Below are 57081 nucleotides of genomic sequence, written 5' to 3'. Positions count from 1 at the left end.
CTCCGAGCGGCAATCGGCAGGCGCCGGCCCTTCCTTGGGCGCCGATGGCCTGCCGCGCATTTCCATTGAGGATGGCTACTTCCAGCGGCTGCGCCTGAAACTCGGCGACACGCTTACCTTCAACGTGCAGGGCCTGCCGCTCGGGGCCGTAGTAGCCGGTACCCGCACTGTGGACTGGACGCGGGTTCAAACTAACTTTCTGGTGGTGTTTCCCAGCGGCGTGCTGGAAGCTGCACCGCAGTTTTACGTGCTCATGACGCGCGTGCCCAATAACGAGGTGCTGGGCGCGGTGCAGCGCGAGTTGGTCAGCGGCTTTCCCAACGTATCGGCCATTGACCTCGGGCTGATCCTGAAAACGCTGGACGACATTCTAGGGCAAATTTCCTTTGTCATTCGCTTTATGGCGGGCTTCAGCATTGCCACCGGCTTGCTGGTGCTGACCAGCACGGTGGTCATCAGCCGCTATCAGCGAGTAAAGGAAAGCGTGCTGCTGCGCACGCTTGGGGCTTCGCGCCGACAGATTTTGCGCATCACCATGGTCGAATACGCGCTGCTGGGTTTGCTGGCGGCCTTGACCGGCCTGGTATTGGCCACGTTTGCCGCGTGGGCGCTGGCTATTTGGGTATTTGAAATACCCTTCGTGCCCGACCCAGTGCCGCTGCTCATCCTCGCCGCCGCTACCACGGCCCTAACAATATTCATCGGCCTATTTAACTCCCGCGACGTGCTCACGCGCCCTCCTCTGGAAGTGCTGCGCGGCGAAGCTGGTTAAATGAAGCTGCTCGGCGTGCAAGGTTAGCCGAGCCCCATCAGCCTCAAAGCTAGGCCTAAGCTGGTTTCATTTTTTCACCTGGGAAAAGCATCTTTTTCCGACCTGCTTTCGTACCCGGGCCTATGGCCCGCGATACTTCTCCCCGCCTCAATAATCTCTGGACCGCTCTGGCATTGGCCCTGCTGATGACCTTGGTATACCTCGCCCGCGTGGCGTGGAATGTCCTGGCAAATCAAGTACATTGGCCTTAACGAGCAGCATTACTTGTTAGAAAACTCGGATTAGGCAGCCGAAAATTTCGCAATGGAATGCCCTACTGAACTGATCAGTACAAAAGCAAAAGCCCCGCGCCAATCCGGCGCGGGGCTTTTGCTTGGTTGATGTTATGCAAGCCTTACAGTGACTTTACGGCCGGCGTGGCGGGCTTGGCTTCCGAGGTCTGAGCAGCCGATGTGGCAGCGCCTTTCTTCATGCAGCACGAGGGCGTGGCGGCCGTAGCGCCTTTTTCTGCGCAGCTGGCTTTCATCTCGGTAGAGCAGGCTTCCTTCTTGCCTTTCTTACCTTTCGCACCCTTCTCGCCTTCGTGGGCGGCAGCGGTTCCAACGAAAGCAAACAAGGCCAGGGCGAGCAGGGCGTTTTTCATAAGGGCAGGAAATGAGAAGTAGGGAGGAAACAAAAGTGAGAAACGGGTGGTTGGCTGAGCGCCGGCTCCAAAATACACAACCTGCTCCATATCCTGCCGGTTCATTTTTAGCTCTTCTGCGTGCTTTCTCCCCGTTCGCTTAGTTTTCTTACCCTGCTGGGCCTGTTGCTGCTGGCCGTCGTGGCCGCCACCGGCCTGCTGCGCCTGCGCTTCAACTACAATTTCAACGACTTCTACCCCACCGGCGACCCGGACCTCGCCTATTATCAGCGCTATACCGAGAAGTTCGGCAACGACAACGACTATGTGCTCATCGGGCTCGAAACCAAGCCCGGCGGCAGCGTATTCGGAGCCGATTTTGCGCAGCGCATTGATACGTTTACCCGCTTTGCCCAGCAGCAGCGCCACGTGCTGCACGTGCTGTCGCCCACCACGGCGGCCAACCCGGTAGTGGAAGGCTTGGGCATGTTTAACATTCCTTACCTGCACCTCGACCGCCTCTCCGACCCGGCTTCCCGCGCCGCCGACTCCAGCCTGGTGTACCGCACGCCCGGCCTCGTCGGCAACCTGTTTGCCCGCGACGCCCAAGCCGTAACGGTGGTGCTGCAAACCACGCCCGACCTCGAAAAGCCGCCCGGCGACACGCTCATGACGGCCCTGCGCACTGAGCTGACGCGCCTGGGCTTCGCCGACGAACAGGTGCACCTGGGCGGCAAGCTGGTGGCGCAATCGGTATTTGTAGACCGCCTGAAGGTGGAAATGGCCGTGTTCGTGTCGCTGTCGGTGCTGCTGGTAATGGGGCTCTTATGGCTGACGTTCCGCTCGTGGTGGGGCGTGGTGCTGCCGCTGACCATCGTGGCCGGGGCCACCATCGGCGGCCTGGCGCTGGTGGGCTGGTTTGGCGACGGCATCGATTTGATGACGGCCCTGCTACCGGTGATGATGTGCGTGGTGGGCATCGCCGATTCGGTGCACCTGCTCACGCGCTACGTCACGGAGCGCGGAGATGGGGGCGACACCATTCCGGCCCTGCGCATCAGCATGAAGGAAAGCATGTTCGGCTCAGGCTTGTCGGCCATGACGACTTCCTTGGGTTTTTTCACGCTGACGGTCAGCCACATCAAGCCCATTCACAACTTCGGCCTGTACACCGGATTCGCGGTGCTGATTGCCTACGGCCTCACCTTCACCTTGCTGCCGGCCCTGCTGGTGCTGCTGCCCAAGCCGCAGCAGCGCTACGGAGCCGGCCGCTCCTGGGACGAGCCGCTCACGCGCCTGCTGCGCCTGGTGCTGGTGCGCCGCCGCTGGGTGCTGACGGGCGCGGCCGTGGTGCTGGTGGGCAGCCTGGCCGCCGCCAGCCAGGTGCGCATCGAGTCGCGTCTGTTGGATGATTTGTCCGATGACGACCCGGTGCAGCTGGACTTCCGCTTTTTCGAAGACCGCTTTGCCGGCGTGCGCCCCTTCGAAATGCACCTGTTGCCGCAGGGTGGCCGCTCGGTGTACGACCTGGCAGTGCTGCGCGAAACCGAGGAAATCGAGAATTACCTGCAGCGCGAGTACGGCCTGCACTTCGTAGCCTCGCCCGTGACGGTGGTGAAATCGGTGCGCAAGGCCCTGAACGGCGGCGCCTTGGAAGAGTACCGCCTGCCCGACTCAGAGGCCGAGTTGCAGCGCCTGCAACGGCAGCTGCGCCGCGTGAGCAAGCGGCCCGAGTTTCAGGCCCTGGCCACCCGGGAAGGCACGGAAGGCCGCCTTAGCGGCCGCATGCCCGACCCCGGCAGCGTGACGGTGGCCAGCCTCAACCGCGGCCTGCGCCGCTTTCAGGCCCAACACACCGACGCCCAGGTGCTCCAGACGCGCCAAACCGGCTCGGCCCTGCTCATCGACAAAAACAACCAGAACCTAACCCGCGACATGCTGCTCGGCATCGGCATGGATGTGGTGATGGTGACGGTAATCGTGCTGGCCCTGTTTCGCTCCATTCGGATGGTGCCGGTGGTGCTTATTCCCAACCTCTTGCCCATTGTGGTGGTGGGCGGCGTGATGGGCTTGTGCGGCGTGCCCATGAAGGTCAGCACCAGCATCATCTTCACCATCGCCTTCGGCATTGCCGTCGACGATACGATTCACTTCATTAGCAAGCTACGGCTGATGCTGGGCAAAGAGCCCACGGTGAAGCGCGCCGTGAGCCGCACGTACCGGCTGGCCGGCAAGGCCGTGATTGTGACGTCGCTGATTCTGGTCGGCGGCTTCAGCACGCTGTTATTCAGCTCCTTCGACGGCACGTTCTACGTGGGCCTGCTCATCGGGCTGACGCTGCTGTTCGGCGTAATTGCCGAGCTGACCTTGCTACCGATTCTGGTGTTGATGTTCTACCGCAAGCCGCGTGTGGGTAAGGCCCGGCGTGCACAGGCGGCGTAGCCAACCTTAGTCAGCGGGCCGAAACTTTGCTTGATTGGTAGCTGAATATGAAACCAGAACGTCATGTCGAGCGCAGTCGAGACATCTTGTGTGCTGACGGCCGAGAGTAATGTTCTTGAAAAGAATCTTCTATCTAGCATCAGCACGCGAGATGTCTCGACTGCGCTCGACATGACAAACGATTTTCAACCCTAATTACCAATTATAGTCAGACCCTGGGGTGCTTTTAGCGGGGCATCGTCGTAGCAATTGAGATAAACAACCAGCGGCTTTTCATTGCCAAGCCAAGTCAGTTCGTAGGCGTCGAGCATACCCATGTTGTTGATGGTACCGTTGGGCGTTTTGAAGCCGCAGCAGCTACCCAGGCGCCGGTAGCTTACTTCCTCACCCTTGGGCCCGCGCAGGGCGTTGAGGTAGCGCTGTTCGTTTTTGGCGCACAGTTGATCTTTCATTCCGCCCACGCACACCGGGTTTTTCTGTGTGTAAGCGTAGCTGGCATCGGTGCTGACTTCGAGCACCACGAAGGCGGGCACCGTGCGGCGGGCGGCGTCGTAGTAGCTTTGCGGCACATTGTTGGAGCCCGTTATGGCGGGCCTGGCATCGGTACCCGATGTTTTTTTGGCAGTGGCGCAAGCCGACAGCAGCGCGGCTGCCAGCAAAATGGGTAAGTATAGATTTCGGTTCATAGCTCCAAATATTCAGCTTTTGGAGCCATAACGTGCCTGCTTTTACCGTATTGCGACTTATGCGCTTTTCCCTCTCCGCACCCCGTCACATGACTTTGGTGTTGCTGCTGGCCTCCGCTATCGGCGGGCTTCCACTCAGTGCTCAAACCCCAGCACCTGCGCCCGCTCCCACCAACGACCCCATCCCGCGCCTGATTCAGGAGCGCGACCAGCTGATGCGCCAGTACGAAGAAGCCAACGCCCAGCGCAATGCTTTTCTGGCCAACAAGCCCAGCAAAAAGGACCTGCAGGAAGTCATTGACGCGCTGAAAGGCATCATTCGCAAGGATACCGAAATCGTGCGGGCGCTGAAGGAAAGCGAGATTCGGCGCACGGCTGGCATTGTGGCCGAAAAGCGGCAGGTGGAGCAGCAAGTGACCGTGGCCCAAACCGACCAAACCTCCACCCGGCAGCGCTTTTACGACCTCGAAAACCAGATCCAAAACCTGCAGCTGCGCGACAAGCAGCGCCAGCAGAAGCTGCAGGCCGCGGAAGAAGCCCTGAAAGAAGCCGAAAGTGCCCGCACCACGCGTGACTTGCTGGCTGCGGGGCTGGCCGTCCTTTGCGTGGGTTTGCTGGGCTACGTGCTACGCCTGCGCAGCCGGCTGGGCACTGCGCCTGCTCGGCGCGCGGCCAAATCGCGCCGCTAAGGCAAGCCAACTAGTTAGGTCCAATCCCTGGGCCGATCAGCCAAGGGATTGGACCTAACTTGACGATTCAGGTAGGGGCGCCCCTGGTTGCTGTTCAAACTCCGCAACTACCATGGCAGCCAGCACAGATAGTGGGGCTCTCGTAGCATGCCCGCATTTGGCTAGTTAAAGCTAGTGCCAAGCACTGATGGGCTCTACCTTTACGCTATGCTAGTCCCGGCGGCCGAATACCTTACTTACACTGAAGCTGTTGGCCTTTACCAACGCCTGCACGACGAGGCCGGCATCGTGAGCCTGGTTAAAAACTACGGCCCGGCCACTTTGCCCTTCGGCGACGGGCTGTATTTCCGGCTGCTCATTGAGGAAGAAGACGTGGAAGGTGCCCGCGAAATCGTGGTCGAGTTTGAGCGGGTGCGCACCGAGCGGGCCGCCGTGCGTTGCCCGCGTTGCGGCTCCTACCACGTGTGGCCCGAGCCCGAGGCCCAACAGCCGTGGTACAAGCGCATCTTCTACGCCGGCACCACCTTGCACCGCTGCCAGAACTGCGGGGAGGAATTTTCGGCGTAGCAAGTTCTGAACACCAAGCCACATGGCTATCTACGGACCTTAGCTGCAACCCGTACCATTCCCTAAGCTTTCCTTACTCTTTTATACCTTCATCGCCGCATTCATGTGGACCGAAGACCAGGCCCGCGCCCTCATCACCGACGCCGGCACGCTCAAGCGCGGCCTTGACCTGGCTGCCCCCGCTAAGTGGAGCCACCTCGGGCGCACCAGTCAGGCAGCTTGGGGCGAGTGCGCCGGAAGCGGCAGCAAGCCCTACCAGGTCGGCATCGACCTCACCGAGCCAGCCTTCAAATGCACTTGCCCCAGCCGGGTGTTTCCTTGCAAGCACGGTGCAGGCTTGCTCTTGTTGCTGGCCCGTCAGCAGCAGTTGTTCAGCCCCGCCGAAACGCCCACCTGGCTTACCGAATGGCTGGATAAGCGTCAACAAAACCAGGAAAAGAAGGCCGCCCAAACGGTTCCAACGGCGCCTCCGGTGGCTGAGCCGGAGCCCATTGGTGCCCCAGATGTTGCGGAACGAGGGCCAGGCAGCGAGGTTGCTCCCGCCCGCCTCGAACGCATGCAACGCGGAGCCACCGAACTGCTGACCTGGCTGCAGGACCTGATAAGTACTGGCTTGGCCCAAACAGAGAAAGCAGCGCCGGCTTTCTGGGAAAACCAAGCTGCTCGCCTCGTTGATGATCAGCTGCCCGGATTGGCCGCCGTGCTCCGCGAACTGGCCCCGCTGCGCCACACCGGCGCTGACTGGCCCGAGCGCCTACTGGCCCGGCTTGGGGAGTTGTACCTGCTCACCCGCGCATTTTTGCGCTTGGAGCAGTTACCCACCGATTTGCGCACGGATGTATTACAGCTGGTGGGCGTCAACCTCAAAAAGGACGATATTCTAAACCAGCAGCCCGCCGTAGCCGACACATGGCTGGTGGTGGGGCAAATAACCACCGAAGAAGAACGCCTGACGGCCCGCCGCACCTGGCTTTGGGGGCTGCGCACCAGCCGCTATGCGCTGGTGCTGGAGTATTCATTTGGCGGTCAGGCTTTCGCCACGCCGCTCGTGCCGGGCGGCCGCTACGCGGGCAGTCTGGCCTTCTACCCTGGCGCGGCCGCGCTGCGGGCCCTCACCACCGCCGAGTGGCAGTTTGTCGGCGTCGATGCGCAGGCCAATGCCCCGGCTGTACTGCCAGCGGAGCTGTTCGGCACTTACGCCGATGCGCTGAGCCGGCAACCTTGGCTGCGCGACTGGCCCGTGACGCTGCAAGGCGTGGTGCCGGTGCTGCTGCCCTCCGGCGAAGTAGTGCTGCAGCACCGGCACCACGCCTTGCAGCTCCCTCTGCGCGGCGACGCCGACTACGGCTGGCAGTTGCTGGCCGCCAGCGGCGGGCACCCGCTCACGCTATTTGGCGAATGGAACGGCCGGGCCTTGCTTCCACTCACCCACTGGCCCGCGCCCGACGCGGCCTTTACGGCTTCCCGCTCATGAATCCGCAGCACGACTGGCAGCAACTGCTGCGCGTAGCCTTGCTAGGCACCCGCCAAAGCGGTGAGACGGTGCCGGCATTGCCAGAATTTTCTGTTTCGGCACCCCGTGAGGAACAGGTATTGCAAGTCGCCGGGGCGCTGGCGCTGATACGTAAAGCCGGCTACCAGGCGGCGCCTCCCACCACAGAGGCTTCCGCCCCGGCTCCGGAGGAGGTACTACCCGCCATTGGTGCTACCGGTCTTGGCCTACTGCAGCAAATGCTGGGCGGCTACCAAACGGCTCTGCTCCCGGAGTACCTGCGGCAGATTAGCTACCACGGCCGCCGGGTGCCGCACCGCCTGCTGGTGCCGCTGTTTGACTATGCCTGCACCCGCTCCGAGATGCACGCCGCCGCGGCCGAAGTGGCTGGCGAGCGGGGCGCGTGGCTGGCCCGCCTGAACGAGCGGTGGAAGCCCTTAACGACGGCGCCCACCGCGCTCGACGAAGCCGACTGGGAAACCGGCCTGCCCAAACAGCGCCTCCGTTACCTCGAAGCACGGCGGCAACAAGACCCAACAGCGGCGCGGGCGCTGCTGGCCGCCACGCTTCCGCACGAAGCGGCCAAGCAGCAGGCTCTTTTGCTGCTCGCTCTGGCTACCAATCTGAGTGCGGCCGATGCAGACCTGATCGAGCCGTACCTTAATTCCAAGAGCAAGGAAGTTCGCCAAACGGCGGCCGCTCTGCTGGTGCGTATTCCCGGCAGTAGCTTAGCCGAGCGGCTATGGCAGCGCGCCGCGGCGCATCTGAGCCTGACCAGCAGCCTGCTGCGGGGTAAAAAGCTGGAGGTCCGGCTTCCTGACGCCTGGCAGCCGGAGTGGCTGTCCGATGGCATTGAGCAGAAAGACAGCCGCTTCGGCGGGGAGAAAGCGGCGTGGCTGGGTCAGCTGCTGGCCCTGTTGCCGCCCAGCCGTTGGGCAGCGCATTGGCAGCTTTCCCCGCTACGCTTGCTGGAATTGGCTGCCGACAGCGAATGGTCCGCGTTGCTCCTGCCCGCCTGGACGCAGGCCACCGAGTTGCACGCCGATGGGGATTGGGCGCACGCTTTGCTGGAGCTGAACCTCACGCGCCAAAAAGCGGTGGCCTTTCCCTGGGACCTGCTACGTATCGTTCCGCCGACCGCTGTGGCTACGCTGCTGCTGGAGCACCTGCCCGCCAACGGCCGCCTGACGAACCCAACGTCCCGCGCCTTCGATACCCTGCTGCAGTTGTCCGGCCCCTGGCCTCCGGCCCTGACCAGCCGCGCCATTGCACTGGTGCAAAATACATTACCAACGACTCCGCAGCCCACCAATTACCAAGTCTTGGCCAGTCTAGAACGCCTGCTCAGTCAGTTGACTTCAGCCGCCGACGTAGCCCACTACAGCACCCTTGCCGCGCAGTTTCAGCAGCTCATCGACCTCTACCCCGATTACCAACGCTTCTTCCGCCGCACCCTCGACACACTCTATTTCCGCCGCCAACTGGTCCAGTCTCTCACGGAAGCACCAGCGGCTGATGTGTAAGTGGAATCAAGCCTAAAATCAGCTCACATCCTCGGCTGGGTTCCGAACCCTCAGTAGCTTTAGCCTTCTTGCCTCGTTATGTCCGCCATTCCTGCTCTTGATAATATCCTGCGTCCGCACGCCGAGGTGCAGTACGCCGAAGAACTCGCCGCCCTCGTAGCTCAAGACGACCGCCCCAAGCCGCCGGGCTGGAAACTGTCGCCCTGGGCCGTGGTCACCTACCTGCTCGGCGGCCAGCTCGACAACGGCTTTGAAATCGAACCCAAGTACATCGGGCAGCGGCGGCTGATGGAAATAGCCGTGGCTACCCTGGCCACCGACCGCGCCCTGCTGCTGCTCGGCGTGCCCGGCACAGCCAAAAGCTGGGTTTCGGAGCACCTGACGGCGGCCATCAGCGGGCACAGCAATCTGCTCATTCAGGGCACGGCCGGCACCTCCGAAGACGCCATCCGCTACTCATGGAACTACGCCCGCCTGATTGCGGAAGGTCCCTCAGCGGCCGCGCTGGTGCCTTCGCCTATGCTCAAAGGCATGCAGGAAGGCGCCCTGGTGCGGGTGGAAGAACTCACGCGCATTCCTTCCGATGTGCAGGATACGCTCATCACCGTTCTCTCCGAAAAGGTGCTGCCCGTGCCCGAGCTGGCCACCGAAATCCAGGCCACCCGCGGCTTCAACGTAATAGCCACCGCCAACGACCGCGACAAGGGCGTAAACGAGCTGAGCAGCGCCCTGCGCCGCCGCTTCAACACCGTGGTGCTGCCCTTGCCTACTTCCGTAGCCGAGGAAGTGCAGATCGTGCATTCGCGGGTGGAGAAAACCGGCCGAGCCCTGCAGCTACCGCCCACCACAGTGGCCCTGGAGCAGATCAGCCGCCTAGTTACCATCTTCCGCGAATTGCGCTCCGGCGTGACTGAGAATGGCAAAACCAAGCTAAAAAGCCCCAGCGGCACCCTCAGCACCGGTGAGGCCATTTCGGTCCTAAACAGCGGCCTAGCCTTGGCCGCCTACTTCGGCGACGGCACCCTGCAAGCCGCCGACCTGGCCGCTGGCCTTACCGGCGCCGTGGTGAAAGACCCGGTGCAGGACCGAGTGGTGTGGCTGGAGTACTTGGAAACAGTGGTAAAGGAGCGCGACGGGTGGAAGGATTTGTATAGGGCGTGTCGTGAGGTGGTAGAGTAAACCAAATGCATAAGGTCAAATCCAACAGATTCCATGAACTATCCCATACCCCTGTACCTAAATCAAAAATATGTATTTGACATTTTAGCCATCATTGAAGATGGCTTTAGTCAGATGCAAACATTAAAAACAACAGAATCATCACAAGCCGATTCCACGAATAAAGTAAGAGGAGAAGTTGGCCTCAATAATGTTTTTGCCTTCTTAGGGGTGAAAATGGAGGGTGAAGCTAATAAGTATCACAAGAATGCTAGTGAGCTATCTTCTGAAAGCCAAAAGATCCACACTCCCAACTCGCTGTTTGCAAAAATGCAAGCTTCGCTCGACGCAAAAGGCCTGCTTGTAAAGAATAATATAATTGAGTCTAAAACTGGAGACTTTATCTTATTCAAGGCAAGATTACGTAATAACCCAATTATAGGAGATTTAGAGAGCTTAGTTTCAGTTTTTCGTTTGGCACTACGTTTCTCGGATGAGCCTGCCACCTCCAAACAGCAAAAGACTGAGAGCCAAGTTAACTCTAAGAGATTAGAACAATTCGAGCTTCTAGTAAGGCAATTAAAGAATGAAGGCAGCATAGACCTTGTTGGAGAAGGAGTAAATGAAGAGTTCAATTCTGTCATTACTATTGACAGGGAATACTTGAACGACCCTTCAATATCTGATATTGAGGATGGCGAGTTTTTTGTATTAGGAAAAGCTATTCAAATTATCAAAAAAGATCAAACTCAATCTATCAATCTTCTAAGAAAGACAAGCCTCAGCCGTTTTACTAATCCTGCTCTAAAGGAAATGTTTTCGGGGTTCCAAACTATGAGCCATCATGGCTTGAAGGACTCCGAATTAATTACTGAGATAAAGGCGCCTGTGATTCAGGTAATCCCTATAGCCATATACGCCTGATTTCAATGCCATCCACCACCTATCCATTGCCAGTTATCATCGTTGGCGCAGGCTTATCTGGCCTCTGTACCGCGCAAGCCTTGCACGCTGCCGGCATGCCGGCGCTGGTGCTGGAGGCGCGCGACCGGGTGGGCGGCCGCACGCTCGCCGTGTCGCCGTTACCGACTAGTTCGGAAGCAGACTTTGTCGACTTGGGCGCGACCTGGGGCTGGACGCACCACCCGCACCTGATGCAGTTGCTGGCTGATTTAAACATTCGTCCTTTCGAGCAGCCCAGTACCGGGGCCACCGCATACCACACGCCGCAGGGCGTGTACCGCTTGCCCCATCCTTCGGGTTCGGCAGGCTATCTGCGCTTTGTGGGCGGGGCGGCCGTGCTGTGCCGCACACTGGCTCAGCAGTTGCCCACCGAATGCCTACAACTTAACACTCGCGTGGTACAGATACAGCAGCTGCCTGATCAACAGGGAGTAGCAGTAGTGACTCAACAAGGCGAAAGTACCCTTACCCACACGGCCTCGGCAGTGGTGCTTGCGCTACCACCCCGGCTAGTGGCCCACAGCATAGCCTTCGAGCCAGCTTTGTCCGCCGAACTACTGCACACTCTCCGCTCAGTACCCACCTGGATGAGTCACGCGATGAAAAGCGTGGTTGTGTATGAGCAGCCCTTTTGGCGGACGCCGGGGTGGTCGGGGTTTGCGGTAAGCCAGACTGGTCCGCTGCTGGAAATGCACGACGCTTCTCCGCAGAACGGCCGGCCGGGCGTGTTGTTCGGGTTCTGGGCAGCACCGCACCCGCTCCGCTCCGCCACTGAGGCTGAACGCAAGGCGGCGGCTCTTGCTCAACTAAGCTCATTATTCGGGCCGGCGGCGGCTACTCCGCTGGCTTACCACGAGCTGGATTGGTCGCGCGAGCCGCTGACCAGTGTGCCCGGCGATGAGCAGCCCCCCTTGGCAGTTCCCTTGCAGGGGCCAGCGCTGCTGCGGCAGCCACTATGGGACGGCCAATTGCTCTGGGCCGGAGCCGAAACTTCCGTTAGTGAGTGGGGCCGGCTCGACGGAGCGGTGGAATCTGGGCGTTGGGCCGCGCGGCAACTCCTGCAGGTCCTTTCTTAATCAGAGAAAACAGAGAAGTATAACTGTTCCGCCAGGTCCGCCAGCTGCACCATCATCAACTTATGCCTGACCTCCGCCTCTTCGGCATCCGCCACCACGGCCCCGGCAGCACGGCCAGCCTGCTCAAGGCGCTGGACGAGTTCCAGCCCGATGTGCTGCTGCTCGAATGCCCTGCCGACGGCGAAAAGGCTTTAGCCGAGGTAACCAACGAAGCCTTGCGCCCGCCCGTGGCGCTGCTGATCTACAATCCCAAGCAGCACGCCCAAGCCACTTTCCTGCCCTTCGCGCACTTCTCACCCGAATGGCAGGCGGCGCTATGGTGCCAGCGGCACGGCGCGCACTTGCGCTGCTTTGACTTGCCGATGACGCTGCGCTTCGCCCTGCCCGACTCAGTAGCGCACGTACCCGATGCCGCAGCCCAGCCCGACCCATCAGCCTCCCCTGAACAAGCGGCCACAGCCGAAACTCCGCTCCGCCTCGACCCCATCGCCCAGCTTGCTCTACTCGATGGCTATACCGACGGCGAACGGTGGTGGGAAGCCCGCATCGAGCATTCTACTGGCCACACAGACGCCTTCGAGGTAGTGCTGCAGATGATGACAGCGCTGCGGGAGGAACTGGATCAGCCGGAATCAGCGGAAACGTTGCTGCGCGAGGCCTACATGCGCGAAATGCTGCGCACCACGCTCAAGCAGGGCTACCAGCGGGTAGCCGTGGTGTGCGGGGCCTGGCACGCCCCGGTGCTACGGGCCGAGGAGCTGCCGCGCTTCGCTAAGGACGATAAGGCCCGCCTGAAAGGGCTCGGCAAGGTCAAAACCGAAGCCACTTGGGTGCCCTGGACCTATGATCGGCTGGCTCGACAGTCAGGCTACGGTGCGGGCGTATTGTCGCCGGCCTGGTACGAGCTGCTATTTGAAGTGCCGCACGAGCAGGTGGTGACGCACTGGATGGTGCGAGCGGCGCACCTGCTGCGGGCTCAACAGATTGATGCATCGTCGGCGCACGCCATCGAAGGCGTGCGGCTGGCGGAGGCCTTGGCGGCCGTGCGCGGGTTGGCCTTGCCGGGCATTGAGGAGCTGGAGGAAGCGGCGGTGAGCATCTTTGGGGGTGGTTATGCCGAGGCGTTGCAGCTGGTGCACGAGCAGCTGGTCATCGGTGAAAAGCTGGGCGAGGTGCCGGAGGAGTTGCCGGCTTCACCCTTGCAACAAGACCTGGCCCAGCAGCAGAAAACGCTGCGACTGAAGCCCGAAGCCGCCCGCAAAACCCTGGCCCTGGACCTGCGCAAGGATACCGACCTGAGCCGCAGCCACCTGCTGCACCGCCTCGGGCTGCTGGGCATCCGCTGGGGGCGGCCGCAGCGCGTGGAGGGCAAAAGCGGTACTTTCCACGAGGTATGGGAGCTGCAGTGGCGGCCCGATATGGTGCTGCAGGTGCTGGAAGCGGGCCGATGGGGCAATACGGTGCTCGATGCCGCCAGCGGTGCCGCCAGCCACCGCGCCGCCGAAGCTACCGACCTCAGCCAGATCAGTCCGCTGCTGGAAGAGGCTCTTAGAGCTGACCTCGCTCCTGCTCTGCCCGCGCTGGTAGCCCGGCTGGAAACGCTGAGCGCCGACACCCGCGACGTGGCGCACCTGCTGGCCGCCCTACCACCGTTGGTAAATGTGCTGCGCTACGGCAACGTGCGCCGCACCGAAGCTAGCCAGGTAGCTCAAGTAGTGCACCACTTGGTGCCACGCCTGTGCATCTCGCTGCCGCTGGCTACCACCGGCCTCGACCACGACGCGGCCCGTCAGCTGCTAGAGCGGCTGGAAGCGGCTCACCAAGCCATTCGCCTGTTGCCCGATGAGGCTCAGCAAGCCGATTGGTACGCCGCGCTGCACCAAATTACGCGGCAGCCCGCTAGCAGCGGCCTGCTCGCCGGTGCCGCCACCCGTCTGCTTTTCGACGCACAGCAGCTGGCCGCCGACAATACGGCCACCTTGCTCGGCCTGGCCCTCGCCCCCGCCCAACCCACGGAGTACGCCACAGCCTGGATTGAGGGCTTTCTGCGCGGCAGCGGCCTGCTGCTCATCCACAACCGCGTCCTGTTCGACCTGCTCGATGCTTGGTTGTCGGGCCTCACGGAAGAGGTATTTCAGGAAATCGTGCCTTTGCTACGCCGCTCTTTTGCCGATTTCAGCCAACCTGAGCGGCAGCAAGTACTTGGTCTGGCAGTAGGTGGCCCCGCGGCCCGGGTGGTTCAAGTAGCGGATATCGACCTGGAGCGTGGAATGCGGGTGCTGCCGGTGCTGCGGGAGTTGCTGGGTGCGTAGAAAAACTAGAGATAAGACCGAGGCCCACCTTCTACTTCAGCAAAATACCACACACAAAAATGCTTTAATATGCAGCGTGTTACAGAAATAAGCTACTTAGAAAAGCTAGACTCAAACACTGTTATATCGTTTGTCAAAACAGGTACTGAGCATTGGTCCGTTTGGAATAGGTTCATCTACATTGATGGCAAACCGGCTTATGAAATAGGTAACATATGTAGCACTTGCCGCTTCTACTTCGAACGCTTGGGGGGAGCTAGTCAGTCAATCGATTCTAAGTATACTATTCAACGGCTGAACGAAGGAATTGAGCACTTAGACCCAAGCATGCTTGAAACAATCTCAGCAATTATTCCCGCCGGCAGATATAGAATAGCTCTACTCAAGGTCTTTCCAAAGCTTGTAGAGCTTGGTGGTACACTGGACTATTTCAGCCATGAACAAGTAGAGGTATGGGGAATCGATGGTTTCTCAGGATTACCACACTTCCCCAAGATTCGATACTACAGAGGAACTGACAACCCGCTGAAGGAAGATCAAAAGGCATACGAATTCATCATACCTATTTTTCCTCAAAACTGGCTTGATCCCGAAAGGGTCGAATATTATAAACAGGAACTAGAGGCAGAGAAGATGCCCACGGCCATCAGCTTATCAGTTCTTGATATAAAAGCCCCGGCCTGGGTAGACCCAGATGCTCCCAGCGCTGTGGCTACCCAACATTGGTGCTTGGCGCATTACGTTGTCGATGGACATCATAAGATGTACGCAGCCAGCTTACTCAGCAAACCGATTCACTTGCTTGCCTTCATTGCGTTAGATGAGTGTATTTTGGAATCAGATGAGGATATAGACACGCTGCTACAAATCATATGATGCTAGAAACGGATTGGCTGAGACCGTCACTGGACCATTAACAGGGCTGATTCATCCTTATCAACATAAACTCAGGCATCATTCTCCAAGCTGATACTCACACCTAGACAACCCGAGCCTTCTGCTTATACGCTCACGTTTGCTGCATCTTTATAGCAATACTTGCTTACCCTGCGCGTCTGGCTCACCATGAAGCATCTACCCCTCCTCTTTTCCGTCGCGCTACTAGCCGGTTGCGCCGGTCGTCAGCCCCAGCAGCCGTACGACATAGCCATCACCCATGCCAACATCGTGGACGTAGAAACGGCACGGGTGCTAAACGACCAAACTGTTGTCATCAGCCAAGGGAGAATTGAGCGCATCAGCAAAACCAACAAGCAACCCGTTGCCAGCGGCCAGACCATCGACGCGCAGGGCCGCTACCTTATTCCAGGCCTGTGGGATATGCACGTGCACTTCCGCGGCGGCGATACCCTGACCACAGCCAACCGCAACCTGCTCCCACTCTACCTGGCTCACGGCGTGACTACCGTGCGCGACGCCGGCGGCGACCTGACACCGGCCATTTTTCAGTGGCGCGAGGCAATGCAGGCGGGGCGGCTGGCCGGGCCGCGTATCTACACATCGGGCCCCAAGCTGGATGGCCCCAAGCCTATCTGGGCCGGTTCATTGGTGGTCGAAACGCCGGCCCAGATTGAAAAGGCGCTGGACTCGCTGCAGCGACTGAAGGTTGATTACGTGAAGCTCTACGAAAGCACCATCTCGCGTGAGGCCTTCCTGGGCACCATTGCGGCGGCCGAAAAGCGCGGGCTGACCACTACTGGCCACATGCCCTACACCGCCAGCCTGCGCGAAGCATCGCAGCTGGGCCTCGATGCCACCGAGCATCTGTACTATGTATTCAAGGCCTGTTCTGCGAAGGAAGACAGCATCACCACGGCCGTGCAGAATAGCCTGCGCACCAGCAAGCCGCTGGGACTGTTTGCGGTGCTGCCGGCCATTTACCGCACCTACGACCCCTCCGTGGCCCGCGAAACGTTCCGCCTGCTGGCTGCCCGCCGCACGGCCGTGGTGCCCACGCTCTACATTCAGCAAGTGCTGCGCGAGCTACCGGAAACCGACCACGCCCGCGACACCATGCTGGCTTACATTGCCCCGAGCATTGAGGCTACGTACGCCCGGCGCATTGCCAGTGCCCGTGCCCAAAGCCCTGCCACCCGAGCCTTCAATAAGCAGCTCGGCGCGAAGTTTATGGAGCTGATACCCGCCATGCAGGCCGCCGGCGTCACGCTGCTGGCTGGCTCCGACAGCGGCCCGTTCAATTCTTATGTGTACCCCGGCGTCTCCCTACTGTCGGAGCTGGAGCTGCTGGTGCAGGCCGGCCTCACTCCCGCGCAGGCTCTGCAAGCGGCCACCATCAACGGCGCCCGGTTTCTGAAAGCCGACCAACGCTCCGGTACCATTCGGGCTGGCAAGGATGCCGATTTGGTTTTGCTCGAGCAGAACCCGCTGACGGATATCCGCCATCTGCGCCGCATTCACACCGTAGTCAGTCGGGGCCAGGTGTACTCGGCGGCTGAGCTGCGACGCATGGTGCAAGCCGTCAAACAGCGTTAACTTCCACCATGCCTATTCGTGACATTTTGCAGCTCGGCCACCCGGTGCTGCGCGACATCGCCCAGCCCGTGCCCGACCCTACGGCCCCGCACGTGGCCACCTTGGTGCAAGACCTAATCGATACCGTAGCGCACTGGCGCGCAACCACTGGCTACGGCCGCGCCATTGCGGCCCCGCAGATCGGGGCGCTGCAGCGGGTAATTCTGTTGCGCCTGCCGGGCCGCGAAGTGTGGCCGCTGATCAATCCCAGCATTGTGGACCGCAGCCCCGAAACCATGGTGGTATGGGATGCCTGCCTCTCGTTTCTCTCCATTTTTATGCAAGTGGAGCGCCACGAGTGGATCAAAGTATGCTACCAAGACCTGACGGGTGCTTGGCACGAAACCCACGCCGGTCGCGAAGACGACCTGGCCGAGCTGCTTCAGCACGAAATCGACCACCTCGATGGCATCCTTTCCATCGACCGCATGGTGGACGTGAAGTCCCTTTGCTCGCGGGAAGAGTTTGAGCGGCGCTTTAGGACTGATAGCCCGTACGGTAGGTAACCTCCATTTTGCTTCCTGATTTTAAGTGGGTGATTAGCGTAGGTTTACTGCCGCTTACAAATCCGGCAGTGCCGCAGTTGCGTTGGGAGGATACACACCGTTTTCCAGGAAAAAGCAATAACGGCGCAGATCCCCTTCGGCTGCGCCCCGCAGGTAATTCAGGTAGAGTTGGTCTTGGCCATTATTCATCCTGGCCAGCTCTGGGGCAAGCAGCGCTTGTATGATGTCGTTGCGGTTGCGCCACCAATCTTTACAGGCCCCGTAAGTCCAGTATTCATTACCGTTGGCTGAATAGCTGTCGAACACTTCGACGGCAGCCGCATTCAGCACGCAGACCAACTCCTGATACGAGGTGGGCTGCCGAAATACGTATTCGCAGCAGTTAACGTCGTTGCCTACATTCTCTGGCGCCTCGCAGACACCAGTGCCACAGGTGTCAGATTCTCCCACGTAAAACGGCCCTGGGAAATTAAAGGGATGCTTCTCCCGCCAATGATTCATGTCTAGAAAGCCCAAGTGCGGATTTGTTGGCTGTTGAAAAGGCAAAACCTGTTTCCGTAAGAATATGTCGAAGTCGGGCCGATACAGGAATGCATCAAGCGGACCGTATTGAGTCGATAATCTAAGGGTATCGTCGGCGATTTGCGCCATGGTTTCTGCGCGCAGGGCCGCATCATGGGCTTCCGCATTGGAGTATGCCGAGTAAGAAGTTGCTGCAGCCACTTCGATAGGCGCCGTAACGTTGTGCCGGCTCAATAGATACTTGATGATTTGGATAAAGCCCATGAAGAAAAATCAACTATCTGATTGTACGAGCCAAGCACCAGCGGACTTACAAGTTCGGAGCATCTCCTCCGAGGAACGCCGAAACGACTATATCTGCTACTTATGGTGCTCAACCAGCCTCTCAGCCCGAAACAAGTCATCCGCCGCCTGCAGCAGCTTCGCCCGCAGTTTGGGATTATGGCGCGGATTAGCCTCCAGAAACGTACGCACGGTGCGCGCCGCCGCAGGCGACTGGTAGGAGCTCAGGGTTGCCTGCAGCCAGTTGTAGGGGAAGAAGATGTCGCCGGTCTGCTGAATTTCTTCTAGCAATTCCAGGCTCTTGGGCAGGTATTTTTCGGAAGTGCTCAGGCGCAGCGGATGGTGCAGGTAAGCCAGCGCCGATACCACCCAGGCTTCTTTCTCGCGGTTCTGCTCGTCGCTGAGCGAGGCAAAGAACTGGTCGCGGGTGGCGGCGTCCGGCGAAAGGGCCGGCATTAGGAACTGCAAGCGCTTTTGCCGGTCGGGGTTCTTGATGCGAGCCAACTGGGTAGGCAGCAAGGGCTTGGGCGCTGGGTAGTCGCGCACGGCCAAGGCCAGCGCCAGGGCCGTGTAGTCGTCCTCGGTAAGCTTGATACCGGCCGGGGCTTGCTGCTGCTCCCAGAGCTGGTACAGCCGGGCTTGGGCTTCCTTGCTCAGCGCCACCGACTGATAGGCCTTGAATAACAGCTTCTTGGAGTTCGGGGCCGGATTTTGCTGCATGGCCTGCCAGATTTCCTTCTCTAGCTGGGGTGCCAGGGCGGTGCGCTCCTCGGGCTTCAAAAACTTCCAGTACATGTCGCTCAGCTGCCCGGTCAACAGCTTCAGGTTCAGCTCCTCCGACTCCTGCCCGAGCCGCTGCCGGTACACATCCAGCAGCGGGCGGGGCCGCAGGTAGCGACCGTTGAGCATGTTCTCGTAGAGGTTGACGTAGGCCGCGGCCCGGGCTACGGCGTTGGGCAGCAAGGCGAAGTTGCGGCCCAGCGCCTGCGCCAAAGCGTCGTACCGATAGGAGAGCCGCACATTCAGCTGGTCATCCAGGGGGAACACACCGTAGCCCAGGCCAGTGGAGTTAAATAGCATGAATGCTGGCACCGGCTCCCCTTGGGCCTGCTCAAGCAGGACGCGAGGCTGGTTCATGTTTACGGTCAGCTCTTTGGTGCGGCCGTCGGGGAATACCAGCAGCACCTCGAACAGTTGCGGCCAGAGGCGGTCGGAGCCGTCCTCGGCACGCTGCGTCAATTGCAGACTGGTAATCTTGCCGTTGCTGGTTTGCACCTCGTAATCAAACACCGGCCGGCCCGGCTGATTTACCCACACCTGGTTCCAGGCCTGCAGGTCGGTGGGCGTACGGGCGTCGAGGATCTGAATGAGGTCGGGCCAGGTGGCGTTGCCGTGGGCGTACTTGCGCAAATACTCCTGCAGCCCCTGGCGAAACGGCTCCTCACCCATCAGCCGCTCCAGCTGCCGCATCATGATGGGCGCTTTGTGGTAGATGATGTTGCCGTAGAGTGAGCCGGCATCCTTGAGGTTGCTGAGCTCTTGCCGGATGGGGTTGGCGCCGGTGGTGCGGTCCACGCTGTAAGCCGCCGGGTAGTGGTCAATGACGAACTTCAGGTCGTAATTGGAATTGGCAACGGCCACCTGCGTGATTTTGTCGGCCATGAAGTTGGCAAACACCTCCTTCATCCACACGTCGTTGAACCATTGCATGGTCACCAGGTCGCCAAACCACATATGGGCCGTTTCGTGGCTGATGAGGCTGGAACGGGCAATTTTCTGGTCCTGCGTCGCGCCTTCGTCCAGAAAGAGCGTGCTGGCTTTGTAGTCGATGGCCCCTACGTGCTCCATCCCGCCGTACTGGAAGTCGGGAATGGCCACAAAATCGAACTTGCGGAATGGGTACTTGATGCCCGTGTAGTCTTCCATAAAGCGCAGTGCGTCGGCGTGAATCTGGAAGATGGGGTCCAGGCTCAGGCGCAGCTTGCTCTGGTCGGTTTCGCGGTGCAGCAGGGTCATTTCGCGGCCGGACAGGGTACGCGTGAGGGGCGTAAACTTGCCGGCGGCAAATGAAAACAAGTAGGTACTGATGGTATCGGAGGGCGCGAAGCGGTAGGTTTTGGCCGTGGCCGTTACCGTGGAATCCTGCACCGGGCCGTTGGCCAAGGCCTGCCAATCGGGCGGCAGCGTCAGGGCCAGTTTGAAGGAAGCTTTCAGGTTGGGCTGATCGAAAACCGGGAATACCGTGCGGGCTCGGTCGGGCACCAGCAAAGTGTAGAGGTAATCCTCGTTGCGGTTCAGCGACTGGTTGCCGGCCATAAACTCGATGCGAACCTCGTTCAGGCCCTTGCGCAGGCTAGCGGCCGGCAGCACCAAGTGCTCGTCGCGGTGGTCGATGCCAATGGGCTTGCCGTTTACCGTCAGCGCCTTCAGCTTGTCGGTTTGCTCCTTGAAATCGAGCTGCAAAGGCTGGTCGGCCGCCGAAAGCCAGAAAGCCACCGTCTCGGTAGCGGCGATGGGCAGGCTCTTGACGTTCGGCACGTAAAACTGCAAATCGTACGAAAGCCGCGAAATGCGCCGGGCACGGTCCTCGGCCAGTTCCTGACTCACGCCCGGCACCACGGGCACGGCAGCTGATTGGCTCACGTTCAATTTATTGGTGCAGGCGGACAAGCCCAGAGCAAGCAAAAAGCCGCTACCAAGTGCCGCGACGCTATGTTTTGTGTTCATTCGGTGGTAATCTCACTGCCAGAACCCGAAGGTAAACCAAACCCACCGATGACTTTGTACCCCGCTCCAGATGCTGCTGTTGCTCCGATGCGGCTTTTTCCGCTGGGCGACGCGGCCATGGTGCTGCAGTTTGGCGAAGTCATCAGCCCCGATATCCACCGCACTATTCAGGCTGCTGCCTCTTACGTGCGGGCCCATCCTTTCCTAGGGCTGGTGGAGTTGGTGCCGGCTTTCACTACCCTTACGGTGTACTACAATCCGTGGCTGATCAGCCAGACGGGCCACGCCGATGCGGCCGACTACGTTACCGCGCAGCTGCAAGAGTTGCTGCGCCGCATGCCCACTGCCACGGCGCAGGCCACGCCTCCACTGGTGGAAGTACCCGTGTGCTATGGCGGCCTGCATGGGCCTGATTTAGAGCTGGTAGCACACCATACCCACCTTTCCGTGGCCGACGTCGTTGCGCTCCACTCCCAGCCTGAATACCTGGTGTACATGATTGGCTTCGCCCCGGGCTTTCCCTACCTCGGGGGAATGGATGGCCGACTGGCCACGCCGCGCAAAGAGCAGCCGCGGCAGCGGGTACCGGCGGGCTCGGTGGGCATTGCCGGACCCCAAACGGGTGTCTACTCGCTGCCCACACCCGGCGGGTGGCAGCTCATCGGCCGTACGCCGCTACGGCTGTTTACGCCCGAGGCCGCGTCGCCGAGCCTGCTGGAAGCCGGCCAGCGCCTGCGCTTCGTGCCGATTTCCGAACAAGAGTACCAACAGTTGCAGCAGCATGACTCTTAGCATCCTCGGCCCTGGTTTGCTGACCACCGTGCAGGACGCCGGCCGCTTCGGTTACCGGCACGCGGGTGTCATTGTGAGCGGCGCGATGGATAGCAATGCCCTGCGCGTGGGCAATCTGCTGGTGGGCAACCCCACCGGCGCGGCGGCCCTTGAATTTGCATTTCCCTCCCCGCACATCCGTTTCGAAACCGACTGCCTTATAGCGGTGACCGGTGCCGACTTTGTGCCTACCCTCAACGGCGAACAGGTAAAAACGAACCGGCCAGTTGCCGTCACGGCGGGCTGCGAGTTGGCGTTTCAAGCTCCGCGAGCAGGCCGCTGGGGCTACCTCAGCATTGGCGGCGGCATAGCGGTGCTGCTTGTGCTTGGTAGCCGCGCCACTTACCTGCGCGCTGGCATTGGCGGCTTCCGCGGCCGGACTCTGCAGGCCGGCGACGTACTGCCTATTGGCGAGCTGACAGCCACCAGCCGGAGCCTGCTGAATGGCCTGCAAACAGCGGATATATTATCTAATAAAACACAATCAAGTAGTCATTTAAGCCTAGATATATCGAGTAAAACTGCAAGCACGAATTCGTGCTGGACACAGGCAACCTGGTCGGTTGCATATGAGCAGTTTGGAGCCGCCGAGCCCACCCTCATCCGTGCCCTGCCTGCCCCGGAATACGCTCGCTTCACCGAGCGCAGCCAACAGGAATTCTGGGAGCAGGAATTCACCCTCAGCCCCAGCTCCGACCGCATGGGCTACCGCCTGAACGGCCCCACACTAGGGCTGCGCGAAGCCGGCGAACTACTTTCCGCTGCTGTTACCTTCGGTACGGTGCAGGTGCCGGCGGCGGGCAGCCCCATCGTGCTCATGGCCGATCATCAGACCACCGGTGGCTATCCGCGCGTCGGGCAGGTAATTTCGGCTGATCTTGCCCGCTTAGCACAAGTGCCACCCAGCGGCCAGATTCGCTTTCAGCAAGTGACGTTGGCCGAAGCCCACCAGGCTTTATTTCAGCAGGAACTTCGCCTTCAACAACTCCACCGGAGCCTCGCGCTTCGTACGCTTCACGCATGACCCACACCTACACCGTCGACCTTAACTGCGACATGGGCGAGAGTTTCGGGGCTTATACCCTGGGCCACGACGCCGCCATTCTTCCTTACGTAACGTCTGCCAACATTGCCTGTGGCTTTCACGCCGGCGACCCCGCCGTGATGAAGCGCACCGTGCGCCACGCCTTGCAGCACGGTGTGGCCATCGGTGCCCATCCCGGCCTGCCCGATCTGGTGGGGTTCGGCCGCCGCGAAATGGCCGTATCGGCTGAAGAAGCTTTTGACATGGTGGTGTACCAATTGGGTGCCCTGCAAGCTTTTGTGCGGGCTGAAGGCGGCACTTTGCACCACGTGAAGCCCCACGGCGCGCTTTACAACATGGCCGCTACCAGCGCTGCCCTGGCCGAAGCCATTGCCGAAGCCGTGTACCGCGTGCACCCCGAGGCCTGCCTCTACGGCCTGGCCGGCAGTGCCTTCATTTCGGCCGCTGAGAAGCTGGGCCTCAACGCCGCCCACGAAGTCTTCGCCGACCGCACCTACCAGCCCGACGGCACGCTTACGCCGCGCCGCCAGCCCAATGCCTTAATTACCGATTCGGCCGCTGCCATTGCTCAAGTGGTGCGCATGGTGAAGGAAGAGCGCGTCCGGGCATTGTCGGGTGAAGACGTCGTCATCCGGGCCGATACCGTTTGCATTCACGGCGACGGCGCACACGCACTGGAATTTGCCCGGCAGATTCGCGAGACGCTGCAGGCCGAAGGCATTCAGCTACGCGCCGGGCACCACCGCGCCACCACCGCATGAGGCCGCGCAACTGGGGCGTGCTGCTGGGCGCGGCATTTCTGATGGCTACCTCCGCCGTTGGCCCCGGCTTCCTCACCCAAACCACCGTCTTCACCCAGTCGCTGGGCGCCAGCTTCGGTTTCGTTATCCTGGCTTCGGTGCTCATCGATATCGGCGTGCAGCTGAATATCTGGCGGGTTATTGCCGTGTCGGAGCTGCGGGCCTCGGACATTGCCAACCGTGTGCTGCCTGGGCTGGGCGGGTTTATTTCAGCGCTGATCGTGCTCGGCGGCTTAGCCTTCAACATCGGCAACGTAGGCGGGGCTGGCTTGGGCCTGGAAGCCCTCTTCGGCCTGCCCGTGCCTGTGGGTGCCGTGCTGGCCGCTGCGCTGGCAGTGGCCGTATTTCTGGTGCGCGAAGCCGGCCCGGTGATGGACCGCTTCGCCCAGCTTATGGGCTTGGTTCTGATTCTGACTATTGTGTACGTGGCTTTTACCTCGGGCCCGCCCGTGGCCGAGGCCGCGCTGCGTACGGTAGCTCCTGCCACCATTGACTTCACGGCCATTGTGACGCTGGTGGGCGGCACCGTGGGCGGCTACATCACTTTCTCGGGCGGCCACCGCCTGCTCGATGCGGGCGTGAAAGGCCAAGTTGCCCTACCCCAGGTCACCCAGAGCGCCGTGATGGGGATTTCGGCGGCTTCCTTGATTCGGGTGTTTCTATTTCTGGCCACGCTCGGTGTAGTCAGTAAGGGGCTAGCGGTGGATGCCAGCAACCCGCCGGCCTCGGTGTTTCGGCTGGCGGCCGGAGAGTTAGGGTACCGCCTGTTTGGAGTGGTGATGTTTGCGGCGGCCGTCACGTCCATCATCGGCTCGGCTTATACATCCATATCCTTTCTGAAGTCGCTGCTGCCCCAAGCGGCGGCGCACGAAAACCGCTTTATCATCGGTTTCATCGTGTTGTCGACCTTGGTGTTTGTGACCATTGGCAAGCCAGTGAGCCTGCTGGTATGGGCTGGCGCGGTCAACGGGTTTATCCTGCCGATTACGCTCGGCACCTTGCTTGTGGCGGCGTACCGGCAGGATGTGGTCGGCAATTACCGACACCCGCTGTGGCTGGCCGTATTTGGCGGGCTGGTGGTGCTGGTGATGAGCTATATGAGTGCCTCCGTGCTGCTGAATCAGTTGTCCGGCTAGCTCTGGCCAGCGTGAGTGGTCAGCACCTAAAGCCCTCTGCTACTTTAAGGGTTTCCCTCTTCCTCCTCGCAATACTTCGGTTCAGCGGGACTCAGCCTGACGGCCGTTGGCTCACCAGAATGGCTGTGGATTCCTGCCTTATTGTAACGTGATTATAAATTTTGGAATTTTTTCCAACTATTATCATTAACAGGTAGCGAAAAACCCCTTTTAGTCCCGTATCATTGATTGATTTTGCTCCGTGCTAACTACCTGATTTACCCTTAGTATAGCACACATCACGCCGCTCTTACCACACCTGTGCGCTCTGCCGCCTATTGCTGCTTTTTACTGCTGGTAGTCACCTTGCTTAGCCCCCGGCTCCAAGCCCGGAGCTATTGGAACGTCGACTATGATTCCCTGCGCCGCACCTTACCCAGCCAGCAGGCCGATACGGCCCGGCTGCGTACCCTCGTGCACTTGCTTGATGTGGTGGAACTCACCGAAGCGCCTCGGCGCGAAGAAGCACTGCCGCTGCTCGATGAGTTATTGGTGCTCAATACCAAACTACACACGCTGGATGAACGCCCGTACCGCTACTTGCGCCGCGGCGTTCAGCTGTGGGTCAGCGGGCATGATGATGCCCAAGCCATGCGCCAGCTGCACCGAGCTATTGAGCTTTTCGATGAAAAGCGGCGACCTATTCCCCGGCTGCTCATCGATTTGGCTCCGCTCTACAACCGGCTTCGTCAGTCGGATACCCGCTTCGCGTATTTTCAGCGCAAGCTGCTTTATTACCAAGTACATGGCCCTTACCAAAACGAGGCCGCCAGCCACTTGGTGCTGGCCGGCACGTACCGGCAGCGCGCTAACTATAACCAGGCTATCAACCACTTCCTGCGCGCGGCCGACCTGTTCAAGCGCTTCGACCGCCTCTACTATCTCACCGAAGTGCTGGTAACCGGGGTTGCGTACATGGATTGGGGCAACCTCCCCCGGGCCCGCATGTACCTCCAGCGGGCCCTGGCGCTCGATAACCGGTACCACCTTAGCAACATGCGCCGCTTCACCACGCTGCAGGGGCTGTCGCGGCTGGAGCTTCTGGAACAAAATTACCCGGCTGCCCTAGAGTACGCCCACCAGGCTCAGGAGGTAGCTGGAAAGGTTCGGTTTTATGAACAGGAAGCCACTGCTCACGCGCTGGTGCTGAAGGCCGCGGCCTTGTTGAAGCAGCGCGACCTGGGTGCCGCCCGAAAGCAGTTGCTGCTAGCCCAGCACCTCTCCGATTCGCTGCGCTTTCCCGTTTCGGGTCGGATGGGCGAATTTACCTTGGACGCTACCTGGGCCCAGTACCACGAACTGCGGGGTGAATACCCGCAAGCAGAGGCCCGATGGTTATTGGCTTACCGCAAAGCCACCGCTGGTCGGCTCGACCAGATTCGCCACAAGCTGCTCCAACAGATCATTCGTTTTTACGATGCCCACCAGCAGCCTGCCGGAATCCAACACTTCACCGGCAAGTATTTGGCATTGAGCGATTCAATGAACGCGGCCTACGCCCACTTACATGTCGCGCAATACGAAGTCGAACGGCAGGAAAAAGTACAGCGCGCCCAGATTGTCGCCTTGCGCCAGCAGCAAGTAGCTCAGGGCCTGCGCCTGCGGCAGCGCAGCATTATGTTGGGCTCGGCACTGCTGGTAGCAGCCGCCGGAGCAGGATTAGGAGCTGTTTTTTATCGGCAATTACGGCTCAACAAACGCACTGTAGCCCAGCTGCGCCGAACTCAGAACGAGCTGGTAGCGGCCGAAAAGTGGGCCTTTGTGGGCGAGGTGTCGGCGGGTATTGCGCACGAGCTGCAAAACCCGCTCAACTTCATGAAGCGCTTTGCCGAAGTCAGCACCCGTATGCTCAACGATATGCAGCGCCCAATGCCCGATGCCGGCGGTTCTAAAGCCGAGCTGGAGCACGAAATAGTGGCTGGGCTCAAGCAAAACCTGCAAGAAATCAGCCAGCACGGCCTGCGCGCTTCCTCCATCATCAAAGGCATGCTGGAGCACGCCCGCACCGGCAATAGCCAGCCTGAGAGCACCGATGTCAACGCCCTCGTAACTGAAAATGTGCGGCTGGCCCACGAAGCATTTCGGTATCAGGCGCCTGCCTTTCCCCTCTCCCTTACCCTTGATCTGGACCCGCAACTTCCCTTCGTTAGCCTGGTGCCGCAGGACATAGGCCGGGTGATAGTGAACCTACTCACCAACGCCTGCTACGCCGTGCACCAACGCGAGCAAGGCGCGGGCCCCGGCTACGTGCCCCGTGTAAGCGTGAGCACCCGGCCCGCCGAGCAGGCCGTCGAAATTCGGGTGCGCGACAACGGGACCGGCATGCCGCCTGCCATCCTCGAACAGATATTTCAGCCCTTTTTCACTACCAAACCCGTGGGCGAGGGCACCGGCTTAGGCCTCTCGATGAGCCACGAAATTGTAACTAAGGGCCACGGCGGCACGCTGCGGGTCGAAACGGAGGAAGGCGACTTCACCGAATTCATCCTCACCTTGCCGGTTTGATTCCGTTCCCGGCAAAAGCTTCGTTCTTTTGCCTTGCGCGGCTCCCGAACGGCCGACGCGAGGCTTACTCATGAGCAACACCGCCCGCTGGAAACTCGTCCTCGGCTCGCCGGCCGATGCCGCCAACGAAGTACCCCTGTCGCCCGACTACGGCCGCATGGACGACGTGCTCACCGCTCTCTACGACCAGGACAAGTCCGAGCGCCGCGGTGGCCTTGGGGCTTCCTCGCCCCGCGTCACGCGCTGGCTAGGCGACATCCGGCAGTACTTTCCTTCCTCCGTAGTGGCCGTGATGCAGCGCGATGCCATGGACCGCCTCGGCCTGCAGCAGCTGCTGCTGGAGCCCGAAGTACTGCGCACCGTGCAGCCTGATGTGCACCTGGTGGGTCTGCTCATGTCATTGGGCCGCGTGATGCCGGGCAAGGTGAAACACACCGCCCGCGAAGTGGTGCAGCAAGTGGTGCGCGAGTTGGAGCAGCGCCTCGCCAACCCGCTCCGTCAGGCCGTGACCGGCGCTCTAAGCAGGGCCGTGCGCAACCCGCGCCCGCGCTACCGCGAAATCAACTGGGCGGCTACCATCCGGGCCAACCTGAAGCACTACCAGCCCACGCACCGCACCATCATTCCCGAAAAGCTGGTGGGCTACGGCCGGCGCGGACAGGCGCTCAAGGAAATCGTGCTGTGCGTGGACCAGAGCGGCTCCATGGCCTCCTCGGTGGTGTACGCGGGCGTATTTGGGGCGGTGCTAGCTTCCATCCGGGCCGTGCGCACGCACATGGTGGTGTTTGACACCGCCGTAGCCGACCTCACGCAGGACCTACAGGACCCCGTGGACCTGCTCTTCGGTATCCAGCTCGGTGGCGGTACCGATATCAACCTGGCCCTCACCTACTGCCAGCAGCTCATCACCCGCCCCACCGATACCATCCTGGTCCTCATCAGCGACTTGTACGAAGGCGGCAGCCCCACGGAAATGATCAAGCGCGCCGCCGCCCTGCAAGCCGCCGGCGTGACCGTGGTGGTGCTGCTGGCCCTCAGCGACGAAGGCGCGCCCAGCTTCGACCGCAGCGTGGCCGAGAAGCTCGCGGCGCTGGGAATCCCCTCCTTCGCCTGCACGCCCGACAAGTTTCCGGAGCTGATGGCCGCGGCCATTCAGGGGCGCGATGTAGCGGCAGTGGTTAAGACTTAGCCACTTTATCTGAAATCGTTGGAGTTGATTATGCCGTCATGCTGAGCGCAGTCGAAGCATCTCTACCGCTTCGTCGGAGTCAAGCACCTTTGTAAGGTAAACCTTGCATTGAATCTCAGTTGCTCTGCGCTATGCTTACTCCGTTACTGCTGAACTAGACGTCACCAATTGAATTCGGCCTTTGGGTATTTAGTAATCCAGCAGCAGGATTGTACATAGATAGGTTTTTTGGTGCTGTTGCTTAGCCATAAGTCATTTGCTTGGCGAACAATAAGCTTCATTGGAGCTATTGTGTTGGCACTGTTGTGCCTATTCATGTACGAAGACCTGACTTGGATAAGCAGCCTCTTCGTCTTCACTCCACTGCTCCTAGGCATCTACGGCTACTTCTTTATGCCTAGAAATTCACCCAAGAAATAAGTTTGTGGACGAAGCGGTTGAGATGCTTCGGCAAGCTCAGCAGGACGTTCTGGTACAGGTAAGGTTATCTCACGCCGGCCGCCCAACGCGAGACGCAAATTGTTGATTATCTACAGCGGCTCCGGACCAGAAGCAGGCATAACTTGACCATCAACACCGCAGCCAAGACCAACCAATGGCCTCTACCGACGCCCCCACTACCACGGCACCAAGGCCAACCTGCAACCCGGCGACTTGATCGAATCCGGCTTCAGCTCCAACTACGGCCAGCGCAGGAAAGCCGCCTACGTTTACCTCACCGCCACCCTGGGCGCCGCCATCTGGGGCGCCGAGTTGGCCCTGGGCGAAGGCCCCGGCCGCATCTACCGCTAGAGCCTACCGGCCCCATCGAAGACGACCCCAACCTGACCGAAGAAATTCCCTGGCAACCTTACCAAGTCGTACCGCTCCCGCAGCCCGCTGCGGGTCATGGGTGAGGTCACGGACTAGCAGGGCCACGCCCCCGGACAGCTTCAAGTCATGCAGTAGCACCTAGAGCAACTTAAGCAACAGGGCATCGAGGCTATCGAGGATTGAACGAAGGCGACTATGAGGACCAGAGATTAGGTGTTGCTGCCAAACATAAGGGTTAAGTAGCCAAAAGCCCAATGGCGGCAATCATACCACCTTTGGTATGATTGCCGCCATTGGATTACGCATTAAGGATGATTGCCGACATTGCGTGAGGTTGTCAATGACGGCAACCTAGATGTTAGGCGCTATATTTCGATACACCCTCATGGACAAATCTGTATTAGACAACCTACTAGAAAGACACAAAGCACAGCCAGTTGGACACGGCTATATTGACATCATTGTTTCACGTAATAATTACAAAGACTTCGTTTCTGACCTAGTGACTTACGGTTTTAAAATCGACAGCATAAGTTGGTGGGAATGGTGTGTTGACAACAACGAAAATCACCATGGACTTGGTGGACCCAGAAGTGTGTTCTATGACGGATGGTTTTCTGAAATTCCTGTAAATGTTGACGACTTAAAGTTTTCGACAGACACTGATAATGACAGCATCATTAAAGAGACTGTAAATACTATTGAGAATAAGACAATTTCTTTCTCTGATAAGACTGTATATTTTTTTGACAATAATTGGATGACACCTGCGATATGGTTAGACGTGCCCAATGATTGGAGAAATAAATACAGCACTTAACATCGGCTTTGCACTATGGTAGCTGATAAATAAGTGCTGAGCGATTGTAATACTATTAAACTTTAGTAATAAATTTAAACTAACGGAACACGGATGCCACCACATCTCAAAGCCGTGAAATGTTAGCGGCTATATTGCGACACCACTCTGCAACAGACAACCAATCGCAGTGAATGAAATCAACAGAGGTTTATAAAGAAATAAATAGCATCGTTTTTCCGGAATTAAAATCGAATGGTTTTAAAAAGACGAAAAGCGGAATGCTTAGCTTTTATAAAAAATTAAAAAGCCACTATTTTATTATTTGGTTTCAATGTTCCCAAGATGGCTTTGACCAATATGCAGGGTCTAAATTTATTGTAGAGACCCAAATTGGAAACAGTGCAGAAATTGGACACGGTTTACATAGACACAGAATTACATACTTTTTGACACAAAGCGAACTTGCCAATATCAGAACAACTGAAAACGAAATAAAGGAAAAATTAACCAGACCACCAAAGTCACACTTCATATTCACAATGTCGGATGACATACAGAAGTGGTATAACAAAAAGTTTGAGAAGTACAACGTTGAATACAATAATTCAAGTGACATCTGGTTTATTTACTTTGACAGGAGTGATATTCAGAGGTGGGTTTCAATTCTCAAACCCATTATTGACAGAGTGATAATTGACTACGAGAAAAGCGACTATTGATTAATACAGCCGCTAACATTACATTGGCAATATGGCGGGGCGACGAATAAATTTTCAGCTTTTTGTTCGCTATTAAGTTTTAGTTTCGGCAGACGAATAACGCCGGGCAACAGAATAAACAATGAGCTTTTGTATCTTTAATTAGCAGCGGCACCAGGCAGACTTAACACAGAATACCGCCACATCGCCAATGCTTCAACGTACGCCGTCCGTCGTACGTAACTCATCAATACAAAACCCAAAAACGCCCCGGAACCTCACGGTTCCGGGGCGTCTCTTTTGTAGCCACAGCAGCATCAGCTACATCACCTTATCCAACGTAATCGGCAGGTCGCGCACGCGTTTGCCGGTGGCGTGGAACACGGCATTGGCAATGGCGGCCGACACGCCCAGAATGCCGATTTCGCCCAAGCCCTTCGCCCCCAGCGGGTTCACGATATCGTCGTGCTCGGCCACGAAGATGACGTCGATGTCGGGCACGTCGGCGTTGACGGAGACGTGGTATTCGGCCAAGTTGTGGTTCATGAAGCGGCCGTAGGGCTGGTCCACCATAGACTCTTCGTGCAGGGCCATGCTGATGCCCCACACCACGGCGCCGAGAATCTGGCTGCGGGCGGTTTTGGGGTTGAGGATGCGGCCGCCGGCAATGGCGCTGACCACCCGCGTGACGCGCACCGTGCCGTAGTCCTCATCTACTTCCACCTCCACAAACACGGCCGAGTGCACGTGCCGCGAGTAAAGCTGCTGCTTGCCGAGGTTGGGCAGGCCGGTGCTTTCCTCCTCTATCACGCTCACCTCGGCGTGGCGCATCACGTCGCGGATGGCCACCTTGTGGGTGTAGTCGTTCTTGGGGTGCAGGTGGCCGTCGGTGAAGATGACTTCGTCGAAATCGAGGCCGGCGACGGGCGAATTGGGCATTTTCTTGGCCAGCTTCAGCAGTTGCTTGCCCACGGCCTCGCACACGTTCTTGACGGCCGTGCCCACGGTGGCGGCCGTTTGGGAACCGCCTTGGAAGGGTGCTTCCGGCAGGGCCGTGTCGCCGAGCCGGAAGGTGACCTGATCCAGGGGCAGGCCCAGCGTTTCGGCCGCAATCTGCGTCATGATGGTGTAGGTGCCGGTGCCGATATCGGCCGTGCCACTGCCCACCAGCAGGCGGCCATCGGGCGTGAGCACGGCGCGGGCGGCGGCCTTGTTTTGCTCGGAGTCCCAGACGCCGGTGGCCATGCCCTGCCCGATCAACGTGTGCCCGCGGCGCGTGGCGCGTGGCCGGGGGTTGCGCTGGTGCCAGCCGAAGCGTTCGGCGCCTTCGCGGTAGCACTGGCGCAGCTCCTTGCTGGAGTACGGCAGGTCTTTCTGCTGGTCGCGTTCGGAGTAATTCTTCAGCCGCAGCTCTACGGGGTCGACGCCGGTGCGGAAGGCCAGCTCATCCATGGCCGATTCCAGCGCAAACAAGCCAGTGGCGGCGCCGGGGGCGCGCATGTCGAGTGGGGTGAAGAAATCCAATCCGGCCAGCCAGTGCTCCAGCTTCACGTCGTCGCACTGATAGAGCATGCCCGACCAGTTTACGATTTTTTCGGTGTAGGCCTCAAACTGCGAGGTTTCGCACAGGGTCTTGTGCTTGATGGCCTGCAGCTGTCCCGCGGGGGTAGCGCCCAGCGCCACGGTCTGCAGGGCATTGGGCCGATGGCCGAACGAAAACATCTGCTGGCGCGTAAGCGTGACGCGCACCGAGCGGCGCAGCTCCTGCGCGGCCAGCACCGCCAGGTACAGCTGGTACTGCGGCCTCAGCCCCGAGCCGAAGCCCCCGCCCACAAACGGCGACACCACCCGCGCCTCGTCCTTCGACAGGCCAAACACGCTCTGGATGTACTGTTGGCTGTTGAATACGCCCTGGGTTTTGTCGTAGATGACCATCTTGCCGTCGTCCTGCAGGTCGACGGTGGTCGTGAACAGCTCCATGGGGTTGTGGTGCTCCACGGGGTGCGCGTACTCGGCCTCAAACTTTACTTCGGCTTTCTTGAAGGCCTTGTCGGCGTTGCCGCGCGACTTGGGCACTTCGTAGCCGCTCTTGCCTTTGGGCGCGGCGTAGTTGTCGGTGCGCTTCAGTTCCAGGTCGGTTTCGTGCTTGGCCACCTTGTACTGCACCCGCACCAGCGAGGCGGCGTAGCGGGCTACTTCAAAGCTTTCGGCCACTACCAGGGCAATGGGCTGCTGGCTGAACTGGATTTCGGGCCGCTGCAAGGGCCGGAAGTGCTTGCCCTTGGGCGCGTCGTCGTCTTTGTAGCTGCGGTTGAGCCAGGCCAGGCTGGGTACGTTTTCGTGGCTGAAGACCTGTAGCACGCCCGCCACGGCCAAGGCCTGCGAGGCATCGATGCGGGTGATTTTGCCCCGCGCAATGGCGCTCGACACCACCACGCCATAGGTCAGGTTGGGCACGTTAAACTCGCCGGCGTACTTCGCCTCGCCCGTTACTTTGGCCCGCCCATCGACGCGGCTGATCGGTTTTCCTACGTGATTGGTGCTCATTGGTGTGTAGTGCTTCCGTGTTCGTGCCTTCGTTTTCCCACTGATTCTCTCAAGCGACGCACGGGGCCGGCTTCCCCTCCTGGCTGCGGCAGCTGGCCAGTATGAGCGGTAAACCCAGCCCGGTGCGCCAAGCACTACATTCCTGCAGCTTCCATAAAGGCCCGCACCACCACGCGGCGGACCAGTTCGATCTTGAACTCGTTGTGCTCGTAGCCCCTGGCTTCGCGCACCACCTTCTCGGCAGCCAGCCGAAAGTTAGCTTCCGTGGCTTTTTGCCCGCGCAGCAGCGCTTCGGCTTCCTGATTCCGCCAGGGCTTGTGCGCCACGCCGCCCAGCGCAAAGCGTGCTTCCCGAATAGTGTCGCCATCCATATCCAGCGCCGCTGCTATGGACACCAGCGCGAAGGCGTAGGATTGCCGGTCGCGCAGCTTCACGTAGGCGCAGTGCTTGGCAAAGCCCTCGGCGTGCGCGGCAGGCAGCTCAATGGCCGTTATCAGCTCATCGGGGCGCAGCGTGTTGTCTTTTTCGGGCCGATAGCCGGGCAGGCGGTGAAAGTCTTCGAACGGAATGGCGCGCTTGCCTTCCTTGCCCTCCACGTGTACCGTAGCGCCCAGCGCGGCCAGCGCCACGCACATATCCGAGGGGTGCGTGGCAATGCAGTACTCGCTCTGCCCCAGGATGGCGTGAATGCGGTTGATGCCGTTGATGGCCGAGCAGCCCGAGCCCGGCTCGCGCTTGTTGCAGGGCGTGGCCGTGTCGTAGAAATAGTAGCAGCGGGTGCGTTGCATGAGGTTGCCGCCGTTGGTGGCCATGTTGCGCAGCTGCGCCGAAGCCCCGGCCAGAATAGCTTTCGACAGCAACGGATAGCGCTGCTCCACCAGCGGGTGGTAGGCCGTATCGGCATTGGTGACGAGGGCGCCGAGACGCAGTCCGCCTTCGGGCATTTCCTCGATGGTCTGGAGCGGCAGCCGGGTAATGTCGACGAGGCGCGAGGGCCGCTCCACGTTTTCCTTCATCAGGTCGAGCAGATTGGTGCCGCCCGCAATGAATTTGGTAGCCTCCTGCGCTGATTTTTCACGCACGGCCGCTTCGGTACCGTCGGCGCGGAAATAAGTAAAGCTGTTCATCGGTCAGTAGTTAGTATTGAGTATGTCGAATTGAGCCAGCAACCAGCATGAGTGCGGCAAGCATCGGCCGCGCCCTACTCAATACTCACTTCTGCTTCAGCACTTCCTCAATGGCCGCCACAATGTTGGTGTAGGCCCCGCAACGGCAGATGTTGCCGCTCATCAGCTCCTTGATGTCTTCTTTGGTCTTGACCTTACCTTCCTTGATCATGCCCACGGCCGAGCAGATCTGGCCCGGCGTGCAGTAGCCGCACTGGTAGGCATCGTGCTCGATGAAAGCGGCCTGCAACGGGTGTAGCTCGCCGCCGTTGGCCAGGCCCTCGATGGTGGTGATTTCCTTGCCGTCCTGCATCACGGCCAGGGATAGACAACTATTGATGCGGCGGCCATCGACGAGTACCGTGCAGGCGCCGCACTGGCCATGGTCGCAGCCTTTTTTGGTGCCGGTGAGGTCCAGCCGTTCGCGCAGCAGATCGAGCAAGGTGGTCCAGGGCGCCACTTGCAGCGTGGTTTGGGCCCCGTTAATGGTAAGCGTAATGGTTTCGAGCGGCGGAAGCGCCTCGGCCACGTCACCGACCGGTGTTTGGGTAGTGTGGTTTGGCATGCGCAGGAGGGTTTTGGTGTGGATTTGGGGACGGTGGCAGCCGACTTCGCCAGCTGCCGTAGCGTACGATTACGCGGCACTGTTGCGCTTCGTTATTGTGCTAGCTCCTCGGCAAAACACAGAAGCATGCTTCCCTGCCGCTGATTGCTTCAGCGGCCACTACGGCGACGATGCGGCAGTGATTCAAAGCTATTGTTTACCTGTTGACTGATAGCTTTTTATCAACAATGACAACTCGTAAGCACTGCGCAGTTTCTGCTGCTCTATCCCGGCCAAGGCAAAGAAGCAGTCCTTAGGTAACAAACAACTGAATACGACCTCACCCCGGCGTTTTACCTTGAGCAACTGTATAGTCCCGTGCCCAGTCGGACTCATATCCGCTCCCACATAGTGGCCGGCGCCAAGCGCATTGATTAGGTTCTTAACACCTTTGTCATCTGCCAGCCTTACTGTATCCACATCACCCCTGTGGTTCCGCGTCATACAGTAGCTACTCGATTCTTCAATGCACAATCGAGTAGCAAAGAGCTTGTCCGGCTTTCCTCCCGTTACACTAATGAGCATCACCTCTGTTAAAGCGTTGGCGCGCTCAAAGTCGCTGAACCATGCCGCGAATTCGGGGAAATCGGCTTGGGCAGGGGTGCTCGTTGAGTAAATCGGGCACGACGAAGACACTGCTGTAGAGGTTCTTTGGACCTTACTGGTGCTTTTGCAAGACACTAGGAGCAGAAGTATCAGACTTGCACTGGGAAATAGATTTTTCACCACCATGAATTGAAACATAGATGAACAGCGCGAAGTAATCGTTCTGCCTCTAATCGCAACATTCTCTCGCGGATCATTCCCCATTTCTCCCCGACCTTCGTCCGCACCTTTACCGTTCAATACTTGTTGATCCGGTTTACACCTTTGCTGACATAGAAGCTTGGCTGAAGCTACCCCCCATACCCCCGCTCTCGAACCCATCTACGACGAACTCCGCCGCGTGCAAGGCTTAATGAAGCTGGAGCAGAAGGAGGACCTCGAGCAATTCCGCATCCGCAACGCCAAAAGCACGATTTCGGAGCGCGTGCACCGCGGCCTCACGTGGTACCCCATTAAGATTACCAAGGAAGACATCGGCTTCGGCGGCAAGCTGGTGCTGGAGCTGGAGCGCCCCGCGGGCCAGAGCCAGCAGCTGCACCTGTTTCAGGTGGGCAAAAACGCCGCGCTTTTCGGCAACATCCCCGGCCGCGCCGGCTCCGACCGCCCCATGCTCTCGGGCGTGGTGACGAGCGTGCGCCGCAACAAAATCACGCTGGCCACCAACAAGGAGGACCTGCCCGACTGGGTCGACGAAGGCGGAAAGCTGGGCATCGACCTGACCTTCGATGAGGTCAGTTACCGCGAGATGGAGTACGCGCTGCAGAAAGTGCAGGGCGCCTTCGGCCGCCTCGCCGAGCTGCGCGACACGCTGCTGGGCCACCGCCCGGCCGAGTATAAGTCGGAGGCCGAAGCCGAAAAGCTCTATTACCCCAACCCGCTCAACCCCTCGCAATTGGCCGCCGTGCAGCACGTGCTGGCCGCCAAGGACGTAGCCATCATCCACGGCCCGCCTGGCACCGGCAAAACCACCACCCTGGTGCAGGCTATCTTGGAAACCATCCGCCGCGAGCGGCGCGTGCTGGTGTGCGCCCCCTCGAACACGGCCGTGGATTTGCTCACCGAGAAGCTGGCTGAGCGCGGTGTCAACGTCATCCGGATGGGTAACCCTTCTCGGGTGTCGGATCTGCTGCTCGAGCACACGCTCGATGCGCAGATCATGACGCATAAGCACTATCCCGAAATGCGCAGTCTGCGCCAAACTGCCGAGCAGTACCGGCAGCAGGCCGGGCAGTACAAGCGCCAGTACGGCTGGGAGGAAAAACAGCAGCGCCAGGCCCTGAAGGAACAGGCGCACATGCTGTTGCAGGAGTCGGATCAGCTCGAAAAGTACATCACCGAGGACCTGCTGGAGAAGGTGCAGGTGATTACCTGCACGCTGGTGGGCTCGGCCAATCGCGCCATTCGTCACCTCACTTACGAAACGGTGTTTATCGACGAAGCTGCACAGGCTTTGGAACCGGGCTGCTGGATTCCGATAACCAAGGCTGACCGCGTAGTGCTGGCCGGCGACCATTGCCAGCTGCCGCCCACCGTCAAGAGCGAGAAAGCGGCCGCGCAGGGCCTGCGCGAAACGCTGTTCGAGAAGTGCATCACGCGCCAGCCCGACACGGCCAAGATGCTGCAGGTGCAGTACCGCATGCACGAGGACATTATGCGTTTTTCATCGGACCAGTTCTACGGCGGGAAGCTCGTGGCCGATGAGCGCGTGCGCCGCGCTGATTTGCACGCCTACGACCTACGCTTCCCGCCCGAGCCGGGCGCCGTGGAGTTCATCGACACAGCCGGTTGCGGCTACTCCGAGCTGGGCATCCTAGACTCGCCCTCGGTGGCCAACCCCGAGGAAGCCGACCTGCTGCTGCGCCGACTCTCGGAGCTGCTGCAGGACTACCACCCCGACGACCACGAGCAAGCCCCACTGAGCATCGGCGTTATTGCTCCCTATCGGGCCCAGATCAACTACCTCAAGGACCGCGTGGAGGAAATGCCCGAACTCAACGACCTGATGACCAAGCGCCAGCTCACCATCGGCACCGTGGACGCTTTCCAGGGCCAGGAGCGCGACATCATCGCCATTACGCTCACCCGCTCCAACGCGGCTTCGGATATCGGCTTCCTCTCCGACATCCGCCGCATGAACGTGGGCATGACGCGCGCCCGCCGCAAGCTGCTGCTGACCGGCGACTCGGCCACGCTCAGCTCCCATCCGTTCTACCGCGAGTTCGTGAATTACGTGGAGGATATCGGGGCGTACCGCACCGCCTGGGAGTTTCAGGAGTAGGCAAAACTCTTTTCCAGCTGTCATCCTGACGAAGGAAGGACCTTATCACCGCTGAATGACTGTCGTATCAACGACTTGTTCTAGCGTGACAAGGTCCTTCCTTCGTCAGGATGACAGCTAGTTTGTAGGCGCTGCTTCGGGATAGGCAATTACAAATACAGCACCGACACTGTATGCGGCGCGTCGGACTTGGTGTTCACGAAGTTCTTATCAGGTTTGTCGAAATTCACGACGTAAAGCCGGTTGCCGCGCTTGCACACTTCGGCCCGCTGATCCAGTAAGCCGCCCGCGCCATCAGTATCGCCATTATGAGCCAGCGTGGTGGTCTGATTCGTTTTCAGGTCGATTATCTCGATGGTATTCTGACGCGAGTTGGCGAGTTAGAGCCGGTCGGTTCCGCGGTCGATGACGAGGCCGTCGATGCAGGGAATCTACTTGCCGATAGTTGTCACTACCTTTTTCTGGGCCAGGCTGCCATCAGTCTTCAGCGCGAGCCGGTAGAGCCTACCATCGCCGAATACGCCGGTGTACAGACGGCCTTGGCTGTCGTAGTTCATGCCATTGACGCCGGTATCCAAGCCGGTTTCGTTTACCTTGGTAGTGAACGTGGCCAGCACGTGCGGGTCTATGGTTGTGGGCTTCAGCCGCACCGGGCCTTATTGCATCACGGCGCTGCCTTTGTCGTTGTCGGGCATATCCCACTCGCCGGGCGAGCTGTTATCGGCCAGATTGGGCACCGACAGGATGATGCGACCATTGGGAGCCAGCGCGAGGCCATCGGGCGTGTTGTACCGCCCTTCCAGGGAGTGCAACAGCTTGGTTTGGCTGGTGGTAGTAGCGCCGGCGGCAGTGGTGTCGGCCGCCGTGGAGTTCACGGCATCGACGTCGGTTCGGCGGGATTCTTTGTTGGAATCGCAGCTGGCCAGCATAACCAGCGCGCAGCCGGCAGCAAAGGCTGCCCGGCCCCGAAAATTGGGCAATAATACCCGGGAATGAATCGACATATGCGGCAACATTTCTATACTTACATGTGACCTAACGGGCCCGCCTGCGTACAGGTTATGCAAGGCCGGGGCGGCTGGCGCCGCTTCGTTCAGCCCAAAGTTCCTTTCTTTGCCCGCGCAGTCCGGCGCAACCGGCGCGGCTGCGCTTCACCCTTTTCCCCATTTCCAATGCAGATTGCCGATCAGAAGGTCGTCACCATCACCTACGACCTGAGCATAACCAACGACGAGCAGGAAAAGACGCTCGTGGAAAAGGCCGAAGCCGACAGCCCCATGGTGTTTCTGTTCGGTATGAGCGGCCTGCCCGAGGAGTTTGAGCAGCAGCTCACCGGCAAGCAGGCCGGCGACTCGTTCAGCTTCACCCTCTCGCCCGAGCAAGGCTACGGCGAATACGACCAAAACGCGCTGGTAGACCTGCCCAAGCAGATTTTCGAAATCGACGGCCAGATTGACAGCGAAATGCTGCAGCCCGGCAACTTCCTGCCCATGTCCGACAACCAGGGTAACCACATGCAAGGCAAAGTAGTGTTCGTTGGCAACGATACCGTGCAGATGGACTTCAACCACCCGTTGGCTGGCATGACCATGCACTTCGACGGCAAAGTGGTGGACGTACGCGAAGCTACCCGCGAGGAGCTCGACCACGGCCACGTACACGGCGAAGGCGGGCATCACCACTAAGCCAGCTTGCTTAGCTAAGAATAAGGAACGGGGCCCCAGGGCCCCGTTTTTTGTTTGGCTGGGACGCATTCCCCGAGCAGTAATCTTTACCTTACTGGTGAACGGATTCCTACTCGGCGCATGAGCACTCCTTTCTGCCAGTTTTACCGGCCGGCGCCAGCTCTACAACCCTTTGTGAGCAATTACATGCTCATGCATGTGCAGCTCGACCCGCGCCAGCCGCGTGTAATGAAGCCTTTCCCGGCCAATCCGGAGCAATGCCTCTACTTCTACGCCCGCGACACAGTGGACGTGTTCAGCTACGCCCACGCCCGGCAACGCACCAGTCCGGCCAGCATCATTGTCGGCCCGCAAGTGGCACGCGTGAATCTCACCATGGGCTTCGATCAGCTGACCATCAAAGTCGGCTTCAAGCCCGGCGCGCTGTTCCGGCTGTTTCGCCTGCCCATGCACGAGCTGCTCGATGACTCGGTGGACAGCGGCGAACTGGCCGGTCGCGACATTCAGCGCGTCAACGAGCAGTTACGCGAAACAGAGGACTATTCGCGCATGATTGCGGTGGTGGAAGATTTTCTGCTCACCAGAGTAGCCTCCCTGCGCGCCCCAGCACACGCCGTGGATCAGGTAGCCGGCCTGCTGCTGCAACGCCCCGGCCACCCGTGGTCCTTGGACGTACTGGCCCGCGAAGCCAACCTCAGTTCCCGGCAGCTCGAACGCAAGTTTATGGAGCGCATCGGCATGAGTCCCAAGCTACTGATGCGCGTAGCCCGCTTCGCCCAAGCTTACCGCCTAAAGGACCAGAACCCGCAGCTCGATTGGCAGGACATCATATTTCAGTGCGGTTATTACGATCAGATGCACCTGATCAAAGACTTCAAGCTTTTTGCCGCCGTGACGCCCTCCGCGCTGCTGCGCCAGGAGGCAGCCGCACCGCTGAAGCTCCTTGCCGGCAATCCTTTCTGACGTCGTTTTTTTACTATTTCTCCCTGCTGCTGGCTTCTACTTTGGCGTCATCAACCTAACCGATGAAGCATTATGAAGAAGCTACTCCCCTGGCTGGTCGCCTTGCCGCTCGCCGCTCCTGCCTTGGCGCAAGCACCCGCTTCAGCCGCCGAAGAAAAGGCCATTCGCCAGGTCCTGACAGGCACGGTGGAAGCCTGGAACCAGCACGATACCAACAAATACTTCAGCTACTTCACGCCGGAGGCTCAGTGGGTGAACGTAGTGGGAATGTGGTGGCACAATGTGAACGAGCACAAGTACGCGCTGGACATTTTTATGAACATGATGTTTAACAAAACCACGCACCGCGTGGTGCAGGCCGACGTCCGGATGTTACGGCCGGACCTGGCCCTGGTGCGGCACCGCTGGGAACTTACGGGCTGGGTAATGCCCGATGGCAAGGATATGAGCGACGCTTCCACGGGCGTGATGACCATGCTGATGGAAAAACGTCAGGGCCGCTGGCTCATTATCGACGGCCACAATACCTCCATTGACAAGAAAGCGGTGGACCCGGCACTGACGATGAAGAAGTAGCGGGAGCCGGCGTGCAGAGGCACTGCATCAGATGCATTGGCAATGCTTTAGCCTAACGTAAAGGAGCCTTCATCCTCAAACAAAGGGTCGCAAATCAACCGGTCTTCTGCCAATCGGTACGTCATGAAATAATCGATGGCGAAACCGTCGTGGCGCAGTAGCCGGATGTGCAGGGCATCTGTGGGCGGGGTGTCGGCTGAGAAGCGGAGGCGTATGTCCACTCCGGTGCCGCCGACTTTGGCCTGCCCTGAAGCAAGTTGCTCTCGGATTTCTTTCTCCAACAAGGACAGCACAGCCAAAGGCTCCGGTTGATCTTCCTCATCAGCAGCACCTAAGGGCACTGCCGCCCCATCGGCCTTCATTACAGCTCCTAAGGGGTAGAACTGGCCTATTTCTGTCAGAAAATGCTTCGCTTGCTGCACGATCAAGTCGCGTACTGCCATGAGCTCAGGATTCGAATTCGCCATCGTCGTTAGTTTCTAAAGGCTAGTATTTGGTCGCGCAGCTCTGGCCAGAATTCCTCGAAGTCTTCTTGGTATGCCGGCAGCTTTGCTAGAAAGGCTGCTGCACCCGTAGCCAAGATTGCGCCGCTTGGCACACGCCGGCTCAGTCCGTGCAAGGCCCGCTCCAGCCCTTCCTGTTGGGCGTAGCCCGTTAGCCAATCGTGTTGCCGCATGTACTGAAACATGTGCTGCAACCGCTCCGGTAGCTCGGTGCGGCGCGCGTGCAGGATGGCGTACATACGCTGACTGAAAGCAGCCAACGACTCTTCGGGCCGGTAGTGGTAGCGGTGGAAGTCCCGGGCCAGTAGGTGGTCGTAGCCCATATCGGCCACCACCCCGGCCCACTTCCCCAGGCCGGCTTCGCGCAGGCGGGCAGTACTACGGCGCACCACCGGGTGCTCATCGGTAAAGCTATCGATGAGGCGGTGCAAGCGGATGCCGCGCTGCACGACGGGCGGGTAGGCAGCCACGGCGGCACGGCCGCGCACGGCTTCGGCGGCGAAGTTGCCGACGATCAGATCGTCGTCGGGGCCGGAGAGCAGCAAGTGGGCCAGAAAATTCACGGCGGTAAGGTAGTTGGTGCAAGGATAGGAACGCGGGCGGGTGGCCCGGCGAGCTAACCTCGTACGCATTCGGCGCGTAAGGCAAGTACTCCTTCCAATCTGACGAACTCCAAAACACCTGAACCCATGGCCGAAAAAGTTGCCGTAAGCCACGACGTTTCCAAACTCGTGGAGCGTATCAAGGACATCAAAATTGCAATGATGACCACTGTAGAGCCCGACGGCTCGCTGCATTCGCGGCCTATGTATACCCACGAGCCTGAAGAGGACGGCACCCTGTGGTTTTTTACTGAGCGGGATTCGCCTAAAATTGACGAAGTACAGCAGGACCGTCACATCAACCTCGGCTACTCCAAGCCCAATGACAACTTGTACGTGAGCATCACGGGCCGCGCCAGCATTGTGACCGACCGCGCCAAAATCAAAGAGCTTTGGAACGAGGGCCTCCGCACCTGGTTTCCCCAAGGCTCCGACGACCCCAACATTGCTCTGCTGCGCGTCGACATCGACCGCGGCGAATACTGGGACCAGCCCAGCAACGCGCTGGTGCACGCTTTTGGCTACGTGAAGGCCGTGGCTACCGGCGAACGGTACCAGCCCACCGGCGACGAGCACACCAAGGTCAATCCCAAATAAGCACTTTTGCAAAGACGCTCAGCCGGAGCCGTCCGGAAAGGGAGAGAAGCTAATTCTCTCCCTTTTTGTTGTAGGTATAGGTTAGCCTAAAGGCCTTGCCCTACTTGCCTACTCGTTTCCGCTTACTCATCATTTATCCTCCCGTTGGATCAGCCCCTCACCACGCTGAGCATCATCACGCTGCAGTCGAGATACCGTCGCTGGGCCCTGGCCCAAATGGGCGTGCTGCCGCCAAAGCTGCAACAGGTGCCCGGCCTGCGCTTTGCCAAACTGCTCGGTTCCGGCTTCGATTTCGGCCTGCGCCCCAACCTGCACCGCTACGGCTTTATGGCCGTGTGGGACAATGCCGCTGCTGCCCAACACTTCTTCACTCATGATGCGCACTGGCAGCAGTACCGGCAGCGGAGTACGGAGCTTTGGACCGCTGATTTGTTACCGCTGCAGGGCCACGGACTCTGGGATGGCGAAAACGCATTCGCCTACGCTCCCAAAGCCGACGCCCCCGCCGACGCGCCGGTGGCCGTACTCACGCGGGCCAGCATTAGGCTGTCGCGCTCCTGGAGTTTCTGGCGGGCGGTGCCACCAGTAAGCCGTAGCGTAGCGCAGGCTCCGGGCCTGCTGGCGGCCATCGGGCTGGGCGAGTTGCCCATCATCCGGCAAGCCACTTTCAGCGTGTGGCGCACGGCCGCCGAGATGCGTCAATACGCATACGGGCAGCAGCACGAGGGCCGGCACAAAGACGTGATTCGGCGCACGCGGCAGGAAAAATGGTACTCGGAGGAGATGTTTGCGCGCTTTCAGGTGCTGCGCACTGAGGGTACTTGGGACGGGCAAAATCCGCTACCGCTCACGCTCGGGCAATAAAAAAGAGCAGACCACCCGTCACGGCGCGACACCACACCTGAAGTCGCGCCTAGTTGCCGCATTTGACGGGCGGCCTGCTCGCTACAAAGGTGCGGCAGGCATAATCCTGGAACGGCAGCATTACTACGGGTTTTAGCCGGGGGCGAGTACTGATTTTAGCGCTTGGGTTTATACCCACCTGCTGCCCATCGGTTTTTCCGCCCTCCTACAAAACGTACAATTCAGTAGTTCACGCACGCTAGATTCAGTAATTCTTATGGTTTAGTCCAACTCCGGACCGACGTACCTTAGCATCAGCTACTGGCAGACTGTGCCGTAGCACCAGTGGCTGATTCAGACGCTGATTACGCGACCTGAAAGTATCCGAGCCCATCTAATTTATGCTGCTCCTGATGACGCACGACGAATTGGAAAAAGCCGGTTTTCTGTATGCCGACTACGTGCCCGCCGGGACGACGTATGGCCGCGGCAGTCTTTATGTACGCATGACGCCCACGGGCTCCCTTCGCGTGTTCCTGCCCGAAGGCACCGACGGCGAAATTGAGCTATCCTCGGGCGACGTGTACAGTCCCGACGTGCTCTACCGCGGGCCCATCAAGGATATCGATGAGCTAGTGCGCCTCACGCACCGCTGGGTAGCGTAAGCACGAACTCTTTTCCTCAGCTGAGGCCGGAAGCTTGTTCTTTCCCGCTCCCTTGCGGCCTTGCCGCCATTTCCGCGTATTTTCGCCGGCTCAATTAGTTCGCATTCCAGCCCCGACGATATGCCCGGCTACCGACCGCAGGAGATAGAGCAGAAGTGGCAGAATTTCTGGCAACAAAACCAGACCTTCCGCGCCGAAAACCATTCTGATAAGCCCAAGTACTACGTGCTCGACATGTTCCCCTACCCCTCCGGGGCCGGGCTGCACGTGGGGCACCCGCTGGGTTACATCGCCTCCGATATCGTGTCGCGCTACAAGCGCCACCGCGGCTTCAACGTGCTGCACCCCATGGGCTTCGACTCCTTCGGGCTGCCCGCTGAGCAGTACGCCATCCAGACCGGGCAGCACCCCGAAAAGACCACCCGCGAGAACATTGCCCGCTACATCGAGCAGCTTTCGGCGCTGGGCTTCAGCTACGACTGGTCGCGCGAAATCCGCACCTCGAATCCCGACTACTACAAGTGGACGCAGTGGATCTTCCTGAAGCTGTTCAACTCGTGGTACAACCTCGATACCAACCGCGCCGAAAGCATCCGCACCCTGCAGGATAAATTTGCGGAAAGCGGCAGCGCCGGCGTGCGTGCCGCCTGCGACGAGGACGAGCGCCACGACTTCTCGGCCGGCCAGTGGCAGATGATGTCGGAGGCCCAGCGCATCGCCGCTGTGCACCCCTACCGCCTTGCCTACCAAAGCGAAACGTACGTAAACTGGTGCCCGCAGCTGGGCACGGTGCTGTCGAACGACGAGGTGAAAGACGGGGTTTCGGAGCGCGGCGGCTACCCTGTGGAGCGCCGCCTCATGCCGCAGTGGAACCTGCGCATCACTGCCTATGCCCAACGCCTGCTCGACGGCCTCGACCACATCGACTGGCCCGAGGCTGTAAAGGAAATGCAGCGCAACTGGATTGGCCGCTCGGTAGGTGCTGAGGTGCGCTTCGAGGTACAAAACCATCCGGAGCTGCCGCTGTCGGTGTTCACCACCCGCCCCGATACCCTATTCGGCGTGACGTACATGGCCGTGGCACCGGAGTCGGAGCTGCTGGCTACTCTTACCACCGATGCGCAGCGCGCCGAGGTGGAGAAGTACGTAGAGTGGGCCAAAAACCGCTCGGAGCGCGACCGGATGGCCGACGTGAAGACCATCACGGGCGCCTTCACGGGCTCTTACGCTCTGCACCCTTTCACGCAGGAGCCGCTGCCCATTTGGGTAGCCGATTACGTGCTGGCCGGCTACGGTACCGGCGTGGTGATGGCCGTACCCGCCCACGACACCCGCGACTTCGCTTTCGCCCGACACTTCTCGCTGCCCATCGTGCCCGTAGTGGAAGGATATGATGAGGAAGCTGGCGAAGCCTACGCCGCCAAGGAAGGCCGCATCATGAACTCCGATTTCCTTAATGGCCTCGAAGTAAAGCCCGCCATCAAGGCAGCCATTGCGCGCTTGGAGGAAATGAGCATCGGTACGGGCAAGGTAAACTACCGCCTGCGCGATGCCATCTTCGGCCGCCAGCGCTACTGGGGCGAGCCAATTCCGATCTACTACCGCGACGGTATGGCCTTCGGCATGGCCGAGCAGGACTTGCCGCTGGTGTTGCCCGAAATCGATGAGTACAAGCCTACTGAAACCGGTGAGCCGCCGCTGGGCCGCGCCAAGGACTGGAAGTACCGCGGACAGTTTGAGTTCGAGCTGAGCACCATGCCCGGCTGGGCTGGCTCCTCGTGGTACTACCTGCGCTACATGGACCCCAAAAACGACGAGCGTTTCGTGGGCGAAGAAGCCGAGCAGTACTGGCAGAACGTGGACCTGTACATGGGCGGCGCCGAGCATGCCACCGGCCACCTGCTCTACTCCCGCTTCTGGCACCTGTTTTTGAAGGATTACGGCTTGGTGACCACCGATGAGCCCTTCCAGAAGCTCATCAACCAGGGCATGATCTTGGGCCGCTCAAACTTCGTGTACCGCATCAACGGTACCAATAAATTCGTGACTGCCTCCAAGCGCAAGGACTACGATACCACGGGCCTGCACGTGGACGTGAACATTGTAGAGGACGACGTGCTCGACCTCGAAGCTTTCAAGCAGTGGCGCGAAGATTTCGCTGGTGCTGAGTTCATTCTCGAAGACAACGGCACCTACGTGTGCGGCGTCGAAATCGAGAAAATGTCGAAGTCGAAGTACAACGTGGTAAACCCCGACACGCTGATTGAGCGCTACGGAGCTGACGCGCTGCGCCTGCACGAGATGTTCCTTGGGCCGCTGGAGCAGTTCAAGCCCTGGAACACGCAGGGCATGACGGGCGTTTCGGGCTTCCTCAAGAAGCTCTGGCGCCTGTACTTCCCCGAAGACCGCGACTGGGCTGTAACCGATGAAGCCGCCTCGCCGGCCGAGCTGAAAGCCCTGCACAAGGCCATTCGGAAGGCGCAGGAAGACATCGAGCGTTTCTCGTTCAATACTTCCGTCAGCACCTTCATGATTTGCGTGAACGAGCTGACGGCGCTGAACTGCCGCAAGCGCGCCATTCTGGAGCCGCTGGTGGTGCTTATCTCGCCCTACGCCCCGCACCTAGCAGAGGAGCTATGGGAGCAACTCGGCCACCCGGCCGGTTCGCTTAGCACTGCCCCCTTCCCTGAGTTCAACGAGGAGTACTTGGTGGAAGACACCGTGAACTACCCGGTGGCCATCAACGGCAAGGTGCGCGAGCAGATGCAGTTCGCGGCCACGGCCACGGCTGCCGAAATCGAGGAGGCGGTACGCGCTACCGATATTCTGGCCCGCTTTGCGGAGGGCAAGCCGGCCAAGAAGGTCATCGTGGTGCCCGGCCGTATGGTGAACGTGGTAGTATAACTCACCGCGACCTTTTAATGCATAAAGCCCGCTGGTTCCGGACCGGCGGGCTTTCTTATTGTTTAGAGTGTATCCTGAGCAAGGCGCAGGATCTTATCTCACCTGGACGAGTCAAAAGCATCTTTTCGTTGCTTGATGGAAGGTCCTTCACCTTGCTCAGGATGACACGGAGCGTTAGTATAGCCTAGCTTAATTCGGCCTGCACGGCCTTCGGGAGCGAGGCCCGCACGAGGTCGTAGGAATGATCAATGAGATCCTGCAGCTGCCGCACCGTGATGCCCGTGCCGATGAGCACCGTGTTCCAGTGCTTTTTGTTCATGTGGTAGCCGGGCAGCACGTAGTCGTACTGCTCGCGTAGCTGCACAGCGCGCTCCGGGTCGCACTTGAGGTTGGCCGAGCGGTAGGTTTCGATGTCGATGAGGGCGTACATCTTGCCGCCGACTTTGAACACGAGGTTGTCGGGGCCGAAGGGCGTTTCCTCCGTAGTGCCGGGCTTGGCAAGGCAGTAGTCGCGGAATTCTTCGATGTTCATAGCGGCAAGATACGCCCCGGCGCAGAACAATGTAGCGCAGGCTTTACAGGGCGTGCTGCAACGCACAAGCCCGCTACCGGATACCGGCAGCGGGCTTGTAATATGGGCGAAGTTCGGCCCTGCTTAGCGCAGGATGACGAACTTGAAAAGCATGAAGATCAAGCCTGCCAAGAACATCAACATCGAAATCTTATTGATGGTGTGCATGGTGCGCAGGTTGAAATTGGTATGACGGTTGGCATCTTTCTTACGGAAGAAATAGCCAAACACGGGGCCGAAATCAAACAAACCTTTGGTACGCATAGGACAAGAAATGAAAGGCGGCTGAATAAACGAAGGTAGCAAACCTCGGGACGTAGTGCGCTACCCATCACTGCATACACAACAGCCTCCACGCCCAGATAGTTACCCCTACATGCCCCAAATTCCGTCTAGAATTTCATCTTTTTTCAGGGCCTAAAGCCGCTGCTGCAACTCTGGGAAGCGGTTTTGCACCTATGCCTGTATCAAGCCTTTGTCTCTATGAAACACCTGCTACTCCCCGCTCTGCTACTCGTCTCGGCCAGCGCTTCGGCTCAAAAAAGCACAGCCTCGGCTGCCGAAACCGAAGCTGTTAAGAAGACCATCAATACCTTCTTCGAGGGCATGCGCAAAACCGATAGCACCATGGTGCGGAGCACGCTTGCGCCTACGGCCATCCTCCAAACCATTGCCAACCGCAACGGCGTGGTGCAGGTACGCACCGAAAACGTGCGGGAGGTGGTGAAAGCCCTCGGCACGCCGCACCAAGGTGTGTACGACGAACGCATCAAGTTCGAGCAGGTGCTCATCGATGCCGACCTGGCCAGCGTCTGGACTCCTTACCAATTCTACGTCAGCGACAAATTCAGCCACTGCGGCTACAACTCCTTTCAGCTGGTGAAGCTAGCCGAGGGGTGGAAGATTGCCTACATCATCGACACGCGCCGCAAGGAACAGTGCCAGTAACACGAGTAGCGCAACGGCTTAGGATTGGAGGTTAGGGCTAGTCCCTCGTCTAAGAGAATCCGCCTTGGCGGTGACCCGCAACTTGGATCGTGCACAACCCGCTTAAATAGTTCTGGACGCTTAAAAAGCCGGAATGCGCTGGATAAGGGAGTCGTCAGCTTTCCAGCAATCCAACTCGTACAGCTCGCCTTCCTGATCCAAGTACAGGGCCACCAACACCGGCACGCCGTCTTCGTCGAGAAACTGCGTCGCGGCGATTCGTTGGCCCAGATGGCGGCTGGGCATGTGATTGATAAACCGCAGACTACCAATGCCGTTGGCAGTCAGCTCCACAATTTCAGCGGCGTGCAGCTGCGGCAACAGCCGCTCGGCGTCGGGCTTGCCGCGCAGCAGGAAGATGAGCAAACCCAGTTCGGGCAGGTTCAGCGGGCGGAAGGTCATGCAGCGGATACGTTACACTACCGATACGCAAGCGCCGACAAAGGATTGGCAGGGTGCGCCGGTAAGCCGCGACATTTGTTTTGCGTGCGGGCGCAACAACTTGTTTATCAATCTTTGCACGCTCTGCGGGAGATACAATCCTTTACAAATAACCTCAGAAAACGAACCTCAGCGCAGTTAACGATGGGCCATACATCGTTAGCTGCGCTGAGGTTCAGTGGCGTATTTACGCAGGCACCTACATCCTATCTTAGAAAGCCAGCAGGTCCGCTGCACTGAGCTGCCCCAAGTGCGACACTACGCGGTCGGCGTGGCTCAGGTCCTGGCCCGTGGAATGTTCGCTGCTGTAGCCGATGCAGTACATGCCGGCTGCCTTGGCGGCTGATACGCCGTTGGCGGAGTCTTCTATCACCACGCACTCCTGCGGCGGCACGCCGGCCAGCTTGGCAGCGTGGAGGAAAATGGCCGGGTCGGGCTTTGAGCGCGGGAAATCTTCACCGCTCACCAGGTTCTGGAAGTACGAATACAGCTCAAAACGTCGGAACACGCGGTGAATCGTTTCCTTGGAAGCCGATGAAGCCAGTTGCAGCGGTACGCCTTGGCGGTGCACATCCAGCACCAGCTCCCGCGCGCCGGGCAGCAGTTCCAGCTCCGTAGAGGCATCGAAGGAAGTACCGAACAGCTCCCGCTTCCGCAGCATCAGCGTTTCTACGTCGCCTTCGAGGTTGAATTCCTGCTTAAGCTGCTGGTAGACGTTGCGCGTGGAGGCCCCCAGAAAGCTGGCGTATTTCTCCGCCGTCATCGGAATGCCCAGCTCAGCAAAGTGGCGGAAAAAAGCAGCGTGGTGCAGCGGCTCGGTGTCAACGAGTACGCCGTCCATGTCGAAGATGACAGTACGGATCATGAATGGGTATTCAGGGTAAGGCAGTAAAGGTAGCGAACCACCCCAAGCGAAAGCGTCGCCCGCCAGCCGCTAGCGAACTGCTAAGCGTCTTTTAAGTCAGGCAATGCGCAGTCAATAAGCTCAGGTGGACAACTACTACCTAGCGCCAATTGCCTGTAGCGGAGCTTACGCAACCTTCGACAATGGCGCGGAGCTGGTGCTGAGCTTTTCTAACTGGGCCACCAGTTGCTCACCAATCCGCTCGATCTGAATCATGCCGCGCCGGGCTTCCTCTATCTGGCCGCGACGGTATAGTTCGGCCAAGGACCGGCCGCTGGTGAGCAGGTGCTGCAGCAGACGCTCAGCCTCGCGTACTTCGGGGCGTCCAGGGTAGCGGGGCTTCACCGCGGTGTCGATCCACTGGCCCAAAGCATTGCTCTGCACCGCAAACATCCCATCGTCGGCTTCGCGCACGCCATAGAGCACCGAGCGTAGCTGCGATTTAAACAGGATCTGCTTGATGCGGGCCTGTTGAACATCCAGGGTATTTAAATCCATAAGCAAGAACGTTGCACAACGGGGTTCAGCACACTTTCTTACTTAAGAAGCAGCGGGTGATGGAAAGGAATCTACTAAGGTTTGTAATTGCTGCCGGGCCCTAACAAGTTCCGTAACGTCGAAGGCAAAGCTGGAAATACCAACAATCTGCCCGTTCTCACGGAAAGCCTGGTAGGTAAAATCAAAGTATACCTCCTCCACGTTTCCGGTGTCTTGCCGGCGTACCTGCAGCAGCATTTCTTTGCCGAAGAACGGTTCGCCGGTATCATAAACCTGATCCAGCAACGCAATAAAGCCTTGCTCAACTGCCTCGGGCACCACTTCCACTACGGAGCGCCCTAGCAGCTCACGGTCGGGGAACAGTTCATGGTAAAGGGGGTTGGCATACTCGAATACGTAATCCCGCCCGCGCACAATGGCAATGAGGGCTGGTGCCTGCTGAAACAGTGCGTAAAACGTTTCGCGCTGGGATTCTGCCAATTGGAAGGCTTGGTAGGACTGATCGGAAAGGGCCGCTTGCTCTTCGTTGGCCATCAACAGCTCACCAACCAACGTCTTCTGGTCGTGAATGTCGCTGCAGCAGCCCACCCACATGGTGACCTCGCCGGCGGCGTTGCGGCGCGGGATGCCACGGGCCAGCACCCAGCGGTATTCGCCGTCGGCGCAACGCAGGCGGTATTCGGTCTGGTAGCTTTCCCCTGTTTCGTAGGCCCGCCGCCAAGCGGCAGCGGCAGCGGCGTGGTCGTCGGGGTGGACGCTGTCCAGCCAGCCAAAGCCCGTCTCCTGTTCCATTTTCCGACCGGTAAACTTCAACCAGCTTTGGTTGAAGTATTCGGACGAGCCGTCGGGGCGCGTGGTCCAGACCATCACGGGCAGGGCTTCCAGGATAAACTCGGAGCGTTCCTGGCTCTCGAGCAAATCGCGCTGCATGTCCCGGGCATGCTGGTCAGCGAGGTGCTGCTGCGTCACGTCGGTGGTCCGCAACAAAATGGCTTGCAGTTGCCCTTGTGCGTCAAACTGGGGGAAATTGGTGGTTTCCCAATAACGTTCTTCCAAACCGCCGCCCTCTTCTGCGCTGCGCTGCATATCGTAGCGGATGCGGGGCATGGTGTGGGGCTGAGCATGGTCCCGAACGTGGTCGAGCGAGTCGCTGAAGACCTTCCAGTCGTTCTGCTCATCCCGCGGGAATACCTCAAACACGTCGCGGCCCACAATGTCCTCTCGCCGTTTGAAGGTAACGGCCAGGTATAGGTCGCTGGCATCCAGAATTGTGTAATCCAGCGCCATGAGCAAGTAATACTCAGGCAGCTGCCACAACGAGAAAAAGGTACCTGGAGCGGAAAGCGTAGAAGCCATAAAACCTAATTAGAGGAAAGTGCGCACAAAGCTAGGTGATAACACCATACGTATTCGGCCAGTAAGAGGCCATTAGGGCCTAGCAAGAGTAGTTCAGCCCGCAGCAGCCCGGCCGGCATTTGCAAGGCGGTGCGCTGATGGTCTTACAACCCACGCCTGAAGTGGCGCCTGACTGGACGCCTTCGCATTGACGGGTCAGGCCAACGCGCCGCCCACGCTCTGGGCAAGCCACAAAGTCAGGCTACATACGCCGCAGCCATTCTGCTGCCGTCTCCGAGTCCTGAAAAGTCATGAACGTGATGCCAGCATCGGTGTGTTCGATGGCCAGCTGAGCCGAGAGCTGGCTGTAGCGTTCCGGCGACTGTATCCAGGCGAAGTAACGGCAGCCGGCCTCGTAAAGCTGGGGAAAGAACACCTCCCCACCCCAACGAGCCGCATCCGCCCAAAACCCTTGCATGCGGGCGTTGTCGTTGAGCACCTTATGACAGCGCTGCTCGCGCAGCAATCCAAGCAACTCCATTGCCCCTTTCATGACCGCCTCGTCGTCGGGGCTGCCTTGCCAGTGGAGTTCCAGCCAATTCTCATCGTAGTTGTACACGATGGTGAGCGTAGGGGCTTCGTAGAGAATGTGCTGGGCCATGAAAAATCAGGAGAGAAGACAGGGTAATTGTTCGTTTAGCAAACGGAGCGCAACCACCGTTCGGCATCTTCGCGGTTGGAAAAGACGCGGGCTTCAAACGCAGTAAGCTGCGCATAAAACGTGCTGGCCGAGCCATCCGCCAGAGTTTCGGGGCTGGTAATCATCGCAAAATGCTGGAGCCCGGCCTGAGCAGCCGCGGGTGCCCATTCATTGATGACCCACTCCATTGAATGGTCCCAGGGGCCGCGCACCTCGCGGGTGTCATTGAGCACGCACGAATAACCCGCTCGCGCCAGGGCAGCCGTGTAGGTCCGTGCCCCTTCTTGAATGTTGCTGGCCGTCAGGTACCCCTGCCAGTTGACCACAATCCACTCGTTTTCCGCGTCGGTATCTACCGTGATGTAGACCTTACCCAACGCTGACCGTAATTCTTCTCTCATATAACAAGGCTCATAACACTGCGCCGCTTTTCTCCGGTTCCTCGGCCCTTAGCGGGTCGCCGAATTGTCCGCCGGGGCTGCTTCCTCGGCTCCGCAGGCCCAGGCGCGGGCTTGCGCCACGTCGGTAAACAAGCGTTGCTCAAAGGGTACCAGCTCGTGTGCGGTGCTGTGCATTTTCTTGATGAGCAATTGATTAAGAGGGTCCTCAGCTTCGATGCGCGCCAAGCGGCGCAGGCCCACCCGTACCAGCTCCGGCATAATCTCCGTGGCAATCCACTCCATATCCGCCGGCCGCACCGCGCCGAGCAGGCGGTCATCGGCTACCCAGCCGGTGATTCCGTGCGCTCGGGCCTGATCCAATGCTTCCGCAACGGCCTGCCGAAATATCGAACTCGAAACAAAGCCTTGCCATTGAGCTTCCAAGGCCTTTGAAGGGCCTTCGTGGAGGTAAAGGTTCAGGAAAGGATATTGGGCAAGTAAAACCATGAAGTCGGAAAGGTCAAAGGCATTCGGCCGGCAAAGGTAAACGCACATCGGTTTTTTATACTGGCACCGCTACCGAATTTCCATTCATCAAAGACTAGGAAAGCAGCTGCAGGGTCTGCGCAACCGCCGTGGCTGGTTCCTATCTAGGAGAGAAGAATCAACAGCAGGAAGCAAGGCAGTTGGAGCGGCTCATCCCTTACGGTACGCGGTGGCTACATGTTATTGGGGTCAGTAAACTGCCAGAACTTAGCTTACCTGCTTCCCCGGTCGGGCATCTACTGAGAGGATGCTGATGATTCGGCGCCTCAGAATGCTTCCTTTTTACACTTCGTCATTGATTACGCGTAGTAACCTCAGTTGCGGGATGTACTTTCACAGCCCACTTAGCGCTGCTATGCTCGTTGCTTCCTCGTTCCATGCCTTCGACCTGTTCCCCGCCGAATCGTTACTTCCGGCGTTGCTCGATATTTCCCCGAATGGCGTAATCCTTTGCGCGCCCATATACAACGAGGCAGGCGCCCTGACAGATCTGAGCCTTACCTACCTCAACCCGGCCGCGCAAGACATGCTGCACTTGCCGGCCCAGCCAACTACCTCTTACACCCAACTATTTCCTGCAAGCCGGACGGATGGTAGCTGGGCCGCGCTGCGCGACGCGTTTCTCTCGGGCGAGTTAGGCGGTTTTCAGCTCTCCCAACCGGTAGAGGGTCTACAGCGCCGTTTACACCTAACGGGCCAGCGCGTGGGCGGTGGGCTACTGCTCAGCCTTGTCGCTGCCCCGCCTACAACTTCAGAAGCAGATAATCAACACTTAGAAGAGCGCAGCCGGCAACTCGAGCGTTTCGACACAGTGCTCGAAGGATTGCAGGAGTACGTGTATCTCTTTGACCTCGATGGCCGCTTCCGCTACGTAAACAAACCCTTGCTGGAACTGTGGGGGTTACAGCCGGAGCAAGCGGTAGGCAAAAATTTCTTCGATCTAAACTACCCTGAACCGCTTGCCACCCAGCTGCTCGCGCAGATTCAACAGGTAATCGAGACCCGGCAAGCCGTATCGGGCGAAACGCCCTACACCAGCCCGACCGGCGAAATGGGCTATTACGAATACTCATTCGTGCCTTTGCTCACCACCAACGGCTCGGTGGAGGCGGTGGGTGGCCGAACCCAGCCCGTAACGGAGCGCCGGCGGGCCGAAGCCGCGGTACGGGCCAGCGAAGCCAAGTACCGCTCCCTCTTCGAATTCATGGATGAGGGCTTCTGCATTCTCGAGCTGAGTTTCGACGAGCACGAGCGGCCCGTGGATTGCCGCTACATCGAAATCAACCCGGCCTTTGCCCAACAAACCGGAATGACAGATGCGCTCGGCAAAACCGCCCGCGAACTGGTGCCAGACCTCGAGCCGTTTTGGTTCGAGATTTACGGGCGAGTGGCGTTGACCGGCGAGCCTGTGCGATTCGTGGACCACTCTGAACCCTTGCAGCGCTGGTTTGACGTGTACGCTTTTCGCATCGGAGAACCCCAGCAACACCAGGTGGCCGTGCTGTTTACCGACATCACGGAGCGGAAGCAAGTGGAGCAAGCCCTGCGCATGAGTCAGGCGCAGCAAGCGTTTCTGCTTCAGCTCAGCGACCGGCTTCGCCCGCTGGTCGACCCGGCTGATATTCAATACCAAGCCGCTTGTGCCCTGGGCCAGTACCTAGGCGCCAGCCGCGTCGGTTATGCCGAGGACCAAGGCGACAACGAGCACGTCATCGTCACGCGCAACTACACCCATAACGGTGCCCCCAGCTTCGAGGGCCGCTACCATTACAACGACTGCGGACCGGAGTTGCTGCGCGCCTTTAATGAAGGCCGCGCCGTGGTGCGCCCCGACATTGCCAACGACCCGTGGCTTTCCGATGAAGAAAAGCACCGCCATGCGGTGCTCGGGCTCGGGGCTACTATCAACGTGCCGCTGCTCAAGGACAACCAGCTCGCCGCGGTGCTGTTCGTGCACTATCCCCACGCCCACCCCTGGTCCGATGACGAGGTGGCCATGCTGGAGGAAGCGGCAGAACGCACCTGGACCGCCGTGATGCGTGCCCGCGTCGAAGCGGCCCTACGCGAGTCGGAAGAACGGTTTCGGGTCATGGCCGACGCTGTGCCGCAAATCGTCTGGATAACGGACGGGGAAGGCCGCACGGAGTTCTTCAATCGGCAGTGGAGCCGCTACACCGGCGTGCCCTTTGAGCCAAGCACGGCCGCCATGGTGGCCGCTGAGTTTGTGCATCCGGAGGACGGTGCCCACACCATGCAGGCGTTTCAGGAAGCGCGGCGATGCGGAACGGTCTTTCAAGTGGAGCACCGCATCCGGGCGGCCGATGGCACGTACCGCTGGTTTTTGGTGCGCGCCGAGCCTTTCCACGATCCGCGCAGCGGCCAAATAACCCGCTGGTTTGGTTCTTCCGTCGACATCCACGACTTCAAAGAGACGCAGGAAGCTCTGCGCCGAAGCGAAGAACGGCTGCAAAAAGCGCTGTCCATCGACACGGTGGGAATTCTTTTCTTCGATCTGGAAGGCGACATTCACGACGCCAACGCCGCCTTCGAGCGCATGAGCGGCTACACCCGCGCCGAGCTAGGGCGTGGGCAAATAAATCTGGACGCTTTTACGGTGCCGGAGTTTCTTCCTGCCACGCACCGGGCCCTGGAGGAGCTGCGCACCAGGGGCGAAAGCATGCCGTTTGAGAAACTCTATCTACGCCCGGACGGCTCGCATTGGTGGGGGTTGTGCGCGGGCAAGCGCCTGAGCGAAACCGAGTGCGTCAAGTTCGTTCTCGACATTACCGAAGCCAAGCAGGCGGAAGAAGCGCTGCGCTATTCGGAACAACAGCTTCAGCATTCCAACGAGCGGCTTACACGCACCAACGTGGACCTGGATAACTTCATCTACACGGCCTCCCACGATCTGAAATCCCCCATCACCAACATCGAAGGCCTGCTGCAGGAGTTGGAACGCCAGTTGCCCGCCATTGGGCAAGTGACGCAGGACATAGCACCGCTGGTGCACATGATGAAAGACTCGGTGACCCGCTTTCAGCGTACAATTGGTCACTTGAGCGACATTACCAAGCTGCAGAAGGAGCACGACGAACTCGTTACCGAGGTCCTGCTGCAGCCCGTAATCGAGGACGTACGCCAAGACCTGCAGCCTCTCCTGGATGCTACCGGTGCGCAGGTCGATGTGGATGTCGCGGCTTGCCCCAGCGTATTGTTCTCGGCCAAGAACCTGCGCTCCGTTATTTACAACTTGCTCAGCAATGCGGTGAAGTACCACCATCCGGACCGGCTACCCCACGTCCAGATCAACTGCGGCCCCGACTTCACTGGCAAGTACATGGTCCTGCGTGTGCAGGACAACGGGTTGGGGATTGAGGAAAGCCGGCACCAAGAACTCTTCGCGATGTTCCGGCGACTACACGACCACGTGGAAGGGTCCGGCATTGGCTTG

Annotated in this window: 52 protein-coding genes and 1 pseudogene (2 of these 53 cut by a window edge); 32 read left to right on the top strand and 21 right to left on the bottom strand. The window is 59.3% G+C overall.

What is annotated here, in order from left to right; genetic code table 11:
• Positions 1 to 772: the end of an ABC transporter permease gene (locus tag AC5FXY_RS10435; RefSeq protein WP_493556612.1), read on the top strand. It extends 1784 nt beyond the left edge of the window; only the last 772 of its 2556 coding nucleotides appear in the window; its start codon lies beyond the left edge, outside the window; it ends in the stop codon at positions 770 to 772.
• Between the two features lie 394 nt (positions 773 to 1166).
• Here the strand turns inward: AC5FXY_RS10435 and AC5FXY_RS10430 are convergent, their stop codons facing one another.
• The gene (locus AC5FXY_RS10430) at positions 1167 to 1415 is read right to left on the bottom strand and encodes a hypothetical protein (protein ID WP_493556611.1); all 249 of its coding nucleotides are present in this window, start codon (positions 1413 to 1415) and stop codon (positions 1167 to 1169) included.
• A 120-nt stretch (positions 1416 to 1535) separates the two neighbouring features.
• Here AC5FXY_RS10430 and AC5FXY_RS10425 point away from each other — a divergent pair, with 120 nt between their 5' ends.
• On the top strand, positions 1536 to 3836 hold the full coding sequence (locus AC5FXY_RS10425) for an efflux RND transporter permease subunit (RefSeq protein WP_493556610.1): 2301 nt from the start codon (positions 1536 to 1538) through the stop codon (positions 3834 to 3836).
• 191 nt (positions 3837 to 4027) lie between these two features.
• Here AC5FXY_RS10425 and AC5FXY_RS10420 read toward each other — a convergent pair whose 3' ends face one another.
• Complete coding sequence (locus AC5FXY_RS10420; protein WP_493556609.1) at positions 4028 to 4522, bottom strand: hypothetical protein; 495 nt, start codon at positions 4520 to 4522, stop codon at positions 4028 to 4030.
• 59 nt (positions 4523 to 4581) lie between these two features.
• Here AC5FXY_RS10420 and AC5FXY_RS10415 point away from each other — a divergent pair, with 59 nt between their 5' ends.
• From AC5FXY_RS10415 to AC5FXY_RS10365, 11 genes are all read left to right on the top strand, one after another.
• The gene (locus AC5FXY_RS10415) at positions 4582 to 5211 is read left to right on the top strand and encodes a hypothetical protein (RefSeq protein ID WP_493556608.1); all 630 of its coding nucleotides are present in this window, start codon (positions 4582 to 4584) and stop codon (positions 5209 to 5211) included.
• A gap of 207 nt (positions 5212 to 5418) precedes the next feature.
• Positions 5419 to 5778 carry a hypothetical protein gene (locus tag AC5FXY_RS10410; RefSeq protein ID WP_493556607.1) on the top strand — a complete coding sequence of 120 codons (360 nt, stop codon included), beginning with the start codon at positions 5419 to 5421 and terminating at the stop codon, positions 5776 to 5778.
• 103 nt (positions 5779 to 5881) lie between these two features.
• Positions 5882 to 7252 carry an SWIM zinc finger family protein gene (locus AC5FXY_RS10405; protein WP_493556606.1) on the top strand — a complete coding sequence of 457 codons (1371 nt, stop codon included), beginning with the start codon at positions 5882 to 5884 and terminating at the stop codon, positions 7250 to 7252.
• Positions 7249 to 8793 carry a DUF5691 domain-containing protein gene (locus tag AC5FXY_RS10400; RefSeq protein ID WP_493556605.1) on the top strand — a complete coding sequence of 515 codons (1545 nt, stop codon included), beginning with the start codon at positions 7249 to 7251 and terminating at the stop codon, positions 8791 to 8793. Before AC5FXY_RS10405 ends, AC5FXY_RS10400 begins: the two co-directional genes overlap by 4 nt.
• A gap of 78 nt (positions 8794 to 8871) precedes the next feature.
• The gene (locus AC5FXY_RS10395) at positions 8872 to 9972 is read left to right on the top strand and encodes an ATP-binding protein (protein ID WP_493556604.1); all 1101 of its coding nucleotides are present in this window, start codon (positions 8872 to 8874) and stop codon (positions 9970 to 9972) included.
• A gap of 33 nt (positions 9973 to 10005) precedes the next feature.
• Positions 10006 to 10875 carry a DUF6414 family protein gene (locus tag AC5FXY_RS10390; protein WP_493556603.1) on the top strand — a complete coding sequence of 290 codons (870 nt, stop codon included), beginning with the start codon at positions 10006 to 10008 and terminating at the stop codon, positions 10873 to 10875.
• Positions 10876 to 10880: 5 nt separating this feature from the next.
• Entirely contained in the window at positions 10881 to 11990 is a 1110-nt protein-coding gene (locus AC5FXY_RS10385; RefSeq protein WP_493556602.1) for a flavin monoamine oxidase family protein, read from the top strand.
• A gap of 62 nt (positions 11991 to 12052) precedes the next feature.
• Positions 12053 to 14302, top strand: coding sequence for a DUF5682 family protein (locus AC5FXY_RS10380; RefSeq protein WP_493556601.1), 2250 nt, complete (start codon positions 12053 to 12055; stop codon positions 14300 to 14302).
• Positions 14303 to 14371: 69 nt separating this feature from the next.
• Positions 14372 to 15178 (top strand): hypothetical protein, encoded by an 807-nt coding sequence (locus AC5FXY_RS10375; protein ID WP_493556600.1) that lies wholly within the window; start codon positions 14372 to 14374, stop codon positions 15176 to 15178.
• A gap of 189 nt (positions 15179 to 15367) precedes the next feature.
• Positions 15368 to 16795, top strand: coding sequence for an amidohydrolase family protein (locus AC5FXY_RS10370; RefSeq protein WP_493556599.1), 1428 nt, complete (start codon positions 15368 to 15370; stop codon positions 16793 to 16795).
• A gap of 8 nt (positions 16796 to 16803) precedes the next feature.
• Positions 16804 to 17340, top strand: coding sequence for a peptide deformylase (locus AC5FXY_RS10365; RefSeq protein WP_493556598.1), 537 nt, complete (start codon positions 16804 to 16806; stop codon positions 17338 to 17340).
• A gap of 54 nt (positions 17341 to 17394) precedes the next feature.
• Here the strand turns inward: AC5FXY_RS10365 and AC5FXY_RS10360 are convergent, their stop codons facing one another.
• Together AC5FXY_RS10360 and AC5FXY_RS10355 are read right to left on the bottom strand one after the other, a co-directional pair.
• Positions 17395 to 18126, bottom strand: a complete 732-nt coding sequence (locus AC5FXY_RS10360) for a hypothetical protein (protein ID WP_493556597.1) — start codon at positions 18124 to 18126, stop codon at positions 17395 to 17397.
• Between the two features lie 96 nt (positions 18127 to 18222).
• Positions 18223 to 20871 carry a M1 family metallopeptidase gene (locus AC5FXY_RS10355; protein ID WP_493556596.1) on the bottom strand — a complete coding sequence of 883 codons (2649 nt, stop codon included), beginning with the start codon at positions 20869 to 20871 and terminating at the stop codon, positions 18223 to 18225.
• A gap of 48 nt (positions 20872 to 20919) precedes the next feature.
• Between AC5FXY_RS10355 and pxpB the strand changes: the two genes are divergently transcribed.
• The 9 genes and pseudogenes from pxpB (at position 20920) to AC5FXY_RS10310 (ending at position 30750) form a co-directional block, all read left to right on the top strand.
• Positions 20920 to 21663: a 5-oxoprolinase subunit PxpB gene (pxpB, locus tag AC5FXY_RS10350; protein WP_493556595.1), complete on the top strand. Its 744-nt coding sequence runs from the start codon at positions 20920 to 20922 to the stop codon at positions 21661 to 21663.
• On the top strand, positions 21653 to 22726 hold the full coding sequence (locus AC5FXY_RS10345) for a 5-oxoprolinase subunit C family protein (RefSeq protein ID WP_493556594.1): 1074 nt from the start codon (positions 21653 to 21655) through the stop codon (positions 22724 to 22726). Before pxpB ends, AC5FXY_RS10345 begins: the two co-directional genes overlap by 11 nt.
• On the top strand, positions 22723 to 23508 hold the full coding sequence (locus AC5FXY_RS10340) for a LamB/YcsF family protein (RefSeq protein ID WP_493556593.1): 786 nt from the start codon (positions 22723 to 22725) through the stop codon (positions 23506 to 23508). The genes AC5FXY_RS10345 and AC5FXY_RS10340 overlap by 4 nt, the downstream gene beginning before the upstream one ends.
• Positions 23505 to 24683, top strand: coding sequence for an NRAMP family divalent metal transporter (locus tag AC5FXY_RS10335; protein WP_493556592.1), 1179 nt, complete (start codon positions 23505 to 23507; stop codon positions 24681 to 24683). The genes AC5FXY_RS10340 and AC5FXY_RS10335 overlap by 4 nt, the downstream gene beginning before the upstream one ends.
• A gap of 300 nt (positions 24684 to 24983) precedes the next feature.
• Positions 24984 to 27227 (top strand): ATP-binding protein, encoded by a 2244-nt coding sequence (locus tag AC5FXY_RS10330; protein WP_493556591.1) that lies wholly within the window; start codon positions 24984 to 24986, stop codon positions 27225 to 27227.
• 70 nt (positions 27228 to 27297) lie between these two features.
• Positions 27298 to 28416 carry a VWA domain-containing protein gene (locus AC5FXY_RS10325; RefSeq protein WP_493556590.1) on the top strand — a complete coding sequence of 373 codons (1119 nt, stop codon included), beginning with the start codon at positions 27298 to 27300 and terminating at the stop codon, positions 28414 to 28416.
• A gap of 627 nt (positions 28417 to 29043) precedes the next feature.
• Positions 29044 to 29325, top strand: a pseudogene (locus AC5FXY_RS10320) (NAD(+)--rifampin ADP-ribosyltransferase); the annotation flags it as partial.
• Between the two features lie 289 nt (positions 29326 to 29614).
• On the top strand, positions 29615 to 30049 hold the full coding sequence (locus AC5FXY_RS10315; RefSeq protein WP_493556589.1) for a hypothetical protein: 435 nt from the start codon (positions 29615 to 29617) through the stop codon (positions 30047 to 30049).
• Positions 30050 to 30222: 173 nt separating this feature from the next.
• On the top strand, positions 30223 to 30750 hold the full coding sequence (locus tag AC5FXY_RS10310; protein WP_493556588.1) for a hypothetical protein: 528 nt from the start codon (positions 30223 to 30225) through the stop codon (positions 30748 to 30750).
• Between the two features lie 300 nt (positions 30751 to 31050).
• Here AC5FXY_RS10310 and AC5FXY_RS10305 read toward each other — a convergent pair whose 3' ends face one another.
• From AC5FXY_RS10305 to AC5FXY_RS10290, 4 genes are all read right to left on the bottom strand, one after another.
• A complete protein-coding gene (locus AC5FXY_RS10305) occupies positions 31051 to 33276 on the bottom strand; it encodes a xanthine dehydrogenase family protein molybdopterin-binding subunit (RefSeq protein ID WP_493556587.1) in 2226 nt (741 codons plus the stop codon).
• Positions 33277 to 33410: 134 nt separating this feature from the next.
• Complete coding sequence (locus AC5FXY_RS10300; RefSeq protein ID WP_493556586.1) at positions 33411 to 34403, bottom strand: FAD binding domain-containing protein; 993 nt, start codon at positions 34401 to 34403, stop codon at positions 33411 to 33413.
• Positions 34404 to 34488: 85 nt separating this feature from the next.
• The gene (locus AC5FXY_RS10295; protein WP_493556585.1) at positions 34489 to 35007 is read right to left on the bottom strand and encodes a (2Fe-2S)-binding protein; all 519 of its coding nucleotides are present in this window, start codon (positions 35005 to 35007) and stop codon (positions 34489 to 34491) included.
• Between the two features lie 189 nt (positions 35008 to 35196).
• Positions 35197 to 35790 (bottom strand): hypothetical protein, encoded by a 594-nt coding sequence (locus AC5FXY_RS10290; RefSeq protein WP_493556584.1) that lies wholly within the window; start codon positions 35788 to 35790, stop codon positions 35197 to 35199.
• A gap of 142 nt (positions 35791 to 35932) precedes the next feature.
• On the opposite strand from AC5FXY_RS10290, the gene AC5FXY_RS10285 reads away from it, so the two are divergent.
• Positions 35933 to 37930: an AAA domain-containing protein gene (locus AC5FXY_RS10285; protein ID WP_493556583.1), complete on the top strand. Its 1998-nt coding sequence runs from the start codon at positions 35933 to 35935 to the stop codon at positions 37928 to 37930.
• A 431-nt stretch (positions 37931 to 38361) separates the two neighbouring features.
• Here AC5FXY_RS10285 and AC5FXY_RS10280 read toward each other — a convergent pair whose 3' ends face one another.
• Entirely contained in the window at positions 38362 to 38547 is a 186-nt protein-coding gene (locus AC5FXY_RS10280; RefSeq protein WP_493556582.1) for a hypothetical protein, read from the bottom strand.
• 39 nt (positions 38548 to 38586) lie between these two features.
• Entirely contained in the window at positions 38587 to 38934 is a 348-nt protein-coding gene (locus tag AC5FXY_RS10275) for a hypothetical protein (RefSeq protein ID WP_493556581.1), read from the bottom strand.
• A 168-nt stretch (positions 38935 to 39102) separates the two neighbouring features.
• Between AC5FXY_RS10275 and AC5FXY_RS10270 the strand changes: the two genes are divergently transcribed.
• The 3 genes from AC5FXY_RS10270 to AC5FXY_RS10260 all read left to right on the top strand — a co-directional run bounded on the left by AC5FXY_RS10270 (position 39103) and on the right by AC5FXY_RS10260 (position 41154).
• Positions 39103 to 39615 (top strand): FKBP-type peptidyl-prolyl cis-trans isomerase, encoded by a 513-nt coding sequence (locus AC5FXY_RS10270; protein ID WP_493556580.1) that lies wholly within the window; start codon positions 39103 to 39105, stop codon positions 39613 to 39615.
• 120 nt (positions 39616 to 39735) lie between these two features.
• Positions 39736 to 40578: an AraC family transcriptional regulator gene (locus AC5FXY_RS10265; protein WP_493556579.1), complete on the top strand. Its 843-nt coding sequence runs from the start codon at positions 39736 to 39738 to the stop codon at positions 40576 to 40578.
• A 72-nt stretch (positions 40579 to 40650) separates the two neighbouring features.
• Entirely contained in the window at positions 40651 to 41154 is a 504-nt protein-coding gene (locus AC5FXY_RS10260; protein ID WP_493556578.1) for an SgcJ/EcaC family oxidoreductase, read from the top strand.
• A 47-nt stretch (positions 41155 to 41201) separates the two neighbouring features.
• Here the strand turns inward: AC5FXY_RS10260 and AC5FXY_RS10255 are convergent, their stop codons facing one another.
• Complete coding sequence (locus AC5FXY_RS10255; protein WP_493556577.1) at positions 41202 to 41597, bottom strand: hypothetical protein; 396 nt, start codon at positions 41595 to 41597, stop codon at positions 41202 to 41204.
• 29 nt (positions 41598 to 41626) lie between these two features.
• Positions 41627 to 42220 (bottom strand): acyl carrier protein phosphodiesterase, encoded by a 594-nt coding sequence (locus AC5FXY_RS10250; protein WP_493556576.1) that lies wholly within the window; start codon positions 42218 to 42220, stop codon positions 41627 to 41629.
• Between the two features lie 126 nt (positions 42221 to 42346).
• Between AC5FXY_RS10250 and AC5FXY_RS10245 the strand changes: the two genes are divergently transcribed.
• The 4 genes from AC5FXY_RS10245 (at position 42347) to leuS (ending at position 47268) form a co-directional block, all read left to right on the top strand.
• Positions 42347 to 42856, top strand: coding sequence for a pyridoxamine 5'-phosphate oxidase family protein (locus AC5FXY_RS10245; RefSeq protein WP_493556575.1), 510 nt, complete (start codon positions 42347 to 42349; stop codon positions 42854 to 42856).
• Between the two features lie 144 nt (positions 42857 to 43000).
• Complete coding sequence (locus AC5FXY_RS10240; RefSeq protein ID WP_493556574.1) at positions 43001 to 43720, top strand: spheroidene monooxygenase; 720 nt, start codon at positions 43001 to 43003, stop codon at positions 43718 to 43720.
• Positions 43721 to 44100: 380 nt separating this feature from the next.
• The gene (locus AC5FXY_RS10235; RefSeq protein WP_493556573.1) at positions 44101 to 44364 is read left to right on the top strand and encodes a hypothetical protein; all 264 of its coding nucleotides are present in this window, start codon (positions 44101 to 44103) and stop codon (positions 44362 to 44364) included.
• A gap of 120 nt (positions 44365 to 44484) precedes the next feature.
• Complete coding sequence (leuS, locus tag AC5FXY_RS10230) at positions 44485 to 47268, top strand: leucine--tRNA ligase (protein WP_493556572.1); 2784 nt, start codon at positions 44485 to 44487, stop codon at positions 47266 to 47268.
• A 184-nt stretch (positions 47269 to 47452) separates the two neighbouring features.
• Here the strand turns inward: leuS and AC5FXY_RS10225 are convergent, their stop codons facing one another.
• Positions 47453 to 47800 carry an MmcQ/YjbR family DNA-binding protein gene (locus AC5FXY_RS10225; RefSeq protein ID WP_493556571.1) on the bottom strand — a complete coding sequence of 116 codons (348 nt, stop codon included), beginning with the start codon at positions 47798 to 47800 and terminating at the stop codon, positions 47453 to 47455.
• Positions 47801 to 47923: 123 nt separating this feature from the next.
• Complete coding sequence (locus AC5FXY_RS10220) at positions 47924 to 48103, bottom strand: DUF6728 family protein (protein WP_493556570.1); 180 nt, start codon at positions 48101 to 48103, stop codon at positions 47924 to 47926.
• A 219-nt stretch (positions 48104 to 48322) separates the two neighbouring features.
• Here AC5FXY_RS10220 and AC5FXY_RS10215 point away from each other — a divergent pair, with 219 nt between their 5' ends.
• Positions 48323 to 48787: a nuclear transport factor 2 family protein gene (locus AC5FXY_RS10215; RefSeq protein ID WP_493556569.1), complete on the top strand. Its 465-nt coding sequence runs from the start codon at positions 48323 to 48325 to the stop codon at positions 48785 to 48787.
• A gap of 120 nt (positions 48788 to 48907) precedes the next feature.
• Here AC5FXY_RS10215 and AC5FXY_RS10210 read toward each other — a convergent pair whose 3' ends face one another.
• From AC5FXY_RS10210 to AC5FXY_RS10180, 7 genes are all read right to left on the bottom strand, one after another.
• Positions 48908 to 49228: a DUF6984 family protein gene (locus tag AC5FXY_RS10210; RefSeq protein WP_493556568.1), complete on the bottom strand. Its 321-nt coding sequence runs from the start codon at positions 49226 to 49228 to the stop codon at positions 48908 to 48910.
• A 250-nt stretch (positions 49229 to 49478) separates the two neighbouring features.
• A complete protein-coding gene (locus AC5FXY_RS10205) occupies positions 49479 to 50132 on the bottom strand; it encodes an HAD family hydrolase (protein WP_493556567.1) in 654 nt (217 codons plus the stop codon).
• Positions 50133 to 50297: 165 nt separating this feature from the next.
• Positions 50298 to 50669, bottom strand: a complete 372-nt coding sequence (locus AC5FXY_RS10200; RefSeq protein WP_493556566.1) for a hypothetical protein — start codon at positions 50667 to 50669, stop codon at positions 50298 to 50300.
• A 42-nt stretch (positions 50670 to 50711) separates the two neighbouring features.
• Positions 50712 to 52025, bottom strand: coding sequence for a PAS domain-containing protein (locus AC5FXY_RS10195; RefSeq protein ID WP_493556565.1), 1314 nt, complete (start codon positions 52023 to 52025; stop codon positions 50712 to 50714).
• Between the two features lie 241 nt (positions 52026 to 52266).
• Complete coding sequence (locus AC5FXY_RS10190; protein ID WP_493556564.1) at positions 52267 to 52665, bottom strand: hypothetical protein; 399 nt, start codon at positions 52663 to 52665, stop codon at positions 52267 to 52269.
• A 35-nt stretch (positions 52666 to 52700) separates the two neighbouring features.
• Complete coding sequence (locus AC5FXY_RS10185) at positions 52701 to 53105, bottom strand: STAS/SEC14 domain-containing protein (RefSeq protein WP_493556563.1); 405 nt, start codon at positions 53103 to 53105, stop codon at positions 52701 to 52703.
• 48 nt (positions 53106 to 53153) lie between these two features.
• On the bottom strand, positions 53154 to 53591 hold the full coding sequence (locus AC5FXY_RS10180; protein ID WP_493556562.1) for a hypothetical protein: 438 nt from the start codon (positions 53589 to 53591) through the stop codon (positions 53154 to 53156).
• A 394-nt stretch (positions 53592 to 53985) separates the two neighbouring features.
• Here AC5FXY_RS10180 and AC5FXY_RS10175 point away from each other — a divergent pair, with 394 nt between their 5' ends.
• Positions 53986 to 57081: the 5' portion of a PAS domain S-box protein gene (locus AC5FXY_RS10175; protein WP_493556561.1), read on the top strand. Its footprint extends 138 nt past the window's final position; the window shows 3096 of its 3234 coding nt (coding positions 1-3096); it begins with the start codon at positions 53986 to 53988; the stop codon falls past the right edge of the window.

Source organism: Hymenobacter sp. FMD4, assembly GCF_058932745.1.
Note: the sequence above shows the minus strand (reverse complement) of the source record. Positions and strands in the feature narration are given on the sequence as shown.

Coding starts and splice junctions, on each gene's coding strand:
- AC5FXY_RS10335 (WP_493556592.1), top strand. CDS start 23,505: ATGAGGCCGCGCAACTGGGGCGTGCTGCTGGGCGCGGCATTTCTGATG.
- AC5FXY_RS10410 (WP_493556607.1), top strand. CDS start 5,419: ATGCTAGTCCCGGCGGCCGAATACCTTACTTACACTGAAGCTGTTGGC.
- AC5FXY_RS10235 (WP_493556573.1), top strand. CDS start 44,101: ATGCTGCTCCTGATGACGCACGACGAATTGGAAAAAGCCGGTTTTCTG.
- AC5FXY_RS10405 (WP_493556606.1), top strand. CDS start 5,882: ATGTGGACCGAAGACCAGGCCCGCGCCCTCATCACCGACGCCGGCACG.
- AC5FXY_RS10260 (WP_493556578.1), top strand. CDS start 40,651: ATGAAGAAGCTACTCCCCTGGCTGGTCGCCTTGCCGCTCGCCGCTCCT.
- AC5FXY_RS10400 (WP_493556605.1), top strand. CDS start 7,249: ATGAATCCGCAGCACGACTGGCAGCAACTGCTGCGCGTAGCCTTGCTA.
- AC5FXY_RS10270 (WP_493556580.1), top strand. CDS start 39,103: ATGCAGATTGCCGATCAGAAGGTCGTCACCATCACCTACGACCTGAGC.
- AC5FXY_RS10255 (WP_493556577.1), bottom strand. CDS start 41,597: ATGGCAGTACGCGACTTGATCGTGCAGCAAGCGAAGCATTTTCTGACA.
- AC5FXY_RS10265 (WP_493556579.1), top strand. CDS start 39,736: ATGAGCACTCCTTTCTGCCAGTTTTACCGGCCGGCGCCAGCTCTACAA.
- AC5FXY_RS10395 (WP_493556604.1), top strand. CDS start 8,872: ATGTCCGCCATTCCTGCTCTTGATAATATCCTGCGTCCGCACGCCGAG.
- AC5FXY_RS10225 (WP_493556571.1), bottom strand. CDS start 47,800: ATGAACATCGAAGAATTCCGCGACTACTGCCTTGCCAAGCCCGGCACT.
- AC5FXY_RS10190 (WP_493556564.1), bottom strand. CDS start 52,665: ATGGCCCAGCACATTCTCTACGAAGCCCCTACGCTCACCATCGTGTAC.
- AC5FXY_RS10200 (WP_493556566.1), bottom strand. CDS start 50,669: ATGGATTTAAATACCCTGGATGTTCAACAGGCCCGCATCAAGCAGATC.
- AC5FXY_RS10430 (WP_493556611.1), bottom strand. CDS start 1,415: ATGAAAAACGCCCTGCTCGCCCTGGCCTTGTTTGCTTTCGTTGGAACC.
- AC5FXY_RS10420 (WP_493556609.1), bottom strand. CDS start 4,522: ATGAACCGAAATCTATACTTACCCATTTTGCTGGCAGCCGCGCTGCTG.
- AC5FXY_RS10355 (WP_493556596.1), bottom strand. CDS start 20,871: ATGAACACAAAACATAGCGTCGCGGCACTTGGTAGCGGCTTTTTGCTT.
- AC5FXY_RS10375 (WP_493556600.1), top strand. CDS start 14,372: ATGCAGCGTGTTACAGAAATAAGCTACTTAGAAAAGCTAGACTCAAAC.
- AC5FXY_RS10380 (WP_493556601.1), top strand. CDS start 12,053: ATGCCTGACCTCCGCCTCTTCGGCATCCGCCACCACGGCCCCGGCAGC.
- AC5FXY_RS10180 (WP_493556562.1), bottom strand. CDS start 53,591: ATGGTTTTACTTGCCCAATATCCTTTCCTGAACCTTTACCTCCACGAA.
- AC5FXY_RS10345 (WP_493556594.1), top strand. CDS start 21,653: ATGACTCTTAGCATCCTCGGCCCTGGTTTGCTGACCACCGTGCAGGAC.
- AC5FXY_RS10415 (WP_493556608.1), top strand. CDS start 4,582: ATGCGCTTTTCCCTCTCCGCACCCCGTCACATGACTTTGGTGTTGCTG.
- AC5FXY_RS10340 (WP_493556593.1), top strand. CDS start 22,723: ATGACCCACACCTACACCGTCGACCTTAACTGCGACATGGGCGAGAGT.
- AC5FXY_RS10365 (WP_493556598.1), top strand. CDS start 16,804: ATGCCTATTCGTGACATTTTGCAGCTCGGCCACCCGGTGCTGCGCGAC.
- AC5FXY_RS10385 (WP_493556602.1), top strand. CDS start 10,881: ATGCCATCCACCACCTATCCATTGCCAGTTATCATCGTTGGCGCAGGC.
- AC5FXY_RS10220 (WP_493556570.1), bottom strand. CDS start 48,103: ATGCGTACCAAAGGTTTGTTTGATTTCGGCCCCGTGTTTGGCTATTTC.
- AC5FXY_RS10300 (WP_493556586.1), bottom strand. CDS start 34,403: ATGAACAGCTTTACTTATTTCCGCGCCGACGGTACCGAAGCGGCCGTG.
- AC5FXY_RS10215 (WP_493556569.1), top strand. CDS start 48,323: ATGAAACACCTGCTACTCCCCGCTCTGCTACTCGTCTCGGCCAGCGCT.
- AC5FXY_RS10360 (WP_493556597.1), bottom strand. CDS start 18,126: ATGGGCTTTATCCAAATCATCAAGTATCTATTGAGCCGGCACAACGTT.
- AC5FXY_RS10245 (WP_493556575.1), top strand. CDS start 42,347: ATGGCCGAAAAAGTTGCCGTAAGCCACGACGTTTCCAAACTCGTGGAG.
- AC5FXY_RS10205 (WP_493556567.1), bottom strand. CDS start 50,132: ATGATCCGTACTGTCATCTTCGACATGGACGGCGTACTCGTTGACACC.
- AC5FXY_RS10370 (WP_493556599.1), top strand. CDS start 15,368: ATGAAGCATCTACCCCTCCTCTTTTCCGTCGCGCTACTAGCCGGTTGC.
- AC5FXY_RS10310 (WP_493556588.1), top strand. CDS start 30,223: ATGAAATCAACAGAGGTTTATAAAGAAATAAATAGCATCGTTTTTCCG.
- AC5FXY_RS10185 (WP_493556563.1), bottom strand. CDS start 53,105: ATGAGAGAAGAATTACGGTCAGCGTTGGGTAAGGTCTACATCACGGTA.
- AC5FXY_RS10315 (WP_493556589.1), top strand. CDS start 29,615: ATGGACAAATCTGTATTAGACAACCTACTAGAAAGACACAAAGCACAG.
- AC5FXY_RS10305 (WP_493556587.1), bottom strand. CDS start 33,276: ATGAGCACCAATCACGTAGGAAAACCGATCAGCCGCGTCGATGGGCGG.
- AC5FXY_RS10390 (WP_493556603.1), top strand. CDS start 10,006: ATGAACTATCCCATACCCCTGTACCTAAATCAAAAATATGTATTTGAC.
- pxpB (WP_493556595.1), top strand. CDS start 20,920: ATGACTTTGTACCCCGCTCCAGATGCTGCTGTTGCTCCGATGCGGCTT.
- AC5FXY_RS10195 (WP_493556565.1), bottom strand. CDS start 52,025: ATGGCTTCTACGCTTTCCGCTCCAGGTACCTTTTTCTCGTTGTGGCAG.
- leuS (WP_493556572.1), top strand. CDS start 44,485: ATGCCCGGCTACCGACCGCAGGAGATAGAGCAGAAGTGGCAGAATTTC.
- AC5FXY_RS10210 (WP_493556568.1), bottom strand. CDS start 49,228: ATGACCTTCCGCCCGCTGAACCTGCCCGAACTGGGTTTGCTCATCTTC.
- AC5FXY_RS10275 (WP_493556581.1), bottom strand. CDS start 38,934: ATGTCGATTCATTCCCGGGTATTATTGCCCAATTTTCGGGGCCGGGCA.
- AC5FXY_RS10325 (WP_493556590.1), top strand. CDS start 27,298: ATGAGCAACACCGCCCGCTGGAAACTCGTCCTCGGCTCGCCGGCCGAT.
- AC5FXY_RS10290 (WP_493556584.1), bottom strand. CDS start 35,790: ATGTTTCAATTCATGGTGGTGAAAAATCTATTTCCCAGTGCAAGTCTG.
- AC5FXY_RS10295 (WP_493556585.1), bottom strand. CDS start 35,007: ATGCCAAACCACACTACCCAAACACCGGTCGGTGACGTGGCCGAGGCG.